Consider the following 57,671-nt stretch of genomic DNA (forward strand, 5'->3'; position numbering starts at 1 on the left):
ACCAGTGGTCGCGGCGCGCCGCACATCGTGCCAAACTCCCAAATGCCTGACGCACACCGACCGTCCTGGGAACAGCGGGCGGCCCCGTGGCTGCTCGTGGCGCACTGCGCGCTCATCGCCTTCTCCACGATCTCGCTGACGACCTTCCTCAAGGGCGCGCCGCCCCCCTGGCTGGCCGAGGAACCGCACGCGACGGTCCTCAAATGGGGGTGGAAGCTCTCCGGGCCCACCTACGTCGTGCTGGGGGCGATCGCCATGCTCCTGCACGTCGCCGCTCGCATCGGCTGGCGCCGCGCCTTCCCGATGTTCCTCGTCACCTCCGGCATCGCACTCGGCTCCGAACTTTTAGGTACCAGCACGCAACTCCCCTTTGGCGAGTATCACTACACCACGCTGCTGGGGCATCGCATCTTCGGCCTCGTCCCCTTCCCCATCCCCATCTCGTGGTACTACATGATCGTCGGGTCGCTGGCCATCGTTGGGCGGCTGATGGTGGCGCGCGACGACAACGCGACGAAGTGGAAGTGGGCCTTGGTGGGAGCGCTCATCCTCGTGGCGTGGGACGTGTCGATGGATCCGGCGATGGTGAAGACGGCGCACTGGGTCTGGGGCGACGGTGACCGCTTTGCCAGCGCCGCCCTCCCCGCACCGGTGATTGCGTTCTTCACGAAGGACTTCTTCTACGGCATGCCGCTGAGCAACTGGTTCGGGTGGTACCTGACGGGAGTGATCGTGGCGCGGCTCACGCTCGCCTTCGCGCCGCCGACCATGTTCGCCGCGCGCCTGAGCCCCACCCTGCTCCCCATCGTGTTGTACGCCGTGAACGGGATCATGCCCGTCGCCATCTGCCTGCGCGACGACATGATCTGGGGCGCCGTACTCGGCGCCATCGCCATGCTCCTCCCCGTAACCCTCGCCCTCTCGTCCTCTCGTCCTCTCGTCCTCTCGTCTTCTGCCCTGGAATGAGGATCGTCATCATCGGCGCCGGCTTCGGCGGCCTTGCCGCCGCCATTCGCCTGCGCGCACAGGGACACGACGTCACCGTCGTCGAGCAACGCGACAAGCCGGGAGGGCGCGCCTACGTCTTCGAGCAGGACGGCTTCACCTTCGACGCGGGGCCCACGATCGTCACCGCCCCCTGGCTCATCGACGACCTCTTCGCCCTCTGCGGTCGCGCCACCGCCGACTACGTGCAGCTGGTCCCCCTCGACCCGTACTACAACGTGCGCTTCGAGGACGGCTCCGTCTTCCACTACAACGGCGACATGGACGCGCTCACCCGTCAGGTGCGCGCCTTCAACCCCGCCGACGTCGAGGGCTTTCTCCGCTTCAGCGCCTCCACCGAGGCGATCTTCGACAAGGGGTTCGCCCTCATCGACCAGCCGTTCCACAATTTCGGCTCGATGCTCAAGGTGGCCCCCGACCTGGTGCGCCTGCAGTCGCACCGCTCGGTGGCCGCCTACGTCAACCGGTACCTCACGGACGAGCGGCTGCGGCAGGTCTTCTCCTTCCATCCGCTGCTCATAGGCGGCAACCCGTTCACCAGCACCTCCATCTACGCCCTCATCCACCACCTCGAGAAGAAGTGGGGGGTCTGGTTCGCCATGGGCGGCACGGGGGCGTTGGTGCGGGCGCTGGCAGCGCTCCTTGCCGACATCGGCGGCGAGTTGCGGCTGTCGGCGGAGGTGCGCGTCATCGAGGTCAGCGACACCACGGGGCGCGCCACCGGGGTGCGGCTGGCGGGCGGCGAGTTGCTCCTGGCGGATGCCGTGGTGAGCAACGGCGACCTCGCGCACACCTACATGAAGCTGATCCACCCACGCCACCGCCCCTACAACACCGATCGGCGCCTGGCGCGGAAGCAGTACTCGATGTCGCTCTTCGTCTCGTACTTCGGGACCGACCGGCAGTACCCCCAGATGGCGCACCACGAGATCCTCATGGGACCACGCTACCGGGGACTCCTGCACGACATCTTCGATCGCCGAGTCCTGAGCGACGACTTCTCGCTCTACCTCCACCGCCCCACCGCGACCGACCCCTCGCTCGCCTCCCCGGGGTGCGACTGCTGGTACGTCCTCGCCCCCGTCCCCAACCTTGGCGGCGCCACCGACTGGAACGACGCCGCCGATCAATACCGCGATCGCATCTTCACGTACCTGGAGCGTCACTACCTCCCCGGATTGCGGCAGCACATCGTGACCGAGCGCCGCGTGGATCCGCGCTACTTCCGCGACACGCTCGACGCCTACCTCGGCAATGCCTTCTCCGTGCAGCCCACGCTGCAACAGTCGGCCTGGATGCGCCCGCACAACATCAGCGAAGACATCCCCAACCTCTACCTCGTGGGCGCCGGTACGCACCCGGGAGCTGGGCTCCCGGGGGTCATATCGTCAGGGAAGATCGTGGCCGACCTGATTGGCGCGAGCGGGGACGGTCGGCGTGCGCGCGGCACGACCGATCAGAAGATCATCCCGACCTGGAAGCGGAACGTCGGGTAGGCAAAGTTGGCGTTCTGGTAGTCGTCGTCGTTGGCGAAGATGCGCTTGGCGCCGACCCCCGTGCCGACCAGGACGCGCTTGCTCTTTCCCAGGATCCAGTTGTAGTCGGCGATGACGCCCACGGCGGGCGCCGTGTCGCTATGGTCCGTGCCATCGGTGAAATCCTCTCCCACGCGCGCGATGCCCGCCGAGACGCCAATGGCGAACCCCTTGAACGCCTCCTCGTTAGGGTAGATGCGCAGCTTGGCGTCGAAACTCGTGTACGACGCGTCGTCGAAGGCGCTGATGTACGAGAATGCACCACCAAGGGTGACGATGTTGCTCACCTTCTGCTCGGCCTCGACGGCGACGAGCTTGAACGGAAGACCGAGCGGGTTGATGGAGAGGAGCGTCCGGTTGGCGCGCGGCGCCTGCGCCAGGGCGGGAGCCGCCGCGCCAGCCAGGGCGGCGAGAGACAAGCACGCGGCAGCGGCGGCGAGCCGTGTCCGACGAAAGGTGAGCATGGCGTTGTAGTCGAGGTGGGGGTGATCGACGGGCGCTTTGACCCGTCCTGAGCGGAGATTACCTTTCACGACTCCGATTCCACTTTGTACTCCGCGGCCGGTCGACCGATCCCGAGCGATCGTCCCGGCCGTTACGCACTCCACGATGAACATCACCGTCGAAGCCAAGAAGTCAGAAGGGGCCGAACGCCTGCTGCAGGTGACCGTCCCCGCCAACGTCGTCAACGAAGCGAAGGAAAAGGCCGCGCGCAAGATCGCCACCTCGGTCACCCTCCCCGGCTTCCGCGCGGGTAAGGCGCCGTTGGGGATGGTGATGAAGCGCTTCAGCGATGCCATTCGCAGCGAAGCGATCGAGCTCGTCGTGCAGGACGCTTACAAGGAAGTCCTCGAGCGCGAGAAGCTCAACCCGGCCGCGCAGCCGCACATCCATGACCTCAAGTACGAGGAAGGGAGCGACCTCTCCTTCGACTTGCACCTGGAAGTGCGCCCAGACGTCACCCTCGCCAAGACGCAGGGCTTCAAGGTCACGCGCCCACAGCGCACCGTGGGCGACGAGGACGTGCAGCAGCAGCTCGAGCAGTTGCGCGACCAGCGCGCCAACTGGTCGCCGGTGGAGGACAAGCCGATGGAAGGCGACATGGTGACCGTCCTCCTCGCCACGGCGGAGGAGGGGGGGGAGATCCCCGAGGGGCGCGAGTACCAACTCGTCCTCGGCGGCGGGCAGGCGATCCCGGGGATCGAGGAAGTGATCATGGAACTCAAGGCGTCGCAGTCAACCGAACGCCCCGTGCGCTGGCCCGATGACTTCCCCGACGAGGCACAGCGCGGCACGACCAAGACGGTGCGCGTGCAGCTCACCGACGTGAAGCGCAAGTCGCTCCCCGAGCTGGACGACGCCTTTGCCCGCGAGTTGGGGGACTTCGATTCGGTCGACGCCCTGCGCAAGGCGGTGCGCGAGGACATGGAGGAATCGGCAAAGCGCGAGTCGGACGCCGAGGTGCGCCAGAAGCTCCTGGATGAGCTCATCGGCGCCAATCCGTTCGACGTGCCCCCGAGCTGGGTGGCCCAGCTCGTGCACGGCTACGCCGAGGCGTACAAGATCCCCGAGGAGGAGCACGACCGCTTCGCGCAGGGCTTCCGCCCCACGGCGGAGCGCCAGGTACGGCGCGACATGGTGATCGACTCGCTGGCCGAGTCCGAGGGGCTCAAGGCCACCGAAGCCGACATCGACGACAAGGTCACCGAAATGGCCGGCAAGCGTGGCGTGAATCCGGGGCAGCTCTACGCGCAGCTCCAGAAGGCGCAGCGCCTATCCGAACTCGAGCGGGGTATCACGGAAGACAAGGTCTTCGCGTGGCTGTTCGAGCGGAATACCGTGGAGTAGGATAAGGCGGACGGGAGACGGGGGACGGGAGACGGGAGTGGGACGCGCCGGGGCGCGTCCCGGTCGCCTGATCGACCGATACTTTCGCTACCGTTCGCGCAAGCACCTTGCATCGAAATGGGACCAGCGCGCGGCACAACGCGCACTCCCGTCCCCCGTCCCCGTCCCCCGTCCGCTTTATGAGCATTTATCCGCCGTACGTCATCGAGCGCTCCAGCCGCGGCGAGCGCTCGTACGACATCTTCAGCCGATTGCTGATGGACCGCATCGTCTTCCTGGGAACCCCGGTGAACGACGATGTGGCCAACATCATCATCGCGCAGCTCCTCTTTCTCGATGCGGACAACCCGGGGCGCGACATCAACCTGTACATCAACTCACCTGGCGGGAGCGTGTCGGCGGGGCTGGCCATCTACGACACGATGCAGTTCCTCAAGTCGCCGGTGAGCACGATCTGCATGGGGATGGCGGCATCGATGGGGGCGTTCCTCCTGGCGGCCGGTGCTCCGGGGAAGCGCTCCGTGCTCCCGCACTCGCGCGTCATGATCCACCAGCCTTCCCAGTCGGGGGGGGGTGGTTCGGCCTCGGACATCGAGATCCAGGCGAAGGAGATCCTCTACCTCCGCCAGAAGCTCAACGGGCTCATGGCCAAGCACACGGGGCAGCCCATCGAGCAGATCGAGAAGGACACAGACCGCGACCGCTGGATGTCGGCCGAGGATGCCAAGGCATACGGGCTGGTGGACAACATCGTCGCGCACCGGGCCGAAGTCGCCGACGGGAGCACGGTGAAGATTCCGTCGGTAACGGGTTAGGGCGACTCAAGACCGGGTCCCGAGGGTGACGTCACTCACCTCTGGACCCCCGTTTCTTTTGCTTGACCAGCCGGAAACACGTCTATTACGTATCGGTGGCCCGGTAGGGAGGGCCCCCCTGTTTCGTCCCCAACGCGAGCGTCATGTCGCACGACAAACACCTGCGCTGCTCGTTCTGCGGAAAGTCGAAGGACTCGGTCCGGAAGTTCATTTCGGGCCCGTCCGTCTACATCTGCAACGAGTGCATCGCCCTCTGCAACGAGATTCTTGCCGAGGACGAGGAGCGCGAGGTCGCCGAAGCGATCACGCAGGTCCCCATCCCGCGCGAGATCAAGGATGTGCTGGACCAGTACGTGATTGGCCAGGAGCAGGCGAAGAAGGCGCTCTCGGTGGCGGTCTACAACCACTACAAGCGCATCAACTCGGGGGCGACGCGCGACTCCGACGTCGAGCTCGACAAGTCCAACATCCTCCTCATCGGCCCCACGGGGGTCGGCAAGACGCTGCTGGCGCAAACGCTGGCCCGCATCCTCGACGTCCCGTTCACCATCGCCGACGCCACCACGCTCACCGAGGCGGGCTACGTGGGCGAGGACGTGGAAAACATCCTCGTGCGGCTGCTGCAGGCGGGTGACTTCAACGTGGCCGAGTGCGAGCGCGGGATCGTGTATCTGGACGAGATCGACAAGATCGCGCGCAAGAGCGAGAACCCGAGCATCACGCGCGACGTGTCGGGCGAAGGGGTGCAGCAGGCGCTGCTCAAGATCCTCGAGGGGACAGTGGCTTCGGTCCCGCCGCAGGGGGGGCGCAAGCACCCGCAGCAGGAGTACATCCAGATCAACACGAAGGACATCCTGTTCATCTGCGGGGGCGCCTTCGACGGGCTGGAGAAGATCATCGAGGCGCGCACCGGGCGCCGGCAGATCGGCTTCAGCAAGGAAGAGGGGGGCGACGCCTCCACGGAGACGGAGAAGAAGAAGAACCCGTTCCGCGAGGTGGAGCCGGACGACTTGCTCCGCTACGGGCTCATCCCCGAGCTGGTGGGGCGCATGCCGGTGGTGGTCCCGCTCGAGGCGCTCGACGAGGACGCACTGGTGAAGATCCTCAAGGAGCCCAAGAACGCGCTTACCAAGCAGTACCATAAGCTCTTCGAACTGGAGGACGTGAAGATCACGTTCGAGGAGTCGGCGCTGCGGGCCATTGCGCAGAAGGCGCTCAAGCGCGGGACCGGGGCGCGCGGGCTGCGCGCAATCCTGGAGGAGACGCTGCTCGAGATCATGTTCGACCTCCCGAGCCGCGAGGACGTGGTGGAGGTGAAGGTGACCGAAGCGTGCATCGCCAACGGCGCCCCACCGCTCCTCGAGATCCAGCCCAAGCGGCAGAAGAAGGAAGCATAGGGCGGACGGGGGTCGGGAGACGGGAGACGGGAGTGCGCGGCTTTGCCGCGCGCTCCTTATCTTCTTCGAGGGAATGTGCGCGAATAGCGCGGCACGCGACCCGCCGGCGCGCAGGGCGCGCCGGCACTCCCGTCCCCCCTCCCCCGTCCCCCGTCCGCCCTTCATGCTGTTGACCCGCGCCACCGACACCTTCGACGTCCCCGACCGCCTCCCGATTCTTCCGTTGCGGGACGTGGTGCTCTTTCCGTACGTGACGATGCCGCTCCTGGTGGGGCGCACAGCGTCGTTAGGGGCGGTGGAGGAGGCGTGGCGTGGTGACCGGTTCCTGGTGCTTACGGCGCAGAAGTCGGGCGACGTGAACGAGCCGGTGTCGACGGACCTGTTCCGTACCGGAGTCGTTGCTCGCATCCAGCAGGCGTCACGGCTCCCCAACGGGACGGTGAAGGTGATCGTGGAGGCGCTCTCGCGCGTGCGCCTCACGCGCATCACGACGCACCACGGAGTGTTGCGGGCCTCGCTGGCGGCGCTTCCGTGGGGGAACGAGCCGCTGGAGGCGGGGGCGCGGGTGCGAGCGCGGCAGGTGATGGAGCAGTTCGAGGAGTACGTCACGCTGCAGCGTCGCATTCCGCAGGAGGTGCTGCAGATGGCGATGGCCGGCGACGACGACGAGCGCGCGGCCTGCGTCCTGGCCGCGCACCTCGCGGTGCGACACGACATTCGACAGCGCCTGCTCGAGTCGCCGGTGCTCGAGGAGCTGTACGACGGGTTGTACGACGTCATCTCCGGCGAGTTGGAGATTCTGCGCCTGGAGCGGAAGATCGACGACGAGGTGCGCGGCTCGATCTTTCGCAACCAGCGCGAGTTCTACCTGCAGGAGCAGCTCCGCGCGATCCATCGCGAGCTGGGGGAGGAGGAGGGCGACGACGCCGACGAGCTGGAGGCGCAGGTCGAGGCCAAGGGGCTCCCCGAGGCGGTCAAGGCGCGCGCCATGCGCGAGGTGAAGAAGCTCAAGCGCATGGCGGCGATCTCCCCCGAGGCGACCGTCGGGCGCAACTACCTCGACTGGCTGCTCGGCCTTCCGTGGAGCGAGCAGAGCGACGACGTGCTGGATGTGGCGCACGCCCGGCAGGTGCTGGACGAGGATCACTTCGGGCTTGCCGACGTGAAGGATCGCGTGCTCGACTACCTCGCGGTGGTGGGGCTGGTGGGGAAGCTGGAGGGGCCGATCCTCTGCCTGGTGGGGCCGCCCGGCGTGGGCAAGACGTCGATGGGGCGCTCGATCGCGCGGGCGATGGGGCGCAAGTTCGTCCGCATGTCGTTAGGCGGCGTGCGCGACGAGGCGGAAATCCGCGGGCACCGGCGCACCTACATCGGCTCGCAGCCCGGGCGCATCATCCAGGCCATGCGGCGCGCCGAGACGGTGAACCCAGTCCTCCTCCTCGACGAAATCGACAAGCTGGGGCAGGACTATCGCGGCGACCCGGCGGCGGCGCTGCTCGAGGTGCTCGACCCCGAGCAGAACCGCGCCTTCAACGATCACTATCTCGAGGTCGACTACGACCTGTCGCGCGTCCTCTTCATCACGACGGCCAACTCGCTGGCGACGATTCCCGAGCCGCTGCGCGACCGCATGGAGTTGTTGCGGCTGCCGGGGTACCTCGACCACGAGAAGCACGCCATCGCCCGCGAGTTCCTCGTCCCTCGGCAGTTGGAGCGGCACGGGATTGCGCCGGCCTCGGTGGAGGTACCGCCGGCGGTGATCGCCGAGATCGTGCGCGCGTACACGCGCGAGGCCGGGGTGCGCGAGCTGGAGCGGCGCATCGCTAAGGTGGCGCGCAAGCTGGCGCGCCGTCGCGTGGAAGGCCGTGCCGTCGCCGCCAGCGGCACGGCCACCGGCGGCACCGTGACCACCCTCGACAGCGGCTCGGCGGCGGGCGGCGAGGTGCGCGAGGGCGGCGAGGTGCGCGAGGACGGCGAGGTGCGCGACGTGCTGACCTTGGCCGACGTGCGGACCTTCCTGGGCGTGGCACCGTACGATCCCGAGGACCTGTCGCGCGAAGACAAGGTGGGGGTGGCAACGGGGCTGGCCTACACGACGGTGGGGGGGGAGGTGTTGGAGATCGAGGTGGCGGTGCTCCCCGGGCGGGGGCGCGTGCACCTGACGGGTGCGCTGGGCGACGTGATGAAGGAGTCGGCCGGCGCCGCGCTGTCATATACGCGCGCCAACGCCGAGTCGTTAGGCGTCGACCGCGACTTCCACAAGACGCGCGACATCCACGTGCACATCCCCGCGGGGGCCACGCCGAAGGATGGCCCCTCGGCCGGCATCGCCATCTGCACCGCGCTCGTGAGCGCGCTGAGCGGGATCGCGGTCAAGGGGCACATCGCCATGACCGGGGAGATTACGCTGCGCGGGCGCGTCCTCCCCATCGGCGGGCTCAAGGAGAAGTCGGTGGCGGCGCTCCGCGCCCAGCGCAGCGATGTGCTCATCCCGCACCTCAACGCGCGGGAACTCGAGGAACTCCCGGCCGACGTGCGCGCCGGCGTCGCTTTCCACCCCGTGGAGACGATGGACCAGGTGTTGCGCCTGGCGCTGGTGCGCGCACCGCAGGCGGTGCGGGAACCGGCGCGCGACGCGGCGCGTGACGTGTCGCGCGAGGGGATCCCGGTCGCCGCGTCGGTCGTCGGGACGCCGGTGCCGGAGTCGCCAGCCGCAACGACGCGCCGTCCGGGGAAGGGAGCGCGTCGCGGGCGGGGACAGGCGGTTCCCGCGGCGCCTTCGGGTGCTGCAGTTCCCGCGGCGCCGACAACACCCGTGGTGCCGGCCGTCCCCGCAGTTCCGGCGCTCGCGCCCAGCGCGCCGGTCGCGTCGCCGGCATCGCCTGCAGCGCCGGCAGCGCCCGCAGCGCCCGCAGCGTCGTCATCGCCGGCTTCGTCGTCGGCGCCGGCAGCGCCTGCCTCGCCATCCAGCGAGATCGCGCACTGATGGTGCAGCCCGGGAAGGACCCCAGCGACCCGCTCGTCATCCGCGACCTGGAGTTCCTGGGGGGGATGGCGGTGCACGGGGGGTGGCGCCCCCCCGAGGAGCTTCCCGAGGTCGCCTTCATCGGACGATCGAACGTGGGGAAGTCGTCGCTGCTCAACCTCCTCGTCAGGCGCAAGGCGTTCGCCCGCGTGAGCCGCACCCCAGGACGCACCCAGGAGGTGAACTTCTTCCGGGTGAACCGGGACCTGGTCCTCGTCGACCTCCCGGGCTACGGCTACGCCCGCGTCTCGAAGTCCAAGCGCCATTCGTGGCAGCCGCTCATCGACGGCTACCTGCGCATGACGTCGCAACTGCGCGGGATCGTCCTCCTCCTCGACATCCGGCGCGACCCGAACGAGGAGGACCTGGCGATGCTCGACTACCTGGCCGACCTCGAGATCCCGACGCTCATCGTGATCACGAAGGTGGACAAACTGGGAACAGCGGCTCGCCGCGAGCGGATGCACGCCGTGATGTCGGCGATCGGCGTCGATGCGTCGCAGGTGATCGCCTCCAGCGCCCACTCGGGTGAAGGGCGCACCGAGCTGGCCGAGGCGGTCGCCTCCCTCGTGGCGCAGCCCGCGTGGCGCCGCGACGCGGTCGCCGAGGGAGAGCGCGCGTGACCGACGTGCGCGACGTGCGCGACGTGCGCGACGTGCGCGACGTCGGCGTCGTGCGCGCCATGCGCCGCCGGCTCGCGCTGGCCGGCGCCGCGTTGCTCCTGGCGGGGTGCGCCAATGCCCCCCCCGCCGCCCCCCCCGCCGCGCCGGTGCGCACCCCACCACCGTCGGCTGCAAACGCCGCCGCCGACCCGGCACGCGACAGCAGCGCACAGTTGGTCCCGCCCGGCTTTGGCTCGCTGCGCCAGGACGACATCGCCCTCCGCGTCTCGCAGTTCGGGCTCCAGGTCCGCGCCCTCCCGCTCGACGAGACGGTGATCCGCGTCCTCTCCCCCGACTCCTACCACGCCCTGCGCGACCTGATCGCCAGCCAGCTCGAGCGCCTGCGCGCGCTCCAACGGCGCACCGCCCTCCCCCGCCTCTCCGTCTGGTACGTCTCGTTCTTCGCCCTGCAACAAGGCGAGACACGCTTCTCCCCCATGGAGTTCAACATCTCCAACGTGGGACGCGACTTCCAACCGCTCGACGTGATCCCCCTCTCCCCCGGCTTTGGCTCGCAGCGGCTGCGGCAGCGCGAGGTGCAGCACGCGCTCTACGTCTTCGACGGCCAGATCGACGTCAACCAGCCCCTGGCCATCGTCTACGAGACCGCGCGCAACGACGAGTGGAGCATCCTGCTGCAGCGCATCGAGCGCGAACGGGCCCTCGTGCGCTCACGCGCGGCGGGGAAGCCGTAGCCCGCTCGCGACACGCTTCGCGGGACACCTTCCGCCGGTTGTCTCACCACCGGTAGACGCAGCGCCGCTGCACGGCGCCGGCACCGGCGCGCCACCGGTGATGACACCACCGCTACAGAATCCGCAGCACGTCCTCGACCGGCCCGGCGTCGCCCCCCTGCAACAGCGCGTACACATCGCGCAGCGTGGCGCGCGACCGCGGCCAGACCAGCCGCTCCAGCGCCTCATCCACGCTCACCCAGGCGGCGGCGTCGTGCTCGGCGCCCAACGTCAACGCGCGCGAACTGTCCGCGAAGGCGGCAAAGACCACGGCGACCTGCACCACGCCAAAGCGGTGCAGGTAGAACGGGTGGCAGGTAACGTTGTAGAGCCGATCCGCGGCGAGCCCGGTCTCCTCGCGCAGCTCGCGCTGGGCCGCCTCCTCGGGGCGCTCGCCCCCCTCGATGCGCCCGTGGACGACCTCCCAGGCCCCGGTGCACCGCGTCCCCTCACCGCGCCGCAGGATGAGGACGCGCCACCCGCCGAGCGCAGGATCGATGACGAAGACGTCGACGACGCCGACCTTGAGCTCCACCATGCCGCCCCCTGAATGAAGACCGGGAGCACGGCTCGTGCTCCCGACAAGACCTTCGTGCTCCACGCCTACGACTTTCGAAGCAGGGCGCGCAAGCGCGCCGTCAGCGCCCGCGGCCTGAACGGCTTGGTAAGGAAGTCGTTGGCGCCGAGTTCGAAGACGCGAACCTCGTTGTCCTCGTCCCCCTTGGCCGTGAGGACGATGACGGGGAGCGAGGCGGTGTTGGGGCGCGAGCGCAGGCGCGACAGGACGGCGTAGCCGTCGAGGCGCGGGAGGTTGAGGTCGAGGACCACCGCGTCCGGCGCTTCCTGGTCGATCTCGTCGAGGGCAACGATGCCGTCGGCCGCCTCGACCACGATGAAGCCGTCGCGCTCCAGCAGGTCGCGCAGCACAAGGCGGAGGGGCGCTTCGTCCTCCACGAGGAGGATGGTGCTCTTTCCGGCGCGGCGGCTGTTCGTGGTCGGAATGAGGTCGTCGACGAGTTCCAGCGCATCGTCGGTGAGGATCGAACCCCGGGCGAGCGGTGAAGGGGGCGGGGCCGGGCGCGTCGGCGGTGTGACGGGCGGGGCCGCCAGCGGCTGCCGGAGGATGCCGAATTCCGAAGTCGGAGTCGGGTTCAGGAGCCGAGGCTCGGCGCGCGCCTCCCGGCGGGGGGCGGGCTGGTCGATGGGGGCCTCGACGACGCGCAGGAGCTCCTCGAGGTCGGTGTTGCCTTCCAGCACGTGGTCGATCCCCGACTCCCAGAGCGAACGCATTCCGCTGTCCTTGGCCGCCTCGACGATCTTGTCGGTCGTCTCGCCGGAGGAGACGCGGCGTTCGACCTCGCCATCGGCGATGAGCACTTCCATCAGCGCCAGGCGCCCGCGGTAGCCGGTGTGGCCGCACTCGGCGCACCCGACGGCCTTGCAGAGCTGCGCCCCGGCGGGGAGCCAGCGTTGCAGCCGCTCGGCCACCGGTTCGGTGGTGAGCTGCCGGCAGTTGACGCAGAGGCGGCGGACCAGGCGCTGCGCCACGACCCCCTTGAGGGCGGCGCCGATCTTGTAGCTCTCCACGCCGATGTCGAGGAGGCGCGCCACCGACGACGCCGCGTCGATCGTGTGCAGCGTCGAGAGGACCAGGTGCCCCGTGAGCGAGGCCTGGATCGCGATTCCCGCCGTCTCCCGGTCGCGGATCTCGCCGACGAGGACGACGTCGGGGTCCTGGCGCAGGATGGAGCGCAGCGCGGCTGCGAAGGTGAGCCCCGCCTTCTCGTTCACTTGCACCTGCACCACGCCCGTGAGCTTGTACTCGACCGGGTCCTCGACGGTAACGATGTTGACGCCGCGCGTCTGGATGGTGCGCAAGGCGGCGTAGAGCGTCGTCGTCTTTCCCGACCCGGTGGGGCCGGTGACGAGGACGATCCCCTCGCGCAGGTTCACCAGGTGCTGGATGCGCTCGAAGTCGCGCTCGCTCATCCCCAGCCCTTCGAGCGAGAGGATGTTGTTGCTCGAGTCGAGGATTCGGATGACGACTTTCTCGCCGGCCGACGCGGGGAGCGTGGAGACGCGGAGGTCGACGCGCTTGCCATCGACGGAGACGCGCGCGCGCCCGTCCTGCGGGCGGAGGCGGTCGGCGATGTCGAGCCCCGAGATGATCTTGATGCGCGAGACGAGCGGGATCCCCACGGCGCGGGGGAGGGTGAGGGCGTGCCGCAGGACCCCGTCGATGCGGTAGTGCACCTGCACGCCGCGCTCCTGCGCCTCCATGTGGATGTCGCTGGCGCGCTGGCTGATCCCCTCGGCGATGATGTGGTCGACGAGGCGGATGATGGGGCGTTCGGAGGCCTTCTCGCTCGTGAGGTCGAGGTCGACCGAGGCGTCGGGGCCGTCGGTCACCGACTGCACGTCGTACTGCGTCATCCCCTCGAGGAACTTCTCGACGGCGCTCTCCGGGCGGTACAGCTCCTCGATGCGCTCGATGATGCGCGACGGCGCCGCCAGGTGCATGCGCACGGTGCGTCCGGTGGCGAAGCCCAGCGTGCGCTCGCAGTCCAGGTCGTGCGGGTCGGCGGTGGCGATGTCGAGGATCGAGTCCGTCACCTGCAACGGCACGATGCGGTACTTCCGCGCCAGCCCCTCGGGGACCGCATCGCGCGCCGCACCGGTCGACGACGCCAGGTCGGCGACCTTCATCCGGAAGCGCAGCGAAAGCGCGGCGAGGATCGCGTCGTCGGTCGTGAAGCCGCGCCGCGTCGCCGTATCCCACAGGCTCTCGCCCCCGGGCTGGCGCAACTCGGCCAGCGCCGCCGTGTCCACCAGTCCCTCCAATGTCGGCAGGAGCCAATCATCGCGGGTGGGACGCATCGACGACATGTGGTCGCGAACTCCTGGCGAGGTCACGTGCGAGGTCACGTGCGAACTGGGAAGCGGGTCAAGCTAAAGGTAGTATGGACAGATCACCACGGAAGAATGGCGCGCCTTCGCGCACCGTTCGCACTCATCGAGCCATCTCACAGATGATCGCCAGCCTGCCGCCGCCCTCGCCGCCCGGGAGCCCTCGACCGTTGGTGCGATCGATTGAAGTATCGACGGCTGCGCGCGATTCCTCACGCGCTTGCACCTCGCCGCGATCCCCTCTTCCTCACGGCCATCCAACCCGGGCGAGCGCACCAGCGAGCCCGCTACAGAATCGACCAGAAATCTCGACTTACATCGACGCCCAACGTCCACCTGCCCCGACGCAACCCGCGCGCGACGTCGACCCGCACGAGATCGAAGAACGTCAGCAGCCCCACACCAACCGAGGGGAACGAGCCGGCGCCGTTTGCTGGGGGCTGGGTGAGGGCACCGGCGGGGAGGTACCACGTCCCCCCGTTTCCCTCCACGGACACGACGTTATGCACGAACGGCGCGAGCCGAGCCTGCGAGGGTACACGCCCCCAGCGCCCCAATGACAGAGAGACGAATGGGATGGGCGTTCGCCACTCGACATGCTGCGTGGCGAGTGCCCTGCTGCGGAACTGGTGAAACGCGTACCCCGGCCCCGACTGCGGGCCGCCGGCAAAGAGGAGCAGTTGCGGCGCCACTCCCCCCTGGGCGTCGACAGCGCCGCCGGTGGCACGCACCAGCCATTGCGACCGCCCCGACTCGCGCATCCACTCGGCCATGGCATAGGCGCGCGCATAGCCACGAGTCGTGAGCGTGTCCTCCCCCTCCCCCCCCGTCCACCCTCCCAGGCGTCCCGCGCGCAGCTCCCCGCGAAAGCGGAACGTCCCGCCCCACCACCACGCACCCAGCGGTCGCTCGACGGCGAGCGCAAACCGCGGTCCCTCCCCTCGCACGGCGGCGAGGGTGGGCTCGTACGTGCCGAACGACGGTCGCGCGGCCACGCGCACCGCCTGTTGCCACTCGTAGCCACCGTCCAGCCGAAGGCGCATCCCCGCATGGGTCCCAAGATGGAGGGCCAGCGTCGCGCCGCGCGTATCAAACGGTTGCGTATAGTCACTTCCGAACTCCTGGGCGGCGATGCTGTTCCGCACGCGTGACGTCTCCGGTTCGTCACCAGCCTCGCGGTACTCGCGAAAGGCACTGAGCCGCGCGGCCACGCCGTCGGCTCGCTCCCAGCCGAGCGAGATCGTCGCCTTCGGTTCGTGATCGGAGAGGGCAAAGCGCCCCACCGCGCCGATGTCGATGCCACTTCCCAGCCGTCGGCGAATCCCGCCACCAATCGCCAACCCCTCGGCACGCGTGACGCGGGCAATGTCCGACATGGAGCGCACCGAGGGGAGCGTCGACTGCGTGCGTTGCAGCGCCTGCGAGCGCACGAGGCGGCGCGCCTCTTCTTGCACCTGGCGAACGTCGTCGTCGGTGGCGACGGCGATGTCGTCAGGCAACCCGAGGATGACGTTCGAGCTGTCGGGCCAGCGGAACCGCTTGCGCCGGTCGCTCGGCGCGTACAGGATCTCCGGCCCCGGCGAGGCGGCGATGACTTGCGCCTCCGTCCCGCTGTTCACCCGGTAGTCGCGAATGTCCCAGCGCCCGCGAATGATCCCGCGCGCCGGGAAGTCCATCCAGCTCCCCGTGCGCCGGATCTCGATCTCCTGCCGCCGCGGCAGCCAGAAGCGCCCCTCGATGAGCGAGTTCTCGAGGACGATCGACACGTCCTCGAGCTGCTGGTCCTTGAGCGCGGTGCGCGTGAACGAGAACGCCATGCGCACCACCTGCGCGTCGTCTTTCGCGATGTAGACTGCGCCGACGGCGGCCGCCTCGCGCTCGTTGCGAGGCCTGATCTTCACCTCGTAGACGTCGATGGTGCGCCCCGGAATCTCGAGGCGCAGCGAGTCGCTCAACTGGTAGCCGTAGGTGGCCAGCCCGCGCGCCGAGAGCGGGTGCGCCACATCCTGCACTTCATCGCCGTCGCCAAGGCGGATGATGTCGGGGAAGTTGTTCTGGACTATTCCCAGATGGTCGCGGTGGTAGTTGATGTCGGTGGGGAGGAGGAGCGTGTCGCGCCGCCCGACGATCCATTGCTTGCTGTAGTTCGGCGCACGCCAATAGACTTCCAGCATCAGCTCGTCGGCCTTGACGACCTTGGGCGGGATGGGGAAGCCGTCGCCGACCTGGGCGAGGAATGTCAGGAAGCCGTGCGCCTGCGCCGTGTAGTCGGCGAGGCCGGAGTCGGCCAACTGGCGCGCTCGCCGCTCGGTGGCGCGTTCGACGAGCAGACGCGACGTGGAGTCGTTCCACGGACGCTGCGCGTGCGCCGCGCGCGCGACGACCACGCCGAGGGCAAGCGCTGCGAGCGCGCGGGCCAGCACACGGGACATCATGAGCGAATATCAGCGGGTGCGCCGTGCACCAGCAAGCACCAGCGAGCAGCAGCAAGCGCCGGCAAGCACCAGCGCTCACGCGCAAGCACCGGAGCGCCTGACGTGACCTTTGCCGATTTTGAACGCCGCGCGCAGACGGGGACGCTCGTCCCGGTGTGGCGCGACATCCTGCTCGACACCGATACGCCGGTCTCCGCCTTCGCCAAGCTGCGGCGAGCGCCATTTGCCTTCCTCCTCGAGTCGGCACCGGCCGGTGGCGAGACGTGGTCGCGCTACACCTTCATCGGGACCGAACCGCACTCGGCGTGGCGACTCACGGAGCAGACGGTGGAGGAGTGGACGCCGTCGCTCGGCTGGCACGGCGCGCACACCGTCGACGATCCCATCGACGACTTGCAGCGCCGGGTGCGCGCGTTGCGCCCGGCGAGCGCCCCCGAGCTTGGCGAGTTCTGGGGGGGCGCGGTGGGCTTCTTCTCCTACGACGTGGTGCGGGCGATCGAGAATCTCCCCACCCCTCCGCGGCGCGGCGTTGCAGCTCCCGACGCCTGCTTCGTCTTCACGCGCTCGCTGGTGGTGATCGACAACTTGCGGGGGCAGGCGAGGCTGGTGGTGGCGGTGGACACCTCCGGGACGGGGGACGGGGGACGGGGGACGGGAGTGGCGCTGCGCGCCGCGTATGACCAGGCGTTAGGCGAGTTGGATGAGCTGGAGCGCAGGCTGCGGGAGCCGTCCGACCTTTCCGCGCTGCACTTTCCGGCGGATGCGCCGCGCGCAGAGGGGCGGTCGACGTATGCGCGGGAGGACTTCGAGCGCGACGTGGAGCGCATTCGCGAGTACATCTTCGCGGGAGACTGCTTCCAGGCGCTGTTGGCGCGGCGCATCGAGGTACCGCTCGACTTCGACACGACGACGTTGTATCGCGCACTGCGCGTCCTCAATCCGTCGCCGTACATGTACCACCTCATCCTCGACGGCGTGGAGCTGGTTGGCTCCTCGCCCGAACTCCTCGTGCGCGTCTCCGACGGCAACGTCACCGTGCGCCCGATTGCCGGGACGCGGCCACGCGGGCGCACGCCGGCCGAGGACGCGGCGATGGCGGAGGAGCTGGCCGGCGACGAGAAGGAGCGCGCCGAGCACGTGATGCTCATCGACCTGGGGCGCAACGACGTCGGGCGCATCGCCGAGTACGGGAGCGTGAATGTCACCGAACTCATGACGGTCGAGCGCTACTCGCACGTATTGCACCTGGTGAGCGAGGTGCAAGGGAAGCTGCGCTCCGGACTCTCGGCGCTCGACGCCTTCCGCGCGACCTTCCCGGCGGGGACGATGACCGGGGCCCCCAAGGTGCGCGCCATGCAGATCATCGACGAACTCGAGCCCGAACGGCGCGGGCCGTACGCGGGAGCGGTGGGCTACATCGCCGCCGGCGACCAGCGCATGGACCTGGCCATCACCATCCGCACGTGCGTGGTGGCGGGAGGGGTGGCCAACGTGCAGGCCGGCGCAGGCATCGTGGCCGACTCGGTCCCTTCGCGGGAGTGGGAGGAGACCGAGAACAAGGCGCGCGCCATGTTGACGGCGATTGGCCGCGCCCGGGCCGCCGGCCCCGGTTCGCGCTAGAAGTGGTTTCAACACCGGTAGCCGCGCCGTTGCCGGCGCAGCGCGCCGGCGCTGCGGCTACCGGTTTTGAAACCACCTGTAGGCGGATCGCGCCGGCCTCGGCATATTCCCACACGAAATGACGTTCCGACTCGTCAGTAGCGACGGGAACATCCAGTTCGAGCTTCGCCCGGGGATGCCGATGATTCTCGGGCGCGCGCTGAACAGCGACCTCCCGGTCCTCGACCCCACCATCTCGCGCCGACACGCCGAGGTGAAGGCCGACGACGCCGGCGTTTCCGTGCGCGACCTGGGGTCGAGCAACGGAACGTTTGTCGCCGGTGCTCGCGTGGGGAGCGCGCGCCTGGCAGGGGGCGAGAAGATCGTCTTCGGCAAGGTGCAGTTCGAGATCCGCGAACTGTCGCCGATGCTCGTGGACGATGCGAGCGCGGAAAGCGTGCGCCGCGTGGCGCGCGCCGGAACCACGATCATTCGCCAGGTCCCCGTCCCCAGCGCCGACCAGGCGCTCGAGCTGGCGTTGCGCGCCAGCGGCGTGCAGAAGGCCATCGAGGACGGACAGGCCGGACTCACGCCGGCGGAGCGCGACCGGCTCAAGCTCACGCTCCTCCTCGAGATCTCGAAGGCGCTCACACGCACCATCGACGTTGCCGAAGTGCTGGAGAAGATGGTGCAGTTCACCTTTCGACTCCTCGACGTTGGCCACGTCTCGATCCTGCTGTTCGACGAGAACGAGCAGTTGGTGCCGCGCATCGCGCGCACGCGTGGCGGCGAGCACGCACCGCGCCCCATCTCTCCGACGCTGGCGAGCACGGTCATCCAGAAGAAGGTCGCCGTCCTCTCCGACGTGGCTGGCGACTCGCATCGTGTGACGCCGACTGGCGGTCTCAGCACGGGGATGGCGCGCAACGCCGCGTGTGCGCCGCTCATCGCGGGCGAGGGGCGCGTCCTTGGCGTGCTGTACGTCGACAGTCTCACGCCCACGTCGCGCGTGAGCGATGAGGACCTCGACTTCCTGGTGTCGTTTGCGGGAATCGGCGCGGTGGCGCTCGACAACATCCGGGCGGAAGAGCGCATCCGGCAGGAGTCGCGCATCCGGGACAACTTCGAGCGCTTCTTCACGCCGCATCTCGCGGCGCGAATCGCCGCCTCGCCGCAGGCGCTGGGGTTGGGCGGAGAGCGTCGCGTGGTCGGCGTCCTCTTTGCCGACATTCGCGGCTTTACCGAACTCTCGGCGCGCATGGCGCCTGACGAGACGGCGCGCTTCCTCACCGAGTACTTCTCGGAGATGGTCGACGTCGTGTTCCGGCACGGCGGGACGCTGGACAAGTTCATCGGCGACGCGGTGATGGCGCAGTGGGGGGCGCCGATCAGCGCCGTGGACGACGCGGACCGGGCGGTGGAGGCGGCGCTCGACATGATGCGGGCGGTGGATCACCTCAATGCGCGCTGGCGCAGCGAGGGGAGGCCGGAGATCCAGGTGGGGATCGGGTTGAGCCACGGCGAGGCGTTTGCCGGCTACCTGGGATCGGAGCGGCGACTCGAGTACACGATCATCGGCGACACGGTCAACACCGCCTCGCGCCTGTGCGCGTGGGCGGAGGGGGGGGAGATCCTCGTGTCGGAGTCGATGCGTGCCGCGTTCACGCGCGGGCACACGTTAGGCGACCGCGAGCCGCTCACGCTGCGCGGCAAGGCGGAGCCGGTGCCGGTGTTCCGCGCCCTCCGCTAACGTGGGCGTGCAGGTCACCATCGTCGGCGCCGTGCCGCCGGGCTACGTGCGCCTCGACCTGCCGCAGGGCATCGCCGTGGTGCACCACAAGGTGGCCGAGTCCACGCGCGCGGCGCTGGCCGCGGGGACGCTGTACGCCTGGGCGGCGGCGCACCCCGATCGCCGCCAGATGCAAGGGCGCCTCCCCGTCTATGCCGCCCCGCTCCCCGACGGTGCCCCGACCGTGGTCGTGCGGCACGCACGGCACGGCGGGATGCTGGCCCCGGTGCTGCGCGACCTCTTTCTCCCCCCCACGCGCGCGCCGCGCGAGTTGCGCACGGCACTCATCCTCGCGCAACTCGGCGTCCCCACGCCGCCCGTTGCGGGGTACGCCGTGTATCGCGCCGGCCCCATCCTGCGGCGCGCCGACGTGATGACGCTCCTCCTCCCCGGTGAGGACCTGGGGGCCATGCTGCGCGCGTCGGCGAGCGATGCCGACCGGGAGCGGCTGGTCACCCCCGTGGCGGCGCTGCTGGGGGCGCTGACCCAGGCGGGGGCGTGGCACCCCGACCTCAACGTGAAGAACATCCTCCTCGTCCCCGACGATGCGGGTGAGTTGCACCCGGCGGTGCTCGACGTCGATCGCGTGCGCTTCGTGCCGCCCGGCGATCCCAACGTGCGCGAGGCCAACTTCCGGCGCCTCGAGCAGTCGCTCGACAAGTGGCGCGCCCTGCACGGCGCCGGCTTCACGAGCGACCAGCGGCGCGCGATTCACGAGCGCCTCCTGCAGGATGAGGCGGTCGAGGCCACGCACCGCGCGCTGGCGCTCGACGCCCACATGCCCACCGACCTCACATGATCGCCGCGCCATCACCCTTCCCGGCGCGACCAGGAGCACTCCCATGAAGGACGCCAAGCTCGACCGCGTGGGGATCGTGATGATGAGCGCCGTGGGCGATGCCGTGCACGTCCTCCCCGTCATCAACGCCATCAAGCGTCACCAGGCAAGCGCGCACATCACGTGGGTGCTGCAGCCGGGGCCGGCCACGCTGGTGCGCGGGCATCGCAGCATCGACGAGATCGTCATCTTCGACCGCTCCAGGGGGCGGCGTGCCTTCACCGACGTGAAGCGCGAACTCGCGCAGCGCCCGTTCGACCTCGTCCTCGACCTGCAGGTCTACTTCAAGGCGGGACTCGTCACGTCGTTCACGCGCGCCCCCATCAAGCTGGGCTTCGACAAGGCGCGCGCCCGCGACCTCAACTGGCTCTTCACCACGCATCGCATCCCGCCGCACCCGGTGGGGCAGCACGTGCAGGACCAGTACTTCGAGTTCCTCACCGCGTTAGGCATTCCCTTCGAGCCGGTCACCTGGGACCTGGGCCCTACCGACGAAGAGCGCGCCTGGCAACGGGGCTTCTTCGCCCCCATCGAGCGCCCCACCGCGGCGATCGTCGTCGCCACCAGCAAGGCGGAGAAGGACTGGATCCCCGAGCGATGGGCGCAGGTGGTCGACGTCCTGTACGAGGACTACGGGTTGCAACCGGTGCTGGTCGGCGCCCGCACGGCGCGGGAGCTGGCGGCCGAGCAGGTGATCATGGCCAAGGCACACCACCGCCCCATCTCGGCGCTGGGGAGCGGGCTGCGGCGACTCGTCTCGATCCTCGATGGCTCGTCGCTCGTCCTTGCCCCCGACACCGGCCCGCTGCACATCGCCGTGGCACTGCAGCGCCCGGTGATCTCGCTCATGGGATACACGAACCCCAGGCGCACCGGACCGTACCGCGCCTATCACGACCTCCTCATCGACGCCTACGGCGACCCCGGCGAGGACTATCCGATCAGCATGGAGAACCGCCCCGGACGCATGCCCAACATCACCGTCGACGACGTGCTCACCAAGGTCGAGCATTGGCAGCGGACGTACGGGAGCGTGCGACCTTAACGTCGCCCCTTCTTGCCGCGTCCAATGTCCGGGTGAGTTTTCAGTCTGCACCCGACGCGACCATCGTATCCCATACCCTCCCCGGAGGACCCGTGAAACGTTTGTGGATGTCGCTCGCCGCCGCGCTCCTCGTCGTCGCTTTCGCCGCACCACGCGCGCACGCGCAGGGCGGACCGCCGCCGGGTGGCCAGCGTGGCCCCGGGCGCATGATGGAAATGCTGATGCAGGGGATCACGCTCGACGACGCGCAGAAGGCGAAGGTCGACTCGATCCAGGCCAAGTACCAGAAGGAGATGCCGCCGTTCACGCCCGGCGAACCGCCGGCCCCTGAGGCGATGCAGAAGCGCCGCGAACTGATGACGAAACAGCAGGACGAGATTCGCACCGTTCTCACGGCCGACCAGCAGAAGGTCTTCGACAAGAACGTGGCCGACATGCGCGAACGCATGGGACGCCGCCCAGGCAACTGACCGAAGGCTGTTTCCAGCGCCACACGCACGGAACGCAGACGGGGGACGGAATCACGCGATTCCGTCCCCCGTTCACGCATGTCCGAGGCGCGCCTCGCTCACCCGTCCGCGTCGAGTCCGCGGAAGTGGTACGTGACGCCCACCTCCCGCAGCAGCGCCACCAGCCTGCCTAACGCCAGCCCCATCACGGCGAAGTAGTCGCCGTGGATCCGCTCGACGAGCGTGGCACCAAACCCCTGGATGCCGTACGCCCCCGCCTTGTCCATCGGCTCGCCGGTGGCGACGTAGTCGCGGAGCTGCGCCGGCTGCAAGGGCCGGAACGTCACCTCCACCGCCTCCACGCCGGAGACGAGCCCCCCGCCACGTGCAACAGCAACGGCGGTGTAGACCCAGTGCGTGCGCCCCGCCAGGCGCGCCAGCATGCGCTCGGCGTCGGCGGCATCGGTGGGCTTGCCCAGCACCTCGCCGTCGATCACGACGATCGTGTCGGCACCGATCACGACCGCGTCGGGCATCGCCCGCGCCACCACCTGCGCCTTCTCGCGCGCCAGCCGCTCGGCGTGCGCCGGCGGATGCTCCCCCGGGAGGTACGACTCGTCGATGTCGGCCGGACGCACCTCGTGCCCGATCCCGACCTGCGCCAGCAACTCGCGCCGCCGCGGCGACTGCGAGGCGAGCACGACGCGGAGCGGCGTGTCGCTCATCTCATCGCTCCAGCCAGAGCGTCACCGGGCCATCGTTCACGATGTCGACTTCCATCGACGCCCCGAACTCTCCCGTCTCGACCTTCGCCCCCGTGGCGCGCAGCATCGCCACGAAGCGCTCGTACAGCGGGATGGCCTGCTCCGGGCGCGCCGCGTCGATGAACGAGGGGCGCCGCCCCTTGGCCGCGTCGCCGTACAGCGTGAACTGCGACACCACGAGCAGCGAGCCCGCCACGTCGCCTAACGCCAGGTTCATCTTGTCCTCGGCGTCGGAAAAGAGGCGCAGCCCCACGACCTTCTCCGCCATCCAGCGCAGCTGCTCCTCACCGTCGGTGTGCGTGAAGCCCACCAGGAGGACGAAGCCCTTGCCGATGCGCCCGGCTACGCGCGAGGCCACGCGCGAGGCGCGGTCAACCTCGCGAATGCGCACCTCGCCGCGCGAGACCCGCTGCACCAGGACGCGCACCGCCTAACGCTCGCCTCGCAACCAGCGCAGCACCAGCGCCGCCGCGACCATCCCGGCCATCGGTGCGGCCCAATAGATCCACAGCGAGTCCAAGCGCTGCCCGATGAGCGCCGGCCCCAGCGAACGGGCCGGGTTCATCGACGCTCCGGTGAGCGGTCCGCCCATGAGGACGTCGAGCGCGACCGCCATGCCGATCGCCACCGCGGCGCCCCCACCGCCCCATCGATCGTCCGACGTTGCCCCGACCACCGTAGCCATGAGGACAAACGAGAGCCAGAACTCGATGGCGAAGGTTGCCCCCACGGAGACCGTGGGGATTGTCGCGCCAAGGCTCCCCGCGTTGCCCAGTGTAGCGAGGAGGATGAGCGAGGCGATCGAGGCACCGGCACACTGCGCCAGGACGTACCCCGCCGCCTCGCGCGCCGGGAACTTCCCCGTCACCACGAGGGCGACGGTGACCGCTGGGTTGATGTGCGCCCCCGAGATGCCGCCGATGGTGGCGATGAGCACCGTGACCAGGAAACCCCAGGTCAGGGCGATCCCCGTCAGCCCCAACGCCCCCTGCGAGATCACGTTGGTCATCACACTCCCGGTCCCCACGAGGACCAGGAGACAGGTGCCGAGCAGCTCGGCGGCAAGGCGGCGGGAGAGCGGAGGGGTGTCGGCCATGGCGGAGGGGAAGTGGACGCGGGAATGGTGTCGCCCCCGGCGCCGCGGCGCCAGCCTAACGCGCCGGCTTCCGCGCCCGCACGAAGGCGCTCATGACCTTCCCTTCCACGGCGGGAATCAGCGACTCGGCGTCCAACCCGGCCGACTCGATCAGGGCGCGGGCGTCTGCGGCGGTGTAGACGCGCGTGGGCTCGATGCCGATGTCGCGGAAGCCGGCACGCGCGAGAAGCGCCGCGTAGTCTCCCTCCTCGAGCGCCCCGGACACACACCCCGTGAAGAGCGCAACGCTGCGTTGCACCTCGCTCGGGAGCTCGCCGCGCAGCACCACATCCGACACCGCGAGGCGCCCCCCCGGCCTGAGGACGCGAAACGCCTCGCGCATTACCTGCGGCTTGTCGGCCGAGAGGTTGATGACGCAGTTGGAGATGATGACGTCGACGCTGGCGTCGGGGAGTGGAATGTGCTCGATCTCTCCCTTGAGGAACTCGACGTTGTTCGCGCCGGCCTTGGCCTGGTTGTCGCGCGCGAGGGCGAGCATGTCGTCGGTCATGTCGAGGCCGTACGCCTTGCCGCCGGGGCCTACCCGACGCGCCGAGAGAAGGACGTCGATCCCGCCCCCCGAGCCCAGGTCGAGGACCACCTCGCCAGGCGACAGCTCGGCGAGCGCGGTGGGGTTGCCGCAACCTAACGACGCGAGGAGCGCCGTCGCGGGAATCCCCTCCACCTCACCTGCCTCGTACAGATCGGTCGTGATCGGGTCCCAGACTTCGCCATCGCCGCCACAGCACGAGGTCCCGCACCCGCAGGAGGGGGCGTTCCCCTCGACCGCACGGCGCGCCGCCTGCGCGTACTTCTCACGCACCGTCGCGCGCAGCGCCTCGCCACCAGCCGGTGCGTGCGGCACGGGAGCGCTGGAGGGCGACAACTCCGCCGCGGCCCCCGACGACACGACCGCTGCGCGTGCGGCGCTCACCGCGCTTCCCTGCACCTGCTTCGCGCGCCCCGCAATTGTCGTCGTTTGCACCTGCTGGTCGCTGCAGCACCCCGGCGCGCAGCATGCCTCGTCATGGTCCGACATATTGCACCTCACGATAGTGGTCGCCGCGTCATGGCGGCGGATGAAGGTCAGTTGGACAAGACCAGGCGCATGGCGACCGCCGATGCACAGCAGGTCTCGGAGAACTCCCGCGATTGCCGCACGAGCGAGGGGGCGGACGCACGATCAGCGGGTTCGAAGCCAAAACGCGGGAAGTAGGCGGCAGCCGTGTTGGTCAGGAGCCAGACCTCCCGCACGCCGTGTGTTGCCGCCCATTGCAGCCGGTCGCGCGTGAGCGCCTCCCCCACCCCCTTCCCACGCCACGCCGAGTCCACCGCCGCCGATCGGAGGAGCGCAGCGCTCCCGTAGCGCTCGATCCCTTCCACGCCGATCAGCCCCGCCGGGCACTCGGCGATGGCATAGCCGTCGCCGAACTGGTCCTCGACGCCGTCGATGGGGAGCGATGCCTGGGCCACGAGTCGCAGTACGTCGGCGAGATCGTCGGCGCGCGCCGCCCGAACGCGAAAGCCCGAGTGCGTCATGATCCGTCTCCCGAAAGGTGGTGATGAACCAGCCATCCATCGATGTTCATCGATGCATCTCGCGAAAAAAGGGGAGAACCCTCACGCCAGCGCTCCCAACCGGGAGGACAACCGGCTGCGCATCTCGCCAAAGACCTCGCGCCGCACTCGGTAGTACATCCACTGCCCCACCTTCTCCGACTCGACCAGCCCGGCCTCGCGCAGGATGCGCAGGTGATGCGAGACCGTGGGCTGCTTGACGGGGACCGCCGCCTCGAGGTCGCAGACGCAAACGCGTCCTTCGTTGCGCCCCAGGACGTCGAGCAGTTGCAGCCGGATGGGGTGGGCCAGGAGCTGGAGATCCTCTGCAAGGCGCTCGGCCTCACGCACGGCGATGCGCGGACGTACGCCGCTGTCGCAGCACCGTTCCCCCAACTGCCGTTCGACGATTTCCAGCACCTTGGCCATGGTGGACAGTACGGAGTATATCGAAGTTTGTCAATACGTCATTCGCCACCACGACGAAAACCCCCAAACGAAAGAAGACGAGAGCCCAGGCCCTCGTCTTCTCGTCCTCTCGTCCTCTCGTCCTCTCGTCCTCTCGTCCTCCGCCCCTATTCGACGGTCACCGACTTTGCCAGGTTCCTCGGCTGGTCGACGTTCGCGCCGCGCTTGACGGCGACATAGTACGCCAGCAGCTGCAACGGGACCGACGCCAGGATCGGCATCAGGAGGTCGATCGTCTCGGGGATGCGGAACTCGTAGTCGATCTTCCCTTCGAGCGCGTCCTCGTCGCGCGACGTCACGGCGATCACGCGCCCCTTGCGCGCCTTCACCTCGTGCACGTTCGAGGTGATCTTGTCGAACACCGAGTCATGCGGGGCGATGAAGACCACCGGCATCATCTCGTCGATGAGGGCGATGGGACCGTGCTTCATCTCGGCCGCGGGATAGCCCTCGGCGTGGATGTACGAGATCTCCTTGAGCTTGAGCGCCCCCTCGAGGGCGACCGGGAAGTTGTAGCCGCGCCCGAGGTACAGGAAGTTGCTCGCGCGCTTGTACTCCTCGGCGATATCCTCGATTTCCTGCGCGCGGTCGAGCACCTGGCGGATCTGCGCCGGCAGCGCGCGCATCCCGGCAATGATCTCCGCCCCGCGCTCCTGCGACAGCGCGCCGCGCAGCCGCGCCAGCTTGAGCGTGAACAGGAGGAGCGCGATGACCTGCGACGTGAACGCCTTGGTCGATGCCACACCAATCTCGGGGCCGGCGTGGATGTAGATCCCGCCATCCGCCTCGCGGGCAATGGTGGACCCCACGACGTTCACGATGCCTAACGTACGGGCGCCGCGGCGCTTGGCTTCGCGCATGGCGGCCAGCGTGTCGGCCGTCTCGCCCGACTGCGAGATGACGATGCAGAGCGTCTTGTGGTCGACGATCGGGTTGCGGTAGCGGAACTCCGACGCGTACTCGACCTCCACCGGGATGCGGGCCAGTTCCTCCAGCATGTGCTCGCCGATGAGCGCCGAGTGCCACGACGTTCCGCACGCGGTGATGACGATGTTGCTGAAGCCCAGCAGCTCCTCGTCCGTGAGGTTGAGGCCACCCAGCTTCGACGTCCCTTCATCGTCCAGCATGCGCCCGCGCATCGTGTTCTCGATCGTCTGCGGCTGCTCGAAGATCTCCTTGAGCATGAAGTGCGCATAGCCGCCACGCTCGATCTGCGCGAGGTCCCACTCGATGTGCGCGACCTTCTTCGGGATCTCCGTCGCGTTCATGTCGATGACGCGGTACCCCTCGTCGTCGATCACCGCCATCTCCCCGTCCTCGAGATAGACCACCTGGCGCGTGTGCGCGAGGATGGCCGAGACGTCGGAGGCGATGAAGTTCTCCTTGTCGCCAAGACCGAGGAGAAGCGGGCTCCCCTTGCGGGCGGCGACGATCTTGTGCGCGTCGACCGAGGAAATGACGGCAATGCCGTACGTCCCTTCGACCTGCCACAGCGCTTCCAGCACCGCGTCCTCGAGGCTCCCGTCGAAGCACTCCTCGATGAGGTGCGCGAGGACCTCGGTGTCGGTGTCGGACGAGAAGGTGTAACCGCGCCCCTCGAGCATCTGCTTGAGGACCGTGGCGTTCTCGATGATCCCGTTATGCACGACGGCGATGGTGCCGTCCTGGCTCACGTGCGGGTGGGCGTTGACCTGGTTGGGCGGGCCGTGCGTCGCCCAGCGCGTGTGGCCAATCCCCGTCGTCCCCTCCACGGGGGCGAGCGAGAGGAGCGACTCGAGCCGCGCGATCTTCCCCGCCTCCTTCACGGTCTTGACGCCGGCGCCGTTCATGATGGCGACGCCCGCGGAGTCATACCCGCGGTATTCGAGGCGCTTGAGCCCTTCGATCAGCAGGGGCGTGGCGACCTTGGGGCCGACGTACCCGACGATTCCGCACATGTCGATTCGGTGTGATTATGCCGCCAACGCGTCCAACGGCGCGCGGCAACGGCGTACCAATTCCCTCGCCTCCTCCTCCGTCGGTGCCTCGGCGATCACCCGCACGATCGGCTCGGTTCCCGACGGCCTCACGTGAACCCATCGATCGGGCCAGGTGAGCCGCAGTCCATCCTGTGTGTCCACCGACGCATCGGCGAACGCCTCCCGCAACGATCGGTAGACCTGGTCGAGCGGCGCGTTGGGCCGGTCGAGCTTGTCCTTCACGATCCGGTACTGGGGATAGCGGGAGACAACTGCAGACAGCGTGCCGTCGAACTCGTGCAGTAGCTGGAGGATGAGCGCCGCGGCGAGCGGCGCGTCGCGCCCCAGGTGCAGTTCGGGGAGGATGACACCGCCGTTCCCCTCCCCCCCGACGACCGCCCCCACCGCCCGCATCTTGACCGCCACGTTCACCTCCCCGACCGGGGCAAGGACCAGCTCGCACCCCGCCTCCCTGGCGATGTCGGCCACGATCCGCGACGTCGAGAGATTGGTGACCACTGGGCCGCGCCGCTTGGCCAGAATCACCCGCGCCGCCAGCGCCAGCGTGTAGTCCTCCCCGATCGCTCGCCCTTGGTCGGAAACGAGCGCCAGGCGGTCCACGTCCGGGTCGGTCGCGAAGCCAACCACCGCGCCGCTCGACTTCACGAGCGCCTCCAGTTCGCCGAGGTTCTCGGCCACCGGCTCAGGGGGGCGATGGAAGCGACCGTGCGGCTCCAGGTTGATCGCGCTTACCCGGCAACCAAGGCGCTCCAACAGCTTGGGGAAGATCGTGACGCCGGCGCCGTGACAGGCATCGAGCGCCACGTGGAAGCCGCGAGCGCGAATCCCGCGCACGTCCAGAAACGGGAGCGCCAGGATCTGGTCGATGTGCCGGTCGATGGCCGCGTCATCCGCCGAGACCGCGCCGAGCTTGTCCCACGTTGCCCTCGGGATGCGCGACTCGAGGAAGGCGCGCATCGCTGCCCCTTCGGCGGCGTCGAGAAAGAGCCCGGCGGGGCCGATGAACTTGAGGGCGTTCCACTCGACCGGGTTGTGCGACGCGGTGATCGCCAGCCCCCCGGCTGCGTGATGGTGCTCGACCGCCATCTGGACGGTGGGGGTGGGAGCCATCCCGATGTCGAGGACGTCGGCCCCGACCGACTGCAGCGCCGAGACGACGGCGCGGTGGAACATGGGACCGGAAACGCGGGAATCGCGTCCGACCACGATGACCCTGGACGTCGATCGCGCGATGGAGAAGGCGCCGAAGGCGGCGGCAAACTGGCAGGCGATCTCGGGTGTGAGAGCCTCCCCCACACGTCCGCGGACCCCCGATACGCTGACCATCAGCCCTTCAAATCTCATCCAATGCTCCGCACAGAGTGCGAGGAAAGTAGCGGCGAAACTGTTGTAGGCAAGGCACTTACGACGTGATACACATCACAAAACCTAACGAGCGACCGACACGGGGCAGCGTCGCCGCTTAGTTTCCGCGCGTTCGGCTCGGGGCTCACGGCCGACACCGCTACGGCCCCCGAGGTCCGACCTCCCGTATGACGCTCGACCCCCCGGTTCCTTTTCGTCACGCTTCTCCATGAGCAACCCGCTCGCATACCTCCCGCTTGCGCTCGCCGGCGCCAACGGAGCGCTGAATGGCCTTTCCGTACGGCGCCTCGTCTCGGCAGGCGTGGCGCTGTTGCAACGAAGCGCGCCGCTCGTTCGCTCGCTCTCGGGGCACAGGTCGGGGATCCTCCTCCCGCCGTCGCCGGCGCTGCTCGTCGCGCTGGCGGCGAGTGAGGGGCGAGCCGCCGCCCTCCTCGATCCCGACGCTTCGACCGACGAACTGGCGATTGCGCTCCGGCGCGAGGATGCGGCGGCGGTATTCACGACCATCGCGCTTGCCAATCGTCTCCCGTCCGGACTACCGGTCCTGTTGCTGGACGAGGCGCCCGAACGCGCCACCTGGTTGTGCGACGGCGATCGACGAACGATCGACCTCGCCTGGCACGGCGGGCTGCACCTGACGGGCGAGGCGGATGAACCCGGGGCCGACGAGGCGGTGCTGGTGGCGAGCGGCGACGACCGGCAGCGCGACGCCCTCGGCGTCCCCATCACGCATCGGCGCGTGATGGCCAGTGCGGTGGCGACCGGCGTCCGCGAGCGGTTGGGGGAACGCGATCACACGCTGACCATCGCCGCATCGCCCACCCTGTTCGCGGTGGTGGCCGGGGTGGTGGCGCCACTGATGGCCGGCGGTCGCGTGACTACCGCCGAGCGCGTGGAGCTGGACGGTGTGTGGGCGATCGAACAACTGGAGACGGCCGGCGTCTCGGGGATCGTGGCACCGGCCGCGGCGTACGGCGTGCTGCTGGACGCACTACACGCGCGCGGCCGCGCGCTCGACGCGCCGGTACTCCAACGATGCCTTGCCGGCAGTACGGGAGGGGAGCTCGACGACACTCTGGCCAGGCGCTGGTACGATGCGACCGGCGTCCGGCTGCGCGTCGGCGACGTGGTGGGGAGCGACGGCGCCTTCGGCGCCTAACGCACGCCCATGGGGGCGAGCCCCTGTGCGGGCCCCCCCTCGACAATCGCCGCCTTGTCGATGGCGCCGGAGTGCAGCGCATGCAGGAAGGCATCGACCACATCGGGGTCGAACTGCGCCCCCGAGCAGCGGCGCAGCTCGGCGATGGTGGCTTGCAGTGGAACGCCAGGGCGGTACGGGCGCTCGCTCGTCATGGCGTCGAAGGTGTCGGCCACGGCGGCAATGCGCGCCTCGAGCGGGATGTCGAGCCCGGCGAGTCCATCGGGGATCCCGCGTCCGTCGAAGCGCTCGTGGTGCGAGCGCACGATGTTGAGCGCCAGCGGCATTTCCCCGAGGAGCGGCCCCAGGATGCGCCATCCCACCACCGGATGCGTCATGATGTGCTGGTACTCGTCGTCGGTGAGCGGTCCCGCCTTGTTGAGGACGCTCTCGCGCACGCCGATCTTGCCGATGTCGTGCACCTTGCCGCCAAGTTCGATTTGCCGGACGATGTCGGCGTCGAGTCCCAGCGTACGCGCAATGACGGTCGAGTACTTCGAGACGCGAAGCGAGTGTCCGTGCGTGTACGGGTCCTTGACTTCGAGCGCTTCCGCCAGCGACTGGATCGACGCGAGGAAGAGTTCCTCGAGGCGCCGCGCCTGCACCGAGACCTTGATCTCGAGCAGTTCCTGGTAGTCGCGGTTCTCGAGGATGAGGCGGCGCTTTTCCAGCGCCTGCCGCACGCGTGCGCGCACTTCCTCCAGGTGAAATGGCTTGGTGAGGTAGTCCATCGCCCCTTCGGCCAAGCAGTTCACCGCGGTGCTGACATCGGCCACGGCGGTGATGAGCATGACCGCCGTGTCGGGGTAGCGCGAGCGCACCGAGCGCAGGAGCCCCATGCCATCGAGTTCCGGCATGTGGAGGTCGGTGAGGATGAGGTGTGCGGGGCGGCGTTCGAGGGAGATGAGCGCCTCGGCACCGTTGCTCGCCTCCTCGCAGCTGAAGCCGTCGCTCTGCATGAGGCGCACGAGCACGCGGCGAAGGTGCGGCTCGTCGTCGACGACGAGGCAGCGGAGGATCTCGGGAGTGTCGAGCGCCGGCGCCGGCGCCGTGGGGGTCTGCGTCATGGGTACTTCCTGTTCTCGCCCTGAATGGACCGGGACATCACGCGCGGCACGCCCGTCAGCGTTCCGCGCGCGGGCCCACGATGTATCTTCTCGCCGACTACATCCAAACACAAATCCATGTCGCGCATCTTCGACGATGACTTGAGGTTCGGCACGGGCACGCGCGCCGTACACGCCGGGCAGCGCCCCGACCCCACCTCGGGGGCGATCATGACCCCGATCTTCCAGACGTCGACCTACGCCCAGGAGGCGTTGGGACGCAACAAGGGGTACGAGTACGCCCGCGGGAAGAACCCCACGCGCGAGGCGCTGGAGCGCAACATCGCCTCCCTTGAGGGGGGCACGCACGGCTTCGCCTTCGCCAGCGGAATGGGGACGGTGGACTCGATCATGAAGCTGTTCAAATCCGGCGACCGCATCCTGTGCGCGGACAACATGTACGGCGGGACGCCGCGCCTGTTCGACCGGATCCTGGTCAACATGGGGCTGCAGTTCACGTACGTCGACACGCGCGATGCGCAGCGCGTGGAGGACGCGATGACGCCGGACGTCAAGGCGATCATCGTCGAGACGCCCACCAACCCGCTGATGTGGGTGACCGACCTCTCGGCCGTGGGCGGGATTGCGCGGCGGCACGGGGCGCTGTTCATCGTCGACAACACCTTTGCCACGCCGGTCTTCCAGCGCCCGCTGGAGCACGGGGCGCACATCGTCTTCCACTCGACCACCAAGTACCTAAACGGTCACAGCGACATGGTGGGCGGCTGCGCGGTGGTGAACGACGACGAGCTGGCGACGCGGCTGCAATTCATCCTCAACGCCGCCGGCGCGGTGCCTGGCCCGTTCGACGCCTGGCTGGTGCTGCGCGGGACCAAGACGTTGCACCTGCGGATGGCGGCGCACGACGCCAACGGGCGGCGCATCGCCGACTGGCTGGCCGCACGCCTGGGGGACGAGCGCGTCTACTACCCGGGGCTCGCCTCGCATCCGCACCATGCCCTGGCCGCGCGACAGATGTCGGGCTTTGGCGGGATGATCTCTATCGAGTTGGGGTCGCGCGAGAAGGCCGAGCGAGTGGTGAACGCGTTGCACCTGTTCACGCTCGCCGAGTCGCTGGGGGGGGTGGAGAGCCTGGTCTGTCACCCGGCCACCATGACGCACGCCTCGGTCCCCCCGGAGCGCCGTGCCCGGCTGGGGATTACCGACGGACTGGTGCGCTTCTCGGTGGGTGTGGAAGACGTGAACGACCTCCTGGCCGACATCGACCACGCGTTCCAGGGCGTCGCGTAGCCGCGGCGGGACGGGGCGCGACACTTTCCCCCCCGCCCCGACGTAGAACAAGCACACAGCGGCCCGGAGTGTCGCCCCCGAACTCCCGTCCCCCGTCTCCCGTCTCCCGTCCCGACCTTGCCATGGCCGAGCGCATCGTACTGACCGACATCTCGTCCGCCGCCTGGGAGCACCCAGCCGACCGCGCGGCGCTCAACGCGCTGCGCGCCATTCCCGGCTTCGATCAGGTGGTACGCAAGGTCGCCTCGTTTTTCGGGGAGCGCGGGGTGCGCCAGATCTTCCTGGCCAATGCGGTGAAGGTTGGCCCCACCCAGCGCCCCAGGTTGTGGGCCCAGTACCAGGAGGTGCTGGCAACGCTCGACTGGAAAGAAGTCCCGGAGCTGTACGTCACGCAGACCCCGCTGGTAAACGCGGCCGCCGTCGGCTTCGACAAGCCGTTCATCGTTCTCAACTCGGGGCTGATGGAGCTGCTCGACGAAGAGGAGCGCCGCGACATCGTGGGGCACGAGCTCGGGCACATCATGTCGGGGCACACCACCTACACGACGATTGCGATCATCATCCTCACGGTGGGGATCCAGAACCTCCCCTTCCTGGCCGGGATCGCGCTCCTCCCCTTCCAGCTGGCGCTGATGGAGTGGTACCGCAAGGCCGAGTTCTCGGCGGACCGCGCCGGGCTCCTCGTGACGCAGGACATTCGCGTCACCGCCAGCACCTTCATGAAGATGGCGGGAGGGAAGGAACTCGACGACACGCTTTCGGTCGACGCCTTCCTCGAGCAGGCGTCGCACTACGAGGGGCAGAGCGAGTTTGCCGACAAGGTCTGGCAGGTGATCAACACCGCGTTCCGCACGCACCCCTTTGGCACGGTGCGCGCCGCCGAGCTTCAACGCTGGGTGAGCGCCGGGGAGTACGAGAAGATCCTTCGCGGTGACTACCGCAGGCGCAGCGACGCGACCACCCCACCGCTCTCGTCGGACATCGAGGACGCGGTCGGTTATTATGGGGAGCAGGCGCGCGGGGCGGTCGACTCGTTGAGCGGGGTGCTCGACCGGGCGCGCGATGCCTTCAACAGCGCCTTCAAGGGATCGTCCGGGACGTGAAGATTCTGCTCCTCGGCAGTGGCGGCCGCGAACACGCCATCGCATGGAAGCTCGCACAGGATGACTCGTCGCTCGAACTGGTAGCCGCTCCCGGCAACCCAGGCATTGCCACCATCGGCCGCTGCGTCCCGGTCTCGCCGACCGACGCGGCGGCCGTTGTCGCATTGGCGGAGGCAGAGCGCCCGGAGCTGGTGGTCATTGGCCCCGAGGCGCCGCTGGCGGCGGGGGTCAGCGACGCGCTGCGCGCGGCGGGGTTCAGGGTGTTCGGCCCGTCGAAGGCGGCGGCCGCGCTCGAGGCGTCGAAGCGTTTCGCGAAAGAGGTGATGTTCGCCGCCGGGGTCCCGACGGCGCGCGCCTCGTGGCACTCGGACGCAGCCTCGGCCAGGCTGGCGGCGCGGATGTCGGGTGCTCCCGTGGTGATCAAGGCGAGCGGGCTGGCTGCGGGGAAAGGGGTCGTCGTGGCGCAGACGCTCGACGAGGCGGAGTTGGCGATCGACCGGATGTTCCAGGGGGCATTCGGTTCGGCCGGCGCGGAGGTCCTGGTCGAGGAGTTCATGGCGGGGGAGGAGCTGTCGGTCTTCGCGGTGACGGATGGTGAGCACTTCGTGCTCCTGCCAGCCGCGCAGGATCACAAGCGGCTGCTCGACGGCGACGAGGGGCCCAACACCGGGGGGATGGGGGCGTACGCCCCGGTCTCGATCGCGACTGACGCCGTGCTCCGGTTCACCGCGGAGCATATCGTATTGCCCACGCTGGCCGAGATGCGCCGTCGCGGGACGCCGTTCAGCGGGCTGCTCTATGTGGGGCTGATGCTCACCGAGGCCGGGCCCAAAGTGGTGGAGTTCAACTGTCGCTTCGGGGATCCAGAAACGCAGGTGGTGCTCCCGATCATGGCCAGTAGCATCTTGACGCTAATGCTCGGTGCCGCCGAGCCTGACGGGTTGGCGCAGGCGAGCGCGCCGGTATGTGTCGCGGGGGCCGCGGTCACGACGGTGGTCGCCTCGCCAGGGTATCCTGACACGCCCATCACGGGAGCACCGATCGTGCTCCCAGAGCATCCTGCCAGCATCTCCATCTTTCACGCCGGGACGAAACAGCGTGGCGACGGGGCGTTGGTAACGGCTGGGGGGCGCGTATTTTCGGTTACGGCGGTCGCTCCGACCTTCGAGGCAGCACAGAGACTGAGCTTGGCAACCGCCGAATCGATCGACTTCCCCGACAAGGTGCTCCGCCGAGATATCGGGTGGCGCGAGCAGGCGCGCCGTGCCGGAGCTTCCTGAAGTCGAGACGATAGCGCGGGAGTTGGACGCGCGCCTGGCGGGGCGAATCGTCGTCGAGGTCGCCGTCCGGCGAGCCGACGTGCTCCGTGGGGAGCATCGGGAGCGAATGGGAGAGATCCTGCGGGGCGACCGCCTGCGGCGCGCGTGGCGGCGCGCCAAGACCGCCGTGCTTTCCTTCGACCGCGGCTGGCACCTCCTGGTGACGCCGCGCTTCACCGGCGCGGTGCTCGTATTCGAAGGTGGCCGTGCTGCCGCACCCCCTGGTGAGACGGCCGGCCCCCCCGAGGACGATCCGTATGCGGCGCTGGTCTGGCGCCTCGCCGACGGCGGCGCCTTCTGGTATCGCGACGTGCGACGACTGGGGACGGTGACGCTGGTCGACGACGAGGCGTTGGACGAGTTCGACCGATCGCTGGGACCAGAGCCACTTGACCCGAGCTTCGATGCCGACCGATTATCGGTACTTCTTCGGGGCTCCCGCTCGGCGATCAAGAAGGTGCTGATGGACCAGCGCGTGTTGGCTGGGGTGGGGAACATCTACGCGAACGAGGCGCTGTGGCGCGCGCGGATCGATCCGTCGCGCGAGGCGCGCTCGCTTGTCGCCGTGGAGGTGGAGCGCCTGCACGCCGAGCTGCGGTCGATCCTGACGGCGTCGATCGCGGTGCGCGGAACGACCTTCCGGGACTATCGCGATCCGTCGAACAGGGCTGGCGGGTTCGCGGCGCAGCTCCAGGCATATGGCCGCGGGGGCGAGCGCTGCAAGTGCTGCGGCGCCACCCTCACCGAGACACACGCCATCGACGGGCGATCGACCGTCTTCTGTCACCGATGCCAGCACTGACCCTTTCGCAGCGCCAGTCGGAGGCGAGGCGCCTAGCGGAGCTGCGCGATCACGTGCGCGGTTCGGCGAGCGACCGCCCGGGGGTGTACCGGATGCTGGGCGAGGGGGGCGAGGTGGTGTACGTGGGGAAGAGCAAGAAGATCCGCACGCGCCTGATGTCGTACTTCCGCGCCGAGTACCCCAAGGACAAGGGGGCGCGCATCGTGCGCGAGGCGGCGACGATCGAGTGGAGCTACGTGCCGAGCGAGTTCGCGGCGCTGCTCGAGGAGCTGCGGCTCATCAAGCGCTATCGCCCGCGGTTCAACGTGGCGATGAAGCGCGACGACCGGCACTACGCGTTCGTGCGCGTCTCCGGCGGCGTTGCGCCGCGGCTCACCGTGGTGCGCGGCACCAGCGCGGGCGAGCGTGGCGGCGTCTACTACGGCCCGTTTGTCGGTGCCGAGCGGTTGCGCGACGCGCTGCGCGAGCTGGGAGACACGCTGGGGCTGCGCGACTGCACGCACGACGGGCGCATGCAGTTTGCCGACCAGCGCGAGCTGCTGCCGTTGCCGGCGCGAACGCCGGGGTGCATCCGGCACGAGATCGGGACGTGCCTGGGGCCGTGCGTGGCGGCGGTGCATGCGCATGTGTACGGCGATCGCGTACGCCAGGCGCGGGCCTTCCTCGAGGGGACGCACGACGAGCCGCTGGAGCGCCTGCGGGTGGCGATGCAGGAAGCCAGCGACGACCTGGCGTTCGAGCGTGCGGCGGTGTTGCGCGACAAGCTGCACCGGCTGGAGTCGCTGCGTGAGTCGTTCTCGCGCCTGCGCTTTGCCGTCGAGTCGCTCACCTTTGCCTACATCGTCCCCGGACATGAGGGCGCCGACCGCTTCTACCTGATCCGGCACGGGGTGATCAGGGGCGAGCACGCGGCGCCGCAAACGCCTGACGAGTGGGAGGCGCTGCGCGAGGGGTGCCGCCGCGTCTTTGGCGAGGGGGCGACGAGCACACTCTCGACGGTGCCCGCGCACGAGGTGGACGAGTTGCTGCTGGTGACGTCGTGGTTCAGCGTGCGGCCAACGGAGCTGCAATCGACGGTGCCGGCCGACGCGGTGCGGACGCTCTGGGGCGCCTGACGAGCGCACGGCGTTCGCGCGCTTGGGCGGCGTCAGCGAGTGGCCGGGTCGAAAGCCGAGTCGATTGCCCGCTTGAGCTCGGCCATGGCGTACGGCTTGGAGAGGAGCATTGTCGCGCGGCCGAGTGCTCGCACCTCGCGCGTGGCCTCGCCGGCGAAGCCGCTTACCACCAGCGCGGGGAGGTTGGCGCGGTGCCGGCGAAGCGCGGCGATCATCTGCGTCCCGGTGCGCCCCGGCATCCGATAGTCGGTGATCACCAGCGCGCAGCTCTCGGCGTTTTGGGAGAACCACTGCTCCGCGGCGTCGGGTGTGGCGTGCGCGACGGCGTGGTGGCCCAGTGCGGCGACCACACGGCGCACCGTCTCCAGCACCACGGGTTCGTCGTCGACGAGCAGGATGGTGCGCGGACGCGTGGCCAATGCGCCGTGCGGTGCCCCCGGTGTGCCTGGCGCGCGGACGAGGTCATCCACCGCGAGCGCCGAGTGGTGACCCACATCGTCTGGTGGCTCGTCGTGGTCCTCGCCCGCCGACGGGAAGGTCACCGTCACGATGGTTCCAACGCTCACCGCGCTCTCGATCTCAATCGTGCCGCCTAACGCATGCACCAGGGCGCGCACGGTGGCGAGCCCCAGCCCGTTCCCGTCGCGCGCCTTGGTGGTGAAGAACGGCTCGTAGACGCGAGCAAGCGTCTGCTCGCACATGCCGTTCCCGTTGTCGCGCACGCGCAGGCAGGTCACGCCGCGACGCTGCTCGCACGCCGGGTCGATCTCCAGCACCACCACGCCGCCGTTCGGCATGGCCTGCGCGCTGTTGGTGGCGAGGTTCATCACGACCTGGTGCAGTTCGGCGCTCGACGCATGGACCATGACCGGGCCCGGCACCCGGACGTCGATCCGGACGCCGGCCGAGGCGTACGAACGGACCAGACGCGCCACTTCGCGCACCACCTCGGAAAGGTCGCTCGTCGCCGACGAGTCCACCTCGCCCTTGCGCAGCTGCAAGATGCGCTTGACCAGATCGCGCCCGCGCTCAGCCGACGCGCGAATGTCATCCAGCAGCTCGAGCGACTCCGCGTTTGCCGTTGCCGAGAGCAGCTCGACGTTGGCGAGGATTGGCGCCAGCAGGTTGTTGAAGTCGTGGGCCACCCCTCCCGCGAGCGTTCCCAGCGCCTCGAGCTGCGCCCCGCGCCTGCGCTCTGCCTCGGCGCGCAGCCGAGCCTCGGCTTCGCGTTCGAGCCCGGCGACGAGCAGCCCCACCGACACCGTCGCCGTGAGGCCGAGCATCGCCGTCGTGAGCCCGGCCAGCGACCAGGCCGAGAGCATGAAGTCGCGGCCCGCCGCCCAGGGCATCGTCCCCATGGACACGCCGACGCCGAGGACGACGAAGACCGCGACGTTCATCATGACGACCGCAACACCGGCCCGCACGCCCAGCAGGAGCCCGGCGGCCAGCGCCGACATCGACAGCCAGACGGGCCCCGCCGCCACCAGCCCCGCCTTGGTCAGCGTGAGCGTACCGACCGCGAAGAGCGAGGCGACGAGGGCCCAGGCGCGCGTGCGGAAGGTGGGACGCTGACTGTACAGCATGAAGCAGGTGGCCACGTAGCAGGAGACATCGAGCGCGGCAATCGCGTACAGCCCGCGCGAGGCGAGGACATGGATCGCGAAGGTGAGCGTGGGGAGCCCGAACACCACGACCGCGCCGAGGAGGGCGGCGAGAATGCGGCCGCGCCACTGGTCGAGCGCCGACGCCTCGTCGAGCCCGAAACGCGCCGCCGTCTGGCGCGTCCACGCGCTGGTCCAGTTGCGCAGTCGATCGAAGGGGGGAACGGGAGTGGTGGGCACGACAAGAGTATCGGCCGTCACATTCCTCGGTTGAAGCGACTGGCACGGCGGTGCGAGTTCGGCGAGCCATCACGCACCGCTATCTTGGGTGCGCTCGCACGCATTCGTTCCCGAACCCGCCCCTCATGTCACGGTCGCATCTGTCCTGCCGCCACGGCGCCGTCCTGGCCGCGGGGGTAGCCTCGCTCCTCGTCCTCACGCCCAGCCGCGGCGCGGCCCAGGGGTCGCGCCAGACCCGCGAGAACTTCAACGCCTGGTTCAACGTGGTGGGGGAGAACCGGCTGAGCCGCCAGTGGTACCTCGACTACGACGTGAGCCTGCGGCGCAGCGGACCGTTGGAGGAGATGCAGCAGCTCCTTCCGCGCCTGGGGGTGCGATACCAGGTGAACCCCGCGGTGCGCGTGACGTGGGGGTATGCCTTTGCGGAGACGTGGCCGTACGGCAAGCTCCCGAACACGTTCCGTTTCCCCGAGCACCGAATGTGGGAGCAGCTGCAACTCAACCACGCCGTCGGTCGCGTGGCGCTCAACCATCGCTACCGCCTGGAACAGCGGTGGCTGGGGCGCGTGGCGTTGGAGGATGGCGATGAGGCGGTGCAGAACTGGGTGCGCACCAACCGCATGCGCTACCGCCTCCAGGCTACACTCCCGCTGCAGGGGAAGACGCTGGACGACGGCGAGTTCTACCTGCAGGGGAACAACGAGCTGTTCATCAACTGGGGGGCCAACGTGCAGTTCAACGTCTTCGACCAGAACCGGACCATCCTCGCGGTGGGGCGGCGCTTCTCGGAGAAGCTGCGCGCGGAGGTGGGGTACATGGAGCAGGTGGTGGAGAAGTCGAGCGGCCGCCAGCTGGAACGGAACCACACACTCATCTTCGCGCTGTACCCGAACCTCTCGTTCTGGCACGACGCCAGGGAGGGGGGCAAGTAGCCGGCACCGTTCGAGATCGCCCCGCCTAACGTTGCGTCAGTACGCCAGGTCGACCAGTTCGACGTCGAACGCCCCGTCGGGGGCAATGGTCAGGCGCGCGACGCTGGGGGTGAGGTCGAAGCGGCGTGGCCCCGCGGCGCCGGGATTGATCACCAACCGCCCGCCGGCCCTGGCGATGAGCTGCCGGTGTGTGTGCCCGTAGACGATCACGTCGGCGTCGTAGGCGGCGAGCAGGCGTTGGACCGTGGGGACGCCGAGTTCGTGGCCGTGGCTCACGTGGATGCGGACACCGCGTTCCGACCGCTCGATTTCGCGCACCAGCTGCGGGTCGTCGTACGCGTCGCAGTTGCCGTAGACCGCGCGCACCGGGGCAATGAGTGCGAGCTCCATCAGCACGTCGTCGCCGCAGACGTCGCCCGCGTGCAGGATGCAGTCGACGCCAGCCAGGGCGCGATGCACGTCGGCGCGCACCTGCCCGTGCGTGTCGGAGATGAGGCCGATGACCAGCGGCTGGTCGGCGGCGGGAGGCATCGTCAGGCGTTGAGCGCGTCCGGTTCCCCGCCCCACCGCCTGACGAGTGCGTGTTCCACGTCGAGGTGGTCGAGGATGCGCGCCACGACGAAGTTGACGAGGTCGTCGATCGCGCGCGGCTGGTGGTAGAAGCCGGGCGAGGCCGGCATGACCACGGCGCCGGCCTGCGTGAGGCGGAGCATGTTCTCGAGGTGGAGCTGCGAGTACGGCGTCTCGCGCGGGACGAGGATGAGGCGGCGGCGTTCCTTGAGCATGACGTCGGCGGCACGTTCCACGAGCGAGCGCGAGCTCCCCTGTGCAATGGCCGACAGCGTCCCCATCGAGCAGGGGCAGACCACCATGCCGTGCATGCGCGTCGAGCCCGACGCCGGCGACGCGCCGCGATCGCCATCGTTGAACGCCGTCACGCAACGGTCCCACCCGTCGGCCCCAACGTGTGCGCGCAGCGCCATCTCGTCGGCGATTCCCATCTCGGTGGCGAGGAGTCGGTAGCCATGCGACGAGACGACCAGCCAGACCGTGCGCTGCGCGGCGACCAGCGCCTCGAGCAGGCGAACGGCGTACGGCGCACCGGAGGCGCCGGTGATGGCGACCACGATCGGGAGGTGCCCGTGCCCGGCGCTCATCCGGCGAGCGGGAAGGTGGTCACCCATCCGTTGGCCGCCAGCAACCGCTCGGCGAGGACGAAGAGGAAGAAGGCGATGGAGATGACGCCGTTCATGGTGAAGAAGGCTGCGTCGAGCCGGGACAGGTCATCGGCCTTCACCAGGGAGTGCTCGTAGAGGAGGAGGGCGGCGACGACGAGGACCCCCGCCAGGTACAACGCCCCGCCCCCCGCCACGGCGCCGACGACGGTGAGCGAGGCCAGCGTCGTCAGGTGCAACACGCGCGACAGGGCAATCGCCCGCACGCGCCCCAGCGCCACGGGGATGGAGTGCAGCCCGTGCGCCTTGTCGAACGCCTCGTCCTGCAGCGCGTACAGGATGTCGAAGCCGCCCCCCCACGTGGTGACGGCGAGCGACAGCACGAGCGGCATCCACCACGGCTCGGGCCACCGCCCGGTGACCGCGAGGTACCCGCCGACAGGTGCAATCGACATCCCGAGGCCCAGCACCAGGTGCGACCAGCGCGTGAAACGCTTGGTGTACGAGTAGAAGCAGACCCACGCCAGCGCCAGCGGCGAGAGCAGCGCGCACAGCCGGTTGAGCGACCAGGCGCTGTACACGAACAGGACCGACGCCACTGCCACCGAGACCGCCGCCTCGCGAACCGTCATCGCCCCGCTCGGGATCTCGCGCATCGACGTCCGCGGGTTGTCCGCATCGATGTCGCGATCGACGATGCGGTTGAAGCCCATCCCGGTAAAGCGGGCGCAGGTGAAGGCCACGATGACCCAGCCGACCATCGCCACCGTCACCGGCGATCGGTACGACGCCAGCGTGACCCCAACGAGCGTGAACGGGAGCGTGAAGATGGTGTGCGGGAGCTTCACGAAGTTGGCGTACTTGATGAAGCGCGTAGAGCCATCGAAGGTCTGCCCTTCGCGCACCGGCACTCCCCCGGGCGTGCGGCTCATCTCCCGTCTCCCCCCAGCGTTCGCTGGGGCAAGCGTTCCCGTGTCCCGTCCAGCCCCAACTTCGGCCACATTGCATCCACGCGCTGCCGTGTCGCCTGGTCCATCTCGATCACCTTGGGCCACTGGCGAGTGAACCCCTCTTCGGGCCACTTGCGCGTGGCATCGATCCCCATCTTGCTCCCGTAGGTGAAGGCGCGCGAGGCGTGGTCAAGGACATCCACCGGCCCCATGGTGAAGCGCGTGTCGCGCTCGGGGTCGATGTTGTTGAGCGCCACCCACCACGCCTCCTGCGGGTCGCGCACGTTCACCTCCTTGTCGACCACGACCAGCACCTTCGCCAGCGACATGAGCCCCTGTCCCCACATGGCGTTCATCACCTTGTACGCCTGCCCGGGATACTGCTTGTCGATCGAGACAAACACGAGATTGTGGAAGATTCCTTCCGCCGGCATGTGATAGTCGACGACCTCGGGGATCGTCAGCTTCAACAGCGGGAGGAAGATGCGTTCGGTGGCATGGCCGAGGTAGAAGTCCTCCATGGGCGGCTTGCCGACGATCGTCGTGCCGTACACGGCGTCCTTCCGCATCGTGACGGCCTTCACCTGCACGCGCGGATAGAGATCGGCCTCGGAGTAGAAGCCGGTGTGGTCGCCAAACGGCCCCTCCACCACCAGCGCCTCCGCCGGATCGATCTCCCCCTCGATCACGATCTCCGCATCCCACGGCACGTCGAGGTCGCAGGTGAGCGCCTTCACGAGCTTGACCGGCTCCTTGCGCAGGAAGCCGGCGAAGAGATACTCGTCGATGTTAGGCGGAAGCGGCGCCGAGGCGGAGAAGACGGTGGCGGGGTCGGCACCGACGACGATGCAGACCGGCATCTTCTCGCCCCGCTCGGCCATCTCGCGCCAGTGGGCGGCCCCGACCTTGTGGCGCTGCCAGTGCATCGCCACCGAGTCCTTGCCCAGCTGCTGCACCCGGTACATCCCCACGTTGCGGATGCCCCGCTTCGGATCCTTGGAGACGACCGCGGTGAGCGTGATGAACGGACCGCCATCCTCGGGCCAGCAGGTGAGGACGGGGAGCCTGTCGAGATCGATGTCCGCGCCACGCCAGACGACTTCCTGGCACGGGGCGCTCCCGCTCTTCACTCTCGGAGGGAACTTGCCGATCTCGAGGAGCCGCGGGAGGAGCGACAGCTTGGAGAGGAAACCGTCGGGGACCTTGAGGTCCATCATCTGCGTGATGCGAGTGCCGATCTCGTCGAGGCGCTCCACACCTAACGAGATCGCCATGCGGCGAAACGAGCCGTAGGTGTTGATCGCCACCGGGAAGCGCGAGCGCGTCCCGTCACGCAGCACCGGGTGCTCGAAGAGGAGCGCCTTCCCGCCCCCCGGCATCTTGGAGACGCGGTCGGCAATCTCGCACAGCTCGAGGTGAACCGACACGGGATGGGAGATGCGAACCAGTTCGCCTGCCCGCTCGATCTCGGCGAGGAACTGCTGGAAGTCGTTGAGGGGCATCGTTAGGGGCGGACGGGGGACGGGGGACGGGGGACGGGAGTGCGCGCGGCTGCGCCGCGCGCGGGGCCTCCGCCAGGGAGGCGCGTCTCCTTTCTCGCTGTCGTCACTTCACACCCACGTGAATCGCGGCCACCCCGAGGGTCAGGTCGAGATAGCGAACGTCGGCGTAGCCCGCCTCGCGCATGGCCTGCGCCAGCGCTTCCTGCACCGGAAAGTTTGCCACCGACTGCGGAAGGTAGTTGTAAGCGGTCTTGTGGCCGCTGATCGCGCCGCCAATCCTCGGAAGGATGTTGTGGAAGTAGGCGTGATAGCCGGCGCGCACCACGGCGCTCCTCGGCGTCGAGAACTCGAGGATGACGAAGCGCGCGCCGGGCTTGAGCACGCGGCGCACCTCCCGCAACCCGGCACCAAGGTCGGCAAGGTTGCGGATCCCGAAGGCGACAATGGCGCCATCGAGGGCGTTGTCGCGGTACGGGAGTTCGAGTGCATCGCCATTGACCGGCGCGAGGATCTCCCGCGAGACCTTCCCATCCCCGGCCAGCAGCATGGGGAGCGCGAAGTCGGTGCCGAGGACGTAGCCGCGGAACCCTGCCTCCCTGGCGAGCTGAGTCCCGACGTCGAGCGTCCCGGCGCACAGGTCGAGATACGTCCCCGACGGCGCACGATCCCACGCCAACTCGCGAATGGCCCGGGCGCGCCACCGCTTGTCGATGTTGAAGCTCAGCAGGTGATTGAGGAGATCGTAGCGCGGGGCGATCTCCGAGAAGATGCGGCGGACATAGGCCCGCTTGACGGCGCCCCCTTCGGCGGCGGCGCGCGCCTCTACCGCATCGAGATCGGTCGAGGTCATGAGGCTGCGAAAGTTGGGCGGGAGCCGGGTGGCGGGCAAGCACGGCGTGCCGAGTCACGGTGACAACATCGGACGCGACAAGCGCTTGTCCTAGACCGTCTTGGGCGCACTCCTTAGCTTGCCAACTTCGCGAACCCGGGGCGCGTTCCCACGGGGTTCCGCCACCGACGGCATGGCCCCTCTTCTCGATCTACGCAACCTCCCCGACGCCGACCTCGTCGCGCTGGCCCAGGAAGGGCGCGAGGCGGCCTACCGGGAATTGGTGCGACGATACGAGCGCCCCGTCTTCTCCCTGATCTTTCGCATGGTGCGGGATCGGGAGGTCTCCGAGGACCTCGCCCAGGACACCTTCATCAAGGTCCTGAACCACATCGACAAGTACCGGCCGGAGTTCAAGCTCTCCAGCTGGCTGTTCAAGATCGCCAACAACGTCGCGATCGATCACCTGCGTAAACGACAGCTGGAGACGATCTCTATCGACGGCTCGCCGAACGCACTCTCGGCGGCCGAGCGGGAGGCCACGTCGTTCGACGTCGTCGCGCGGCAGGAAACGGCGCTCGAGGAGATGGAGGCGCGCGAGCTGGGATCGGCCATCGAACGGGCGATCCAGAAGCTCCGCCCCGAGTACCGCGCCTGCATCATGCTGCGTCATGTCGAAGGACGCTCGTACGAGGAGATCGCGGCCACGCTGGACCTGCCATTGGGAACCGTCAAGACATACATCCACCGCGCCCGGCACCAGCTGCGGGACGCACTCGATGGGCTGCGGGATTGACCCGCGGGCTCACCCGCGTGTCGGCTGAAACCGGCGCCAGAGGGGCGGCGTAGGAACCACCGGAGGCATTCACTTGGACCATCGGCATCTACTCCCCGAAGAGATCGATCTCCTCCTCGATGGCGAGGAGGGGTTCGGCGTGAACCCGCTCAAGGCGCACCTGGCGCAGTGTGCGGGGTGTCGTGCCGAGTTCGAGGCGCAACGCAAAGTGACCCTCGCGCTGGAGGTGCTGCCCCACATCGCCCCCACGGCTCGCTTCGCCGAGAAGGTCATGGCCAACGTGCAGGTCTTCGAGCCATGGCACGTGTCGTTGCGTGACTCGATCCGGCGCGCCCTCCCGCAAACGCAGGTGGGGCGCACGCTCGTGTTCGGGACCGGCGGGGTGATGGCGGTCACGGTCACGATGCTCACGGTCTGGCTCGCCCATCGGGCCGACGCCGTTCTCTTCCTCTTCGCGCTCGTGGGTGAGCGTGCGCGCGAGGCGGTGTCGCTCGGCGTGCACGACGCCGTGGTCGCAACCGTCGGTCAGGGGGCGGCCTCCACCGTTTCGGCCAACGGACTGGCCGGGATCGCCGTGGCGCTCACGGCACTCGCGATCGCCGTGCTCGGAACCGCCTACGGACTCAAGACGCTGGCGACGGCTGCGCGCCGGAGAGGGTAGCGTGCGCCTCCGGACCTGGTCACCCGCCGCGATCCTGCACCTCGCGCTCGCGGCACTCTCTCCCATCGTTCTCCTGGCCCAGCAGGCGGGGCGCGCCACCGCTGCCGACAGCTCCACGACCGGCGGCATCGCTGGCACCACGGCAGCGCGCCCATCCGCCGATTCGCTCGTGCTCGGCGGGCGCGTCATTGCCGCCGGCACCACGGTTCGCGGCCCGGTGGTGGTGGCAGGCGGCGATCTCGTCGTTCGCGGCACCGTCGACGGGACGGCGGTGGCCATTGCCGGCGACGTCGAGGTCACGACTGGCGGCAAGGTCACGGGCGATGCGATCGCTGCTTTCGGCGAGGTGCACGCGCCAACAGGCACCGTGGGCGGCGAGGTGCGCTCGCTCACCGGGCGCTGGGGAGAGAGCCTGCGCTCCACCATGCGCGGCGATGGGCTCGAACCCACCAAGCGGTCGCCACTGCAATTCGCCCTTGGCTGGTATGTCGTGATGCTCCTCATCGGGCTCGGCGTGCTGGTCTTTGCCAGCAGCTACCTGGACGGCGTGGTCGACGTCCTGCAGGAGTCTTTTTGGCGGTCGTTCTTCGTGGGGATCGCGGGCGAGCTGGGGATCTTCCCGGTGATGTTTCTCCTGGTGGTGGCGCTTGCGGTGACGGTGATCGGCGCCCTGCTGATTCCCTTTGCCGTGGTGGCCTTCGTCTTCGCCGTTGCGGGGTTGGCGACGCTGGGCTTCATCGCCGTCGCGCAGCTGACGGGGGGGAGCATCGGGGGGCGCGCCGCGGCGCGGCTGAGCGCGCGCGGGAGTGCGTTGCGCGCCGTGACCGTCGGCGTGTCGATCTACATGGGGTTGTGGCTGGTGGCTACCGCGCTGGGCGCCGTTCCGGCGGCGGGGATCTCGAGCCGCATCATCGCGCTCCTCGTGACGTACGTGGCGATCACGGCCGGTTTTGGTGCGGCGCTCCTGTCGCGCGGCGGGACGCGGCGCGACGCGGCGGTGGTGCAGGCCGCGGCGCCGGCCCAGGACGCCGCAAGCTGGCAGACGCCCACCCCGGTCACCGGGGTCGTCGCCGCGCGGCGCCCGGTGGTGGCGGGCAAGGGAGAGGCGGGGGGACGTTCTCGTTAGGTGCGCGCGCGGCATGCACGCCGCGCGCTACAGCACCACCATCGTCACGGCCGCCGCAAACATCAGCGCCACCGCCACCGTTACCACGGCGCGCGCCGGCCAGCGGGATTCCTGCCCGCGCATGATGCGCGCGTCAGAAGCCACGAGGAGAATGCCGAGGAGGAGGAACGGCGCCAGCACGCCGTTGATGACCGCGCTCCAGAACAGCGCCCGTATCGGGTTCACGTTCGCGAAGTCGAGCGCCACGCCAGCCACGAGTGCGAGGACGAAGACGGCGTAGAATCGCGGGGCACCCTGCAGGCGCTCGTCGATCCCGGAGGCCCACCCGTACAGTTCGGCGAGCGCGTACGCCGACGATCCGGCGAGCGTGGGAATGGCGAGGAGCCCGGTGCCGATGAGCCCAACTGTGTACAGCAGGGCGGAGAGTCGCCCGGCCAGCGGCTCCAGCGCCTGCGCCACCTCGCGGCTGGATTGCGGCGCGGTGAGGCCGTGCCGGTTGAGCGTGAGTGCGGTGGTGAGGATGATGAAGTACATCGCCACGTTCGAGAAGAGCGACCCGAGGGCGACGTCGACGCGACGGTGCGAGAGTTCGGCGGGCGTTGCACCCTGACGTTCCTCGGTCGAGAATCGCCCGCCGAGCTTCTCCTCCTCCACCTCCTGCGACGCCTGCCAGAAAAAGAGGTACGGGCTGATGGTGGTGCCGAGGATGGCCACGAGCGTCGCCCACCCCTCTCGACCCTGCGGAGGACGCGGCATGAACGTGTCGCGCAGGACCGACGACCAGTCCGGCCCCACCTTGAGCGCGGTGATCACATAGGCGAAGAGGACGATGGCGAGCCACTTGAGGACGCGCGCAATGTCGGCGTATCGCCAGGCAATGGTGGCCCACCCGATCGCGATCGCAAAGACCACGACCCACGCGTGCGATCCAACTCCGGTAAGCAGCTCGGCGGCATCGGCCATTCCCGCGAGGTCGGCACCGATATTGATCGAGTTCGCGCCAAGGAGCGCCACGCTCGCCACGACGAGGACGGGGCGCGGGAGGCGGTGCCGCAGCGCGGTGGTGAGCCCCTGCCCCGTGACCATCCCGATGCGGGCGCACATCACCTGCACCGCGGTCATCAGGGGCCAGGTGAGGAGTGCGGTCCACAGCATCGACGTCCCGAACTGGGCGCCGGCAATGGAGTAGGTGGCGATGCCCGACGGATCGTCGTCGGCGGCGCCGGTGATGACGCCCGGGCCGAGCGAGTGCCAGATGCGACTCAGCCGTGCGAAGGGGTTGAAACGATCGCCCACGCCGTCAGCCGCCACGCCGCACCGACGCGAGGGCGGCGCGCACTGCGTCGCACGACCGGTCAGGTGCGCATTCCATGTCGATCCTGCCAACCGACGTGTGCACGCGACGCTCCTGCTGTTGAGGATTTGGCGCCCGCGCGCCACTCGCGGACCATACACGGCGCGCGCGGCGGGCGGGAGAGGCGCGCATGCCCTACGGCGCGCGCCAGGTGGCCGGCGGGCTCAGGTTCCCCACCCGGTCGATCGCGTACAGCACCACGCCGTCGGTGCGCGCTCCATTGACAGTGGCCGGGACGGAGATGGTCGATGTGGTGGCGGGAACGCGCTGCGCGTACCAGACAATGACGTTGGCCGAGGAGCGCGTGCGCCAACGCACCCACCACCAGCGCACCGGCTCCGCGGCCGCGGGTGTCACCGTCAGCTGCCAGGTGGCCGCGCCCGCCACCGCGTTTCCCAACGAAGGGCTCGCGGGGGCGTCGGCGTCGATCCAGGACATGGCCGGCGGGACGGCGGGGGTGGCAAAGCTCCCCGACGCCAGGGTGGAGAACAGGTTGTCGCGGTTGGCGAAGACGAGCGATGCGCGGAACAGGATGACACCGGGCGACGTCCCGCGCAGCCGCACCGATTGCACCTGGTTCGCGATCTCGGCGGCGGTGAAGGCACTCGCGGTCCCGTCGGCGACTCGATAGGCGGCGAGCCCGGGCCAGACGTGACGCGCTGCGGCGTTCTGCGCCAGCCACCAATCGAGCAGCGCATTGAACGGCTGCCCGCTGCTCCCGATGGCCCAGTAGAGCTGCGGCGCGAGGTAGTCGACCCAGCCGCGCTGGAGCCAGGTGCGCGAGTCGGCGTACAAGTCGGCGTAGGCATCGAGCCCCGTGACGCCCGATGGATTGCCGGGGCGCCAGATGCCAAACGGTGAAATGCCGACGCGCAGCCAGGGCTTGCGCGCCTTGGCCTCCGCGTACATGCGCTGCACGAATCGGTTGATGTTGTCGCGTCGCCAGTCGCCACGCGACAGCGTGCCGCCGGTGCGCGCATAGCGCGCGTAGGTCGAGTCGTCGGGAAAGGTGAGCGCGCCGTTGGCGTTGGGATACGGATAGAAGAAGTCGTCGATGTGGACGCCGTCGATGTCATAGCGCTGGACGACGTCGCTCATGACGGCGATGGTGTGGTCCTGCACCTCGGGCTCGCCGGGGTCGAACCAGAGCCCCACGCCCGCGCCGGTAACGCGGTCGCGCGGGACGCGGCGCAGGTCCGGGCGGCGCGCGGCGAAGTGGGAGGGGGCAAGGCGCGCGGTGTCGCCGGCATTGCCGGCCCGGAACGGGTTGAACCAGGCGTGCAGCTCGAGGCCGCGCTCGTGCGCCGAGTCGATCGCCAGCCGCAACGGATCGTAACCGGGATCGACGTCGCTGCGCCCGGCGAGCGCGGTCGCCCAGGGCTCCGTGCCGCCGGCGTACAGCTTCTCCCCGTTGACGCGCACCTGCAGGACGACCGCATTCGCCCCCATCTGCACCGCCTTGTCCAGCAGCGCCACCAGCTCGGCGCGCTGCTCGGCGGGGCTCAGTGTCGTGCGCGACGGCCAGTCGAGGTTCCCGACCGTGGCAATCCAGAGCCCGCGGAACTCGCGCGACACGTCAGGGATGACGAAGGCGGTGTCGGGGGGCGGTGGTGGCGTTCCCGGGGCGATCGGATCGTCGGCGCCGGAACAGGCCGCACTCACGACAATGGCGGCCGCGCCAACCAGCGCCGGCGCCCGCAGCGGGGCGTTAGCCAACGCGCGACGCAAGGCGCGAACGGGTCCGGTCGATATGCGACGATTCATCCAGGTCGAGCGATTGCCCAACGGGCCATGCGAGGATACTCCGGTGACACTTCGCCCGATGGCCTGTCCGGCATTCGACGGCGCAATGTCCCCGGTCGCGCCGACAGACGCGAGCGAATCGGCAACCTAGCATGATGGCATCCCCTTGGAGACAGGAGGTCCCATGCGATCCCGTTTCCTGCTGCTGGCGATGGTCCTTGGCGCTCCGGTCGCGCTCGGTGCGCAGGCGGCGCCGCCGGCCCGGCGGGGCAAGGACGTCGAGACGTTCGAGGTGGCGAAGCTTCCCCCCAGGCCCGCGAGCGAGATCGAGAAGGAGATCTTCGCCCTGCTGCGGACGCATCGCAAAGGCGACCTGACCGATGCCTCGCGCATCCACCTCAAGTTGGCGCAGTACTACAAGGAACGCGGGGAAGAGTTGCTGGAGGACGTCTGCAATCAGAAGGCGACGGAGGCGTGGGCCGCGGCCTCGGGCGAACGTCCGTCGTCGGCCGGTTCGCAGGGCTCGCCGCCGTTCGATCCTGAAGGCGCATTCAGCGGGCTCTTCACGTACGTCGACGACCTCAAGGTGGAGCACACCTGGGAGTTCTTTGCCGACGGGACGTTTGCCCACGCCGTGGCGTCGGCCGAGCAGCGACAGCCCATCGCGCCGCGCGAACTGGGATGGTACACGGTGAAGGGATCGAAGATGCGGCTGTGGCAGTTCAAGTCGCGCGCCGACCGCACCGTGGAGTTCCAACTGCTCGAAGCAGGCGCGCTCGGGGCCGTGCTCGACGGCGTGAAGCTGCAAGCCGTCAGGTAGCGCCGCGCCATCGGTGCAGCGCCACCGCAGAGAGCCGTGTACATTGTCGGGCGCATGATTCGACCTGTCGCTCACAAGGCACGGCGCCCGCTGCGCGTGGCGCTGCTCGCGTCGGTGGCGCCGCTCGCCGTCTCCCTCGCCTCGTGCAAGGCGGGGGACGGGGCGGGGGTGGCCTGTCGCGTGACACACGTGGCGGTCACGGCCGCCAGCAGCACGATGCGCGTGGGCGATGCCGTCACGTTGCACGCGTCGGCCACCGCGCAGGGATGCAGCGCCGCCGAGTTGGCCCCGGCGTGGAGTTCGCAGGACGGCACCATCGCCAGCGTGAACGCCAGCGGCGTGGTCACGGCGCTCGCCGCCGGGTCGACGTCGATAGTGGCGAGCATCCGCGGCGTCCAGGCGCTGGCGCAGGTGACAGTCATGGCGCCTGTGGCCAGTGTGCGCGCCACGCCGGCGAGCGCTTCGCTGGTGACAGGAGAATCGTTGCAGCTCTCGGCGACGCCGCTGGATGCGCAGGGGGGCGCGCTGGCCGGCCGCACCGTGTCGTGGCAAAGCGGCGATGCATCGATCGCGACGGTCAGTGCGTCGGGACTCGTCACCGCCATCACCCCCGGCGGCCCCGTCACCGTCACCGCCAGCAGCGAGGGGCGTAGCGCGGCGGTGGCCATCACGGTCACGCCGCCGCCGCGCATCGCGCTCTCGGCCACCGCCGTCGACTTCACCGCGACCGCGGGACAGGCCAACCCCGCCGCGCAGTCCGTCGTCATCACCAACGCGGGTGGCGGGACGCTGGCGAACCTTGTCGCCGGGCCGGTGACGTATGGGGCAGGAGCGTCCGGCTGGTTGCAGCTGTCGCTCCCCGGGGCCGCCGCCGCACCGCTTGCGCTGCTGTCGCTGCAACCCGTGATCACCGCGCTCGCCGCGGGGCGGTACACCGCCACCGTCCCCGTCGCCGCTCCAGGGGCTTCCAACTCTCCGCAGCAGGTCAGCGTCTCGCTCACGATCCAGGCCACGACCGTGCGCAGCGTCACCGTGTCGCCGGCGCCCTTCCTCCTCGCCGTGGGGGGAAAGCAGCAGATGTCGGCCACCCTGCGCGACGCCGCCGGCGCGGTCGTCACGGGGCGCGCGGTGAGCTGGAGCAGCTCCAATCCGGCCGTTGCCGCCGTCGACGCCGCCACGGGGCTCGTCACCGCCGCCTCCACCGGTGTGGCGTCCATCAGCGCCACGGTGGACGGCGTCTCCGGTGCCGCGTTTGCCTACACGGGCACCGCCTCGGCGTACGATGGCGCCTGGCGCGGGAGCGCGGGTTCCGGGCGCACCATCACCTTCACCGTCTCGTTAGGACGCATCGCCTCGCTCGCCCTCAACGTGGGGACGCCGCCAGGTTCGCCCTGTTCGCTCACCTATACCGCGGCGCCGCTTACCCTGATCGCCGGCAACGCCTTCTCGTTCACCACCAGCGGCGGTACCGCCTCGGGAACCATCAGCGGGAGCTTTCTCTCCGCTGCCAGTGCCCAGGGGAGCTACGGGACGATCACCTTCGACGATTACCTGTGCCCGCCCACGCTCCTCGTGTCGGGGCAGGTTGCAGGTGCAACGTGGACGGCCTCCAGGCAGTAGGCGTTACGCCCTGTACCAGACCACGGTCGCGCCGCGCGACAGGTTGAGCACCTTTGCCGCGTTCCCTTCGCGCACGGCAATCTCCAGCAGTCCGGTGGAGCCGCTGATGGCCACCGGCGCGCCCACCGGGACGTCGGCGTAGGTGGCGCGAATCGGGACCGGACGCCCGCTGGCGGCCACCACGCCGGCGCGCGCGCCTAACAAGTTGGTGATGGCGTTCCCGAACCGGTCGATCGCGATCACCTCGCCCAGCACGGCGCCGTCCTCGCGGCGCACCGCCTCCTTGGTGCGGCGCACCAGCGGCGACTCGTGCACGGGGCCCAGGGCATCGAGCGGGTGTCCGTTGGCCAGCGCCGCGGCCGCGGGGGCAAAGACGTCGCGCCCGTGAAAGGTGCGCGACGCCGACGGCGGAATGGGGAGCGCCACCGCGCGCGCCCCCGCCAGCAGCAACGCCGGCGACAGGATCCCGTTGTCGGGACCCACGAGGAAGCGGCGATCGCTCTCCACCGCCAGGCAGGCGCGCGTCGTCCCCACCCCAGGGTCCACCACCGCCAGGTGCACCGTCCCCTCGGGAAAGCGGCGCCAGTAGCGCGCAATCGTCAGCCGCGCGAGTTCCACGTCCTGCGGCGGAACGTCGTGCGACAGGTCGACGATCGGCGACTCCGGGGCGAGCGTGAGGAGCACCCCCTTCATCTCGGCGACGTAGCCGTCCGCCGTCCCGAAGTCGGTGAGCAGGGTAATGGGCGAGGTCGGCGTGGGGCGCATCACACAGTCTTGCGCTTCCACCGCCCGCTGCGCCAGAGGAGCATCATTGCCACCCCGCGCCCCGCCGCCGTGACCGAGATGGCCCACCAGATCCCCACCGGCCCCCATAGCGATGCCCACCACGCCGCCAATGGGATGCGCATCGCCGTCAGCGCGGTTGAGGTGATCATGGGCGGCACGGTGTCGCCCGCCCCGCCCAGCGCCCCCTCCAGCACCACTTCCGCGGGGAGGAGGAGCTGCGACAGCGCGTTGATCCGCAGGTACAACGCCGTCTCGTCCACCACCGTGGGGTCGTTGGTGAAGACGCGCGCCAGCGTCTCGGGAATGGCGAGTGAGGCGATGGCCATGACCAGCGCCGGCGCCATCGCGAACGCCATCGTGATCCACCCCGCGCGCTCGGCACGTTCCACCCGGCGGGCGCCGAGGTTCTGCCCAACGACCGCGGCAGCGGTGGCGCCGAAGCCGACGCCGAACATGTAGAGCCAGCTCTCGATGCGGTGCCCCAGCCCCAGCGCGGCCAGCGCCGGCGTCCCGAAGTGCGTCGTGGTCCGCGTCATCGCCACGTAGATGAACGAGAAGATCACCCCGGTCACCGCGGTGGGGAGCCCGATGCGCAACACGCGCTGTGCAACCAGCAGGATGGCGCGCACATCGCCAATGCGCGGCAGCGCGCTGGTTGGCGTGCTGCCGCGCGCGGCGACGGGCGCCGGCGGCGTGTCGTGCAGTTCCGACAGGTGCAACGCCTCGACGCCGACATGCCGTCCGGGGGCGAGGAGCATTCCGCGCCGGCGCAGGAGCCAGACCCCGATCGCGAATGCCGCACCGCGCGTGGCCACCAGTGCCACGGCCGCCCCCTCGATCCCCAGGCGAGGGGCCGGCCCCAGGCCGAGGATGAGCACCGGGTCGAGGAGGAGCGTGCACGCCACCGAGACCGAGAGGAGGAGGAGCGGCGTGCGCGTGTCGCCCGACGCGCGGAACGTCGCGTCGACACAGAAGAAGCCATAGATGAGCGGGAGCCCCAGGAAGTACGTGCGCAGGTAGTCGCGCGCGAGCGCCGTGACCTCAGGCGGCGTCTGCATGAAGGCGAAGAGCGCTCCGACGCTGAACGCCCCCGCCAGCCCCACCACGGCGCCGAGGGCGAGGGCGAAGAACAGCGCCCCGCCGGCCACGCGCGCCGCCTCCTCGGGACGCCCTTCGCCGTGCCGGCGCGCCGCGAGTGCGGTGACGCCGAGGGCGACCCCTTCGGCGATCGAGACCACGAGCCAGACCCAGAAGATCCCGGTCGAGACGGCGGCGAGCCCAGTGGGGCCGATGCGCGTCCCGACCCAGTACGCGTCCATCGACGCGAACAGCGTCATGAGGAGGTTGGACGCGACCGCCGGGATGGCGACGCGCCGGATGACCCGCGGAAGCGCGTCGTCGACCAGCGCCCCCGCGGCGACGCTCATGCCATCGCGCCTAACGACGCGGCCAGGCGGTCGGCCAGCGCGGTGAGCGCCTTCGCGGCCGGCGACGCCGCATCGGCCTCCACCACCGGACGCCCGGTATCGCCCCCTTCCATCACGCGCGGATAGAGCGGGACCTGCGCGAGGAGGGGGAGTTCGCACTCGTCGGCCAGCTTCTGCCCGCCGCCGGTGCCGAACAACGCCGTGGGCTTGCCGCAGTGCGGGCACTCGAACCACGACATGTTCTCGACGATCCCCAGCACGGGGACCCCGGTGCGCTGGAACATCCGCACGCCGCGCAGCGCATCGCCAACGGCGACCTCCTGCGGCGTGGTGACGATCACCGCTCCCGTCACCTGCGTGGCCTGCACCAGCGAGAGCTGCGCGTCGCCCGTGCCCGGCGGCATGTCGACGATGAAGAAATCGAGCTGTCCCCAGTCCACGTCCCTGAGGAACTGCGTCGTGATCTTCATGACGATCGGGCCGCGCCAGATGGCCGGCTGGTCGCGCTCGATGAGGAGCCCTAACGAGATGAGCTTCACCCCGTGCGCCTGGTGCGGGATGATCTTCTCGTCCTGGACCAGCGGCGCCCCGTCCACCCCCATCATCCGCGGGACGTTGGGGCCGTAGATGTCGGCATCCATGAGCCCCACACGCAACCCGCGACGCGCCAGCGCCACCGCGAGGTTCACCGCGATCGTCGACTTCCCCACCCCGCCCTTGCCTGACGAGACGGCGATGATGCGCCCCAACTGCGGATAGGGGACCGGCTGCGGAGCGCTGGGGCGCGGGGCGGCGGGACGGTCATCCATCACCGGGAGCGCGCGTGGCGCACCGCCCGCGCCATTGGGGCGCCCTCCGGCACCGGTAGCGGCCGCGGCACCACGCCCCGGGGCAAGCTCCGAGGGGTCGCGCACCGCCACCTGCACCGAGCTCACCCCCTCCACCGCTTCCACCGCCTGCCGCACGGTGCGCACCAGCGTGGCATCGTCGCTGGGCGCCAGCACCACCGTCAGGTGCACCTTTCCCTCGAGCGTCGTCCCGATGTCGCGCACCATCTGTGAGGTGAGGACGTCCTCGCCGGTGCGAGGGTTCCGGATCGCCGCGAGCGCGGCGCCAATGCGTGCCTGAAGGGTGGTGGCCATGTCGGGAATCCCGCGGAATGTCAGGAAGTGTTTGGGCCTCGCGCGCCAGGGGCGGCGCAAGACCGGCGATGTGTGCAGCGCGTATCGCAGCAGACGAGGGACCACCGTCCCCTGCGAATCGTTTGGGCAGCGCATGGGGCGCCACCGGAATGCGTCGAATGCTTCTACGGCGTCGGGGCGAGTTCCCCGACGTAGGCGCGGGCCGCCTCGACCACGCGATCGCGCACGGCGTCCAGCGATCCCGTGATCAGCGCCCCCGATGCCTTCGCGTGACCGCCACCGCCGAACTCGCGCGCGAAGCGGTTCACGTCTACATCGCCGGTGCTGCGGAACGACACCTTCACCTTGCCGTAGCCCAGGTCGCGGAAGAAAAGCGCAAGGCGCGTCCCGGCAATCGACCGCGGATGCTCCACGATCCCGTCCAGGTCCTCCGGGCTCACTTCGTAGCGGTCCAGCGCATCGGCGGTCACGCAGATCCACGAGATCCCGTGCGTCGCGTCGTGCCCAAGCGAGTGCAGCGAGTCGCGCAGCAGCAGGAGGCGCCCCGGCGACACCGACGCGTAGATGCGACGGTACATCTCCTCGGGATCGACCCCCTTGGCGAGAAGCGTTGCCGCAATCGCGTGACAGCGCGGCGTGGTGTTCGAGTAGCGAAAGCCGCCGGTATCGGTGAGGATCGCCGTATAGAGCGCCTCGGCAATCGCCGGCGTGATGTCGAGGTCGAGTTCCGCCGCAAAGTCGAACAGCAGCTCTCCGGTGGCGCAGGCGGCAACGTCGTCGAAGACGATCTCGCCCGCCGGCTCCTCGGTGGGGACGTGATGGTCGATCACGATGCGCGGGACCTTGAGCGTGCGCACCGTGTCGGCCAGGCCGCCCAGGCGCTTCATGTCGCTCACGTCGAGCGCCACGACGCCATTCACCGCGCGAAGCGCCGAGGGACCCTTCGCGGTCGCGTCGGTGATGTCCGGCCCCAGGAGATAGGTGAAGATCGAGGGCCACGGTGTCGGGTTCACGACGATGGCGCGAACGCCAATCTGTGGCAGCAGGCGCGCCAGGGCAGACACGGAGCCTGCGGCGTCGCCATCGGCGTTGATATGCGTCGTCAGCGCCACCAGGGGCGTCGTGCGAAGCGTCTCGGCGATACGCGCGATCGCCTCACGACGGGGAGCGGGGACGGCGAGCAGTCCGGTCAATGGCACGGAACGTAGGGACAAGCGAAAGCGGCGCTCCACCCGGAGCGCCGCCCGTAAAGTAACAGCTTGGGGAACCGAACGGCTCCACCGCCGGCGGTCGCGGCCGTGCGGCGGTGGAGTGCCCTAGTACTTCGTTCCCGCCCGCTCCGCCGCCTGGACGCGCGAATGGTGACGCCCGTACAGGAAGTAGATCGCGAGGCCGATCGCCAGCCAAATCAGCAGTCGCAGCCAGGTGTCGGGCGGGAGCCCGTACATCATGTAACCGCAAATGAGGATGGAGAGGATCGGGACGACCGGAACCAGCGGCGTCCGGAACGGGCGATGCAGGTTGGGCTGGCTGTAGCGCAGCACCAGGACGCCGGCCGAGACGATGACGAACGCGAGGAGCGTCCCGATCGAGACGAGTTCGCCGAGGAGGCCGATCGGGAAGAGCCCGGCAACCACCATCGCGAAGCAGCCGGTGATGATCGTCGAGATGTACGGCGTCTGGTACTTCGGGTGCACCTTGCCGAAGACCGGCGGGAGG

Annotated in this window: 51 protein-coding genes (1 of these 51 only partly in view); 25 read left to right on the forward strand and 26 right to left on the reverse strand. The window is 69.3% G+C overall.

From position 1 onward, the window contains the following. Positions 1–42: 42 nt before the first annotated feature. The gene (locus tag IT359_20435) at positions 43–966 is read left to right on the forward strand and encodes a carotenoid biosynthesis protein (GenBank protein MCC6931367.1); all 924 of its coding nucleotides are present in this window, start codon (positions 43–45) and stop codon (positions 964–966) included. Then, positions 963–2,501 carry a phytoene desaturase gene (locus IT359_20440; protein MCC6931368.1) on the forward strand — a complete coding sequence of 513 codons (1,539 nt, stop codon included), beginning with the start codon at positions 963–965 and terminating at the stop codon, positions 2,499–2,501. Before IT359_20435 ends, IT359_20440 begins: the two co-directional genes overlap by 4 nt. Here IT359_20440 and IT359_20445 read toward each other — a convergent pair. After that, positions 2,462–3,004, reverse strand: a complete 543-nt coding sequence (locus IT359_20445) for a hypothetical protein (protein MCC6931369.1) — start codon at positions 3,002–3,004, stop codon at positions 2,462–2,464. The two genes, IT359_20440 and IT359_20445, sit on opposite strands and share 40 nt — an antisense overlap. Before the next feature lie 145 nt (positions 3,005–3,149). Between IT359_20445 and tig the strand changes: the two genes are divergently transcribed. From tig to IT359_20475, 6 genes are all read left to right on the forward strand, one after another. After that, entirely contained in the window at positions 3,150–4,388 is a 1,239-nt protein-coding gene (gene tig, locus IT359_20450; GenBank protein MCC6931370.1) for a trigger factor, read from the forward strand. A gap of 179 nt (positions 4,389–4,567) precedes the next feature. Then, positions 4,568–5,203, forward strand: a complete 636-nt coding sequence (locus IT359_20455; protein MCC6931371.1) for an ATP-dependent Clp protease proteolytic subunit — start codon at positions 4,568–4,570, stop codon at positions 5,201–5,203. A 143-nt stretch (positions 5,204–5,346) separates the two neighbouring features. Next, the gene (gene clpX, locus IT359_20460; protein MCC6931372.1) at positions 5,347–6,600 is read left to right on the forward strand and encodes an ATP-dependent Clp protease ATP-binding subunit ClpX; all 1,254 of its coding nucleotides are present in this window, start codon (positions 5,347–5,349) and stop codon (positions 6,598–6,600) included. Positions 6,601–6,763: 163 nt separating this feature from the next. Then, a complete protein-coding gene (gene lon, locus IT359_20465) occupies positions 6,764–9,586 on the forward strand; it encodes an endopeptidase La (GenBank protein ID MCC6931373.1) in 2,823 nt (940 codons plus the stop codon). After that, on the forward strand, positions 9,586–10,248 hold the full coding sequence (locus IT359_20470) for a YihA family ribosome biogenesis GTP-binding protein (protein MCC6931374.1): 663 nt from the start codon (positions 9,586–9,588) through the stop codon (positions 10,246–10,248). The genes lon and IT359_20470 overlap by 1 nt, the downstream gene beginning before the upstream one ends. Then, positions 10,245–10,982, forward strand: coding sequence for a hypothetical protein (locus tag IT359_20475; protein ID MCC6931375.1), 738 nt, complete (start codon positions 10,245–10,247; stop codon positions 10,980–10,982). Before IT359_20470 ends, IT359_20475 begins: the two co-directional genes overlap by 4 nt. A gap of 112 nt (positions 10,983–11,094) precedes the next feature. On the opposite strand, the gene IT359_20480 is transcribed toward IT359_20475, so the two are convergent. The 3 genes from IT359_20480 to IT359_20490 all read right to left on the reverse strand — a co-directional run bounded on the left by IT359_20480 (position 11,095) and on the right by IT359_20490 (position 16,363). Then, on the reverse strand, positions 11,095–11,559 hold the full coding sequence (locus IT359_20480) for an NUDIX domain-containing protein (GenBank protein MCC6931376.1): 465 nt from the start codon (positions 11,557–11,559) through the stop codon (positions 11,095–11,097). A 65-nt stretch (positions 11,560–11,624) separates the two neighbouring features. Next, positions 11,625–13,898 carry a Flp pilus assembly complex ATPase component TadA gene (gene tadA, locus IT359_20485; protein ID MCC6931377.1) on the reverse strand — a complete coding sequence of 758 codons (2,274 nt, stop codon included), beginning with the start codon at positions 13,896–13,898 and terminating at the stop codon, positions 11,625–11,627. Between the two features lie 317 nt (positions 13,899–14,215). After that, positions 14,216–16,363: a hypothetical protein gene (locus IT359_20490; GenBank protein MCC6931378.1), complete on the reverse strand. Its 2,148-nt coding sequence runs from the start codon at positions 16,361–16,363 to the stop codon at positions 14,216–14,218. A gap of 102 nt (positions 16,364–16,465) precedes the next feature. Between IT359_20490 and IT359_20495 the strand changes: the two genes are divergently transcribed. The 5 genes from IT359_20495 (at position 16,466) to IT359_20515 (ending at position 22,104) form a co-directional block, all read left to right on the forward strand. Further along, positions 16,466–17,983: a chorismate-binding protein gene (locus tag IT359_20495; GenBank protein ID MCC6931379.1), complete on the forward strand. Its 1,518-nt coding sequence runs from the start codon at positions 16,466–16,468 to the stop codon at positions 17,981–17,983. Between the two features lie 118 nt (positions 17,984–18,101). Continuing rightward, positions 18,102–19,712, forward strand: coding sequence for an FHA domain-containing protein (locus IT359_20500; protein MCC6931380.1), 1,611 nt, complete (start codon positions 18,102–18,104; stop codon positions 19,710–19,712). A gap of 7 nt (positions 19,713–19,719) precedes the next feature. Beyond that, complete coding sequence (locus tag IT359_20505) at positions 19,720–20,550, forward strand: hypothetical protein (GenBank protein MCC6931381.1); 831 nt, start codon at positions 19,720–19,722, stop codon at positions 20,548–20,550. A gap of 43 nt (positions 20,551–20,593) precedes the next feature. Next, positions 20,594–21,634, forward strand: a complete 1,041-nt coding sequence (locus IT359_20510; GenBank protein MCC6931382.1) for a glycosyltransferase family 9 protein — start codon at positions 20,594–20,596, stop codon at positions 21,632–21,634. A 92-nt stretch (positions 21,635–21,726) separates the two neighbouring features. After that, positions 21,727–22,104, forward strand: a complete 378-nt coding sequence (locus IT359_20515) for a hypothetical protein (protein MCC6931383.1) — start codon at positions 21,727–21,729, stop codon at positions 22,102–22,104. 98 nt (positions 22,105–22,202) lie between these two features. Here the strand turns inward: IT359_20515 and maf are convergent, their stop codons facing one another. From maf to glmM, 8 genes are all read right to left on the reverse strand, one after another. After that, entirely contained in the window at positions 22,203–22,808 is a 606-nt protein-coding gene (maf, locus tag IT359_20520) for a septum formation inhibitor Maf (protein ID MCC6931384.1), read from the reverse strand. A 1-nt stretch (position 22,809) separates the two neighbouring features. After that, positions 22,810–23,262, reverse strand: coding sequence for a D-tyrosyl-tRNA(Tyr) deacylase (locus IT359_20525; protein MCC6931385.1), 453 nt, complete (start codon positions 23,260–23,262; stop codon positions 22,810–22,812). 15 nt (positions 23,263–23,277) lie between these two features. Further along, positions 23,278–23,943, reverse strand: a complete 666-nt coding sequence (locus tag IT359_20530) for an aquaporin (GenBank protein ID MCC6931386.1) — start codon at positions 23,941–23,943, stop codon at positions 23,278–23,280. A 55-nt stretch (positions 23,944–23,998) separates the two neighbouring features. Next, complete coding sequence (locus IT359_20535; protein ID MCC6931387.1) at positions 23,999–25,021, reverse strand: arsenite methyltransferase; 1,023 nt, start codon at positions 25,019–25,021, stop codon at positions 23,999–24,001. Positions 25,022–25,068: 47 nt separating this feature from the next. Next, positions 25,069–25,521: a GNAT family N-acetyltransferase gene (locus IT359_20540; GenBank protein ID MCC6931388.1), complete on the reverse strand. Its 453-nt coding sequence runs from the start codon at positions 25,519–25,521 to the stop codon at positions 25,069–25,071. A gap of 81 nt (positions 25,522–25,602) precedes the next feature. Then, positions 25,603–25,968 (reverse strand): winged helix-turn-helix transcriptional regulator, encoded by a 366-nt coding sequence (locus IT359_20545; GenBank protein MCC6931389.1) that lies wholly within the window; start codon positions 25,966–25,968, stop codon positions 25,603–25,605. Positions 25,969–26,114: 146 nt separating this feature from the next. After that, positions 26,115–27,944 carry a glutamine--fructose-6-phosphate transaminase (isomerizing) gene (gene glmS, locus IT359_20550; protein MCC6931390.1) on the reverse strand — a complete coding sequence of 610 codons (1,830 nt, stop codon included), beginning with the start codon at positions 27,942–27,944 and terminating at the stop codon, positions 26,115–26,117. Between the two features lie 15 nt (positions 27,945–27,959). Continuing rightward, a complete protein-coding gene (gene glmM / locus IT359_20555; protein MCC6931391.1) occupies positions 27,960–29,330 on the reverse strand; it encodes a phosphoglucosamine mutase in 1,371 nt (456 codons plus the stop codon). Positions 29,331–29,559: 229 nt separating this feature from the next. Here glmM and IT359_20560 point away from each other — a divergent pair, with 229 nt between their 5' ends. Further along, positions 29,560–30,510: a hypothetical protein gene (locus IT359_20560; protein MCC6931392.1), complete on the forward strand. Its 951-nt coding sequence runs from the start codon at positions 29,560–29,562 to the stop codon at positions 30,508–30,510. Here the strand turns inward: IT359_20560 and IT359_20565 are convergent. Then, positions 30,507–31,616 carry a response regulator gene (locus IT359_20565; protein ID MCC6931393.1) on the reverse strand — a complete coding sequence of 370 codons (1,110 nt, stop codon included), beginning with the start codon at positions 31,614–31,616 and terminating at the stop codon, positions 30,507–30,509. The genes IT359_20560 and IT359_20565 overlap by 4 nt on opposite strands. Before the next feature lie 117 nt (positions 31,617–31,733). On the opposite strand from IT359_20565, the gene IT359_20570 reads away from it, so the two are divergent. From IT359_20570 to IT359_20590, 5 genes are all read left to right on the forward strand, one after another. Beyond that, the gene (locus IT359_20570; GenBank protein ID MCC6931394.1) at positions 31,734–32,906 is read left to right on the forward strand and encodes a PLP-dependent transferase; all 1,173 of its coding nucleotides are present in this window, start codon (positions 31,734–31,736) and stop codon (positions 32,904–32,906) included. A 122-nt stretch (positions 32,907–33,028) separates the two neighbouring features. Beyond that, positions 33,029–34,009 carry a M48 family metallopeptidase gene (locus IT359_20575; GenBank protein MCC6931395.1) on the forward strand — a complete coding sequence of 327 codons (981 nt, stop codon included), beginning with the start codon at positions 33,029–33,031 and terminating at the stop codon, positions 34,007–34,009. Beyond that, a complete protein-coding gene (gene purD / locus IT359_20580; GenBank protein MCC6931396.1) occupies positions 34,006–35,289 on the forward strand; it encodes a phosphoribosylamine--glycine ligase in 1,284 nt (427 codons plus the stop codon). The genes IT359_20575 and purD overlap by 4 nt, the downstream gene beginning before the upstream one ends. Next, on the forward strand, positions 35,273–36,130 hold the full coding sequence (mutM, locus tag IT359_20585; GenBank protein ID MCC6931397.1) for a bifunctional DNA-formamidopyrimidine glycosylase/DNA-(apurinic or apyrimidinic site) lyase: 858 nt from the start codon (positions 35,273–35,275) through the stop codon (positions 36,128–36,130). Before purD ends, mutM begins: the two co-directional genes overlap by 17 nt. Next, positions 36,118–37,245, forward strand: a complete 1,128-nt coding sequence (locus IT359_20590; protein ID MCC6931398.1) for a UvrB/UvrC motif-containing protein — start codon at positions 36,118–36,120, stop codon at positions 37,243–37,245. Before mutM ends, IT359_20590 begins: the two co-directional genes overlap by 13 nt. 32 nt (positions 37,246–37,277) lie before the next feature. On the opposite strand, the gene IT359_20595 is transcribed toward IT359_20590, so the two are convergent. Next, entirely contained in the window at positions 37,278–39,089 is a 1,812-nt protein-coding gene (locus IT359_20595) for a response regulator (protein ID MCC6931399.1), read from the reverse strand. Positions 39,090–39,214: 125 nt separating this feature from the next. Between IT359_20595 and IT359_20600 the strand changes: the two genes are divergently transcribed. Next, the gene (locus IT359_20600; GenBank protein MCC6931400.1) at positions 39,215–40,021 is read left to right on the forward strand and encodes a DUF2490 domain-containing protein; all 807 of its coding nucleotides are present in this window, start codon (positions 39,215–39,217) and stop codon (positions 40,019–40,021) included. 36 nt (positions 40,022–40,057) lie between these two features. Here the strand turns inward: IT359_20600 and IT359_20605 are convergent, their stop codons facing one another. The 5 genes from IT359_20605 to IT359_20625 form a co-directional block, all read right to left on the reverse strand. Further along, complete coding sequence (locus IT359_20605) at positions 40,058–40,552, reverse strand: metallophosphoesterase family protein (GenBank protein MCC6931401.1); 495 nt, start codon at positions 40,550–40,552, stop codon at positions 40,058–40,060. A 2-nt stretch (positions 40,553–40,554) separates the two neighbouring features. Further along, positions 40,555–41,178: a UbiX family flavin prenyltransferase gene (locus IT359_20610; GenBank protein ID MCC6931402.1), complete on the reverse strand. Its 624-nt coding sequence runs from the start codon at positions 41,176–41,178 to the stop codon at positions 40,555–40,557. Continuing rightward, positions 41,175–42,128 (reverse strand): UbiA family prenyltransferase, encoded by a 954-nt coding sequence (locus tag IT359_20615; GenBank protein ID MCC6931403.1) that lies wholly within the window; start codon positions 42,126–42,128, stop codon positions 41,175–41,177. Before IT359_20615 ends, IT359_20610 begins: the two co-directional genes overlap by 4 nt. Beyond that, positions 42,125–43,648, reverse strand: coding sequence for a menaquinone biosynthesis decarboxylase (locus IT359_20620; protein MCC6931404.1), 1,524 nt, complete (start codon positions 43,646–43,648; stop codon positions 42,125–42,127). Before IT359_20620 ends, IT359_20615 begins: the two co-directional genes overlap by 4 nt. Positions 43,649–43,751: 103 nt before the next feature. After that, positions 43,752–44,498 (reverse strand): ubiquinone/menaquinone biosynthesis methyltransferase, encoded by a 747-nt coding sequence (locus tag IT359_20625; protein MCC6931405.1) that lies wholly within the window; start codon positions 44,496–44,498, stop codon positions 43,752–43,754. 172 nt (positions 44,499–44,670) lie between these two features. Here IT359_20625 and IT359_20630 point away from each other — a divergent pair, with 172 nt between their 5' ends. The 3 genes from IT359_20630 to IT359_20640 all read left to right on the forward strand — a co-directional run bounded on the left by IT359_20630 (position 44,671) and on the right by IT359_20640 (position 47,060). Next, positions 44,671–45,273 carry a sigma-70 family RNA polymerase sigma factor gene (locus IT359_20630; protein ID MCC6931406.1) on the forward strand — a complete coding sequence of 201 codons (603 nt, stop codon included), beginning with the start codon at positions 44,671–44,673 and terminating at the stop codon, positions 45,271–45,273. Between the two features lie 73 nt (positions 45,274–45,346). After that, complete coding sequence (locus IT359_20635) at positions 45,347–45,934, forward strand: hypothetical protein (protein ID MCC6931407.1); 588 nt, start codon at positions 45,347–45,349, stop codon at positions 45,932–45,934. Between the two features lies 1 nt (position 45,935). Then, positions 45,936–47,060, forward strand: a complete 1,125-nt coding sequence (locus IT359_20640; protein ID MCC6931408.1) for a hypothetical protein — start codon at positions 45,936–45,938, stop codon at positions 47,058–47,060. Positions 47,061–47,087: 27 nt separating this feature from the next. Here the strand turns inward: IT359_20640 and IT359_20645 are convergent, their stop codons facing one another. Both IT359_20645 and IT359_20650 read right to left on the reverse strand, forming a co-directional pair. Further along, a complete protein-coding gene (locus tag IT359_20645) occupies positions 47,088–48,371 on the reverse strand; it encodes a divalent metal cation transporter (protein ID MCC6931409.1) in 1,284 nt (427 codons plus the stop codon). A 178-nt stretch (positions 48,372–48,549) separates the two neighbouring features. After that, entirely contained in the window at positions 48,550–50,130 is a 1,581-nt protein-coding gene (locus IT359_20650; GenBank protein MCC6931410.1) for a family 10 glycosylhydrolase, read from the reverse strand. 211 nt (positions 50,131–50,341) lie between these two features. Here IT359_20650 and IT359_20655 point away from each other — a divergent pair, with 211 nt between their 5' ends. Together IT359_20655 and IT359_20660 are read left to right on the forward strand one after the other, a co-directional pair. After that, the gene (locus IT359_20655; protein ID MCC6931411.1) at positions 50,342–50,977 is read left to right on the forward strand and encodes a hypothetical protein; all 636 of its coding nucleotides are present in this window, start codon (positions 50,342–50,344) and stop codon (positions 50,975–50,977) included. A gap of 54 nt (positions 50,978–51,031) precedes the next feature. After that, complete coding sequence (locus tag IT359_20660; protein MCC6931412.1) at positions 51,032–52,597, forward strand: Ig-like domain-containing protein; 1,566 nt, start codon at positions 51,032–51,034, stop codon at positions 52,595–52,597. Positions 52,598–52,600: 3 nt separating this feature from the next. Here IT359_20660 and IT359_20665 read toward each other — a convergent pair whose 3' ends face one another. The 5 genes from IT359_20665 to IT359_20685 form a co-directional block, all read right to left on the reverse strand. Next, the gene (locus IT359_20665) at positions 52,601–53,362 is read right to left on the reverse strand and encodes an SAM-dependent chlorinase/fluorinase (GenBank protein MCC6931413.1); all 762 of its coding nucleotides are present in this window, start codon (positions 53,360–53,362) and stop codon (positions 52,601–52,603) included. Next, the gene (locus tag IT359_20670; protein ID MCC6931414.1) at positions 53,362–54,810 is read right to left on the reverse strand and encodes an MATE family efflux transporter; all 1,449 of its coding nucleotides are present in this window, start codon (positions 54,808–54,810) and stop codon (positions 53,362–53,364) included. Before IT359_20670 ends, IT359_20665 begins: the two co-directional genes overlap by 1 nt. After that, positions 54,807–55,952: an Mrp/NBP35 family ATP-binding protein gene (locus IT359_20675; GenBank protein MCC6931415.1), complete on the reverse strand. Its 1,146-nt coding sequence runs from the start codon at positions 55,950–55,952 to the stop codon at positions 54,807–54,809. The genes IT359_20670 and IT359_20675 overlap by 4 nt, the downstream gene beginning before the upstream one ends. 164 nt (positions 55,953–56,116) lie before the next feature. Continuing rightward, entirely contained in the window at positions 56,117–57,145 is a 1,029-nt protein-coding gene (locus tag IT359_20680) for a bifunctional oligoribonuclease/PAP phosphatase NrnA (protein MCC6931416.1), read from the reverse strand. A gap of 123 nt (positions 57,146–57,268) precedes the next feature. After that, on the reverse strand, positions 57,269–57,671 hold the final stretch of the coding sequence (locus IT359_20685; protein MCC6931417.1) for an amino acid permease. 1,073 nt of this gene lie beyond the right edge of the window; the window shows 403 of its 1,476 coding nt (coding positions 1,074–1,476); its start codon lies off the right edge, out of view — the gene reads right to left on this strand; its stop codon occupies positions 57,269–57,271.

This window comes from Gemmatimonadaceae bacterium (assembly GCA_020852815.1).
In the GTDB taxonomy this organism is placed as follows: domain Bacteria; phylum Gemmatimonadota; class Gemmatimonadetes; order Gemmatimonadales; family Gemmatimonadaceae; genus SCN-70-22.

Bases quoted from the DNA above. Each gene is read 5' to 3' on its own strand.
- IT359_20625 (MCC6931405.1), bottom strand. From the start codon at position 44,498: ATGACCTCGACCGATCTCGATGCGGTAGAGGCGCGCGCCGCCGCCGAA.
- IT359_20530 (MCC6931386.1), bottom strand. From the start codon at position 23,943: ATGGCCGACACCCCTCCGCTCTCCCGCCGCCTTGCCGCCGAGCTGCTC.
- IT359_20455 (MCC6931371.1), top strand. From the start codon at position 4,568: ATGAGCATTTATCCGCCGTACGTCATCGAGCGCTCCAGCCGCGGCGAG.
- clpX (MCC6931372.1), top strand. From the start codon at position 5,347: ATGTCGCACGACAAACACCTGCGCTGCTCGTTCTGCGGAAAGTCGAAG.
- glmM (MCC6931391.1), bottom strand. From the start codon at position 29,330: ATGAGATTTGAAGGGCTGATGGTCAGCGTATCGGGGGTCCGCGGACGT.
- IT359_20480 (MCC6931376.1), bottom strand. From the start codon at position 11,559: ATGGTGGAGCTCAAGGTCGGCGTCGTCGACGTCTTCGTCATCGATCCT.
- IT359_20660 (MCC6931412.1), top strand. From the start codon at position 51,032: ATGATTCGACCTGTCGCTCACAAGGCACGGCGCCCGCTGCGCGTGGCG.
- IT359_20570 (MCC6931394.1), top strand. From the start codon at position 31,734: ATGTCGCGCATCTTCGACGATGACTTGAGGTTCGGCACGGGCACGCGC.
- IT359_20435 (MCC6931367.1), top strand. From the start codon at position 43: ATGCCTGACGCACACCGACCGTCCTGGGAACAGCGGGCGGCCCCGTGG.
- lon (MCC6931373.1), top strand. From the start codon at position 6,764: ATGCTGTTGACCCGCGCCACCGACACCTTCGACGTCCCCGACCGCCTC.
- IT359_20665 (MCC6931413.1), bottom strand. From the start codon at position 53,362: ATGCGCCCCACGCCGACCTCGCCCATTACCCTGCTCACCGACTTCGGG.
- IT359_20440 (MCC6931368.1), top strand. From the start codon at position 963: ATGAGGATCGTCATCATCGGCGCCGGCTTCGGCGGCCTTGCCGCCGCC.
- tadA (MCC6931377.1), bottom strand. From the start codon at position 13,898: ATGCGTCCCACCCGCGATGATTGGCTCCTGCCGACATTGGAGGGACTG.
- IT359_20620 (MCC6931404.1), bottom strand. From the start codon at position 43,648: ATGCCCCTCAACGACTTCCAGCAGTTCCTCGCCGAGATCGAGCGGGCA.
- glmS (MCC6931390.1), bottom strand. From the start codon at position 27,944: ATGTGCGGAATCGTCGGGTACGTCGGCCCCAAGGTCGCCACGCCCCTG.
- IT359_20565 (MCC6931393.1), bottom strand. From the start codon at position 31,616: ATGACGCAGACCCCCACGGCGCCGGCGCCGGCGCTCGACACTCCCGAG.
- IT359_20670 (MCC6931414.1), bottom strand. From the start codon at position 54,810: ATGAGCGTCGCCGCGGGGGCGCTGGTCGACGACGCGCTTCCGCGGGTC.
- IT359_20470 (MCC6931374.1), top strand. From the start codon at position 9,586: ATGGTGCAGCCCGGGAAGGACCCCAGCGACCCGCTCGTCATCCGCGAC.
- tig (MCC6931370.1), top strand. From the start codon at position 3,150: ATGAACATCACCGTCGAAGCCAAGAAGTCAGAAGGGGCCGAACGCCTG.
- IT359_20490 (MCC6931378.1), bottom strand. From the start codon at position 16,363: ATGATGTCCCGTGTGCTGGCCCGCGCGCTCGCAGCGCTTGCCCTCGGC.
- IT359_20445 (MCC6931369.1), bottom strand. From the start codon at position 3,004: ATGCTCACCTTTCGTCGGACACGGCTCGCCGCCGCTGCCGCGTGCTTG.
- IT359_20560 (MCC6931392.1), top strand. From the start codon at position 29,560: ATGAGCAACCCGCTCGCATACCTCCCGCTTGCGCTCGCCGGCGCCAAC.
- IT359_20600 (MCC6931400.1), top strand. From the start codon at position 39,215: ATGTCACGGTCGCATCTGTCCTGCCGCCACGGCGCCGTCCTGGCCGCG.
- IT359_20500 (MCC6931380.1), top strand. From the start codon at position 18,102: ATGACGTTCCGACTCGTCAGTAGCGACGGGAACATCCAGTTCGAGCTT.
- maf (MCC6931384.1), bottom strand. From the start codon at position 22,808: ATGAGCGACACGCCGCTCCGCGTCGTGCTCGCCTCGCAGTCGCCGCGG.
- IT359_20655 (MCC6931411.1), top strand. From the start codon at position 50,342: ATGCGATCCCGTTTCCTGCTGCTGGCGATGGTCCTTGGCGCTCCGGTC.
- IT359_20630 (MCC6931406.1), top strand. From the start codon at position 44,671: ATGGCCCCTCTTCTCGATCTACGCAACCTCCCCGACGCCGACCTCGTC.
- IT359_20510 (MCC6931382.1), top strand. From the start codon at position 20,594: ATGAAGGACGCCAAGCTCGACCGCGTGGGGATCGTGATGATGAGCGCC.
- IT359_20610 (MCC6931402.1), bottom strand. From the start codon at position 41,178: ATGAGCGCCGGGCACGGGCACCTCCCGATCGTGGTCGCCATCACCGGC.
- IT359_20605 (MCC6931401.1), bottom strand. From the start codon at position 40,552: ATGCCTCCCGCCGCCGACCAGCCGCTGGTCATCGGCCTCATCTCCGAC.
- IT359_20535 (MCC6931387.1), bottom strand. From the start codon at position 25,021: ATGTCGGACCATGACGAGGCATGCTGCGCGCCGGGGTGCTGCAGCGAC.
- IT359_20615 (MCC6931403.1), bottom strand. From the start codon at position 42,128: ATGAGCCGCACGCCCGGGGGAGTGCCGGTGCGCGAAGGGCAGACCTTC.
- IT359_20675 (MCC6931415.1), bottom strand. From the start codon at position 55,952: ATGGCCACCACCCTTCAGGCACGCATTGGCGCCGCGCTCGCGGCGATC.
- IT359_20545 (MCC6931389.1), bottom strand. From the start codon at position 25,968: ATGGCCAAGGTGCTGGAAATCGTCGAACGGCAGTTGGGGGAACGGTGC.
- IT359_20575 (MCC6931395.1), top strand. From the start codon at position 33,029: ATGGCCGAGCGCATCGTACTGACCGACATCTCGTCCGCCGCCTGGGAG.
- IT359_20540 (MCC6931388.1), bottom strand. From the start codon at position 25,521: ATGACGCACTCGGGCTTTCGCGTTCGGGCGGCGCGCGCCGACGATCTC.
- IT359_20590 (MCC6931398.1), top strand. From the start codon at position 36,118: ATGCCAGCACTGACCCTTTCGCAGCGCCAGTCGGAGGCGAGGCGCCTA.